We start from the raw sequence: 57038 nt of genomic DNA, 5'->3' as shown, positions 1-57038 counted from the left end.
AGGACACGGTGTCCGCCGGTGTGGCGGCCATTGCCCGCGGCGGTCTGGAAAAAGTGGTTTTGGCCCGCGACGTGGTGGCAAGTTTTGCCGACCCCGTCCAGCGCGTTTCAATTCTGCAACGATTGCTGGACCTTTATGGTGAATGCTGGACCTACGGGGTGCGTGGGCTGGTGGGTGCCACGCCGGAGATGCTGATCAAGGTTGAAGGCACGACGGCGGCGGCGCGGGTCCTGGCCGGAACCCTGGACCGTGAGGATGAACCGGCCGGATCCACCGGCTATGCCGACGCTGTTTTGGGCGGTTCCATCAAACAACGGCAGGAGCATGACTTTGCCGTCCGCTCCCTCACCCGGCAGCTGGCACCGTTTGCCACCGACCTTTCCTTTCCCAGCGAACCGTTTATTTTGGAACTGCCCAATGTGTGGCATTTGGCCTCCGACGTCACCGCCCAGCTGGCCAGCACCAACGGGCACCTGCCTACGTCCTTGGCGCTCGTTGAAGCCCTGCACCCCACCGCCGCCGTGTGCGGAACACCCCGTGGGGGTGCCGGCGAGCTGATCATCGAGCTGGAGAAAATGGACCGTGGACCGTATGCCGGACCTGTGGGCTGGCTGGACGGCACCGGGAACGGCGAGTGGGGCCTGGCCCTGCGGGGAGCCGTGCTGGAGGACGCACACCATGTGCGTTTATATGCCGGCGCCGGTATTGTGGAGGCTTCCGATCCGGCCGCCGAGTTGGCTGAGACGTGGGCCAAATTCCGTCCCATGCTGCAGGCGTTGAACCTGCCGCACCACCCCTAGCCGCAGCTTTCACCATGGAAAGTGCTGCCGGCGTGGGCAGCTGCGCCGAAATTGGCCGCCTGAGCGATCCGATAAGTTGTTCAGTAGTGAATGACGGTTTACCGTGATGCAAATCACAGCGGGTTACACTAGATTTCAATTAGCAGTGCATCACGAACCAGTGCTCCAAGAAACCAAAGGGACAAACATGCAAATCTCATCCAAGTTGACCGTGCGCATGGCAGCCGTGCTGGCCGTTGCCGCCTTGACGCTCACCGGCTGCAACAACGCCGAGGAAGCACCGACGTCCGGCGACGGCAGCTCCACCTTCGATCCCTCAACGGTGGCCAAGGATGATGCCTTGATCGCCATGCTGCCCGCTGCCCTGAAGGACAAGGACACCCTCACGGTGGGTTCCGACACCTCCTATGAGCCGGCCGAGTTCCTCGCAGCCGACGGCCAGACACCCATTGGCTACGACGTGGACCTGGCCAAGGCCATTGGCGCCGTGCTGGGCAAGGAAGTCAAAGTGCAGACCTCCGAGTTCGCCACCATCCTGCCCAGCCTGGGCTCCAAGTACGACTTGGGGATGTCCTCCTTCACCATCAACCCCGAGCGCTCCGAGGCTGTCAACTTTGTCAGCTACTTCAATGCCGGCATCCTGTGGGCCGTGCAGAAGGGCAACCCCAACAACATCAGCCTGGATGACATTTGCGGCAAGAAGGTGGGCGTGCAGACCGGAACGGTCCAGGAGGACCCGGATTTGAAGGACCGCTCGGCAGCATGCGTGGCCGAAGGAAAGCCGGCCATTGACGTTGTGTCGCTGAAGAACCAGACGGATGTCACCACCCGTCTGGTCAACGGCAGCATTGATGCCATGGCAGCCGACTCCCCCATCATCAAGAATGCGCTGAGCAAGACCGGTGACTCACTGGAAACCTTGGGTGAGGTGTACGACTCAGCCGAGCAGGGCATCGCCATTGCCAAGAGCGACACTGAATTTGCCGCAGTCATTGAAAAGGTCCTGAACAAGCTCATTGACGACGGCGTGTACAACGACATCCTCAAGTCCTGGAACAACGAAGAGGGCGCCCTGGACAAGGCAGTGCTCAACCCGACGGCAGGCTAGGTCCTTGTCACGTTCAACCTCACGCACCAATGCTGCCGGCCGGCGGAACGGGGTGGAGCTGATTGACGCAGTTCCCGTCCGGCACCCCGGCCGCTGGGTTGGCGCCGCAGTCATTGCGCTTTTTGTGGCCCTGGCCGCACAAAGCATTGTCACCAATGAGAACTTCCGCTGGGACACGGTGGGCAAGTACCTCTTTGATGTCCTGATCCTGCAGAGCATTGCTTGGACCCTGCTGTTGACAGTCAGTTCCATGGTCATAGCCATTGTGCTGGCCATCCTTTTGGCGTTCATGCGGCAGTCCGAGAACCCGCTGTTCCGTTACGTCTCCTGGTTCTGGGTCTGGTTTTTCCGCGGCACCCCGGTGTACACCCAGCTGGTTTTTTGGGGTCTGGTGGCGGTGCTGTATCCCAAGATTGTTTTGGGGGTCCCGTTTGGCCCCGAGTGGTTCTCCGTGGACACGGACACCGTCATCACCGCCTTGGTGGCAGCCATCATTGGTTTGGGGCTGAATGAGTCCGCCTACCTGGCGGAAATTTTCCGTGCCGGGCTGAAGTCGGTGGACGGCGGGCAGATGGAGGCGGCCGAGGCCCTGGGCATGCGCCGCTCCAAGGTCATGTGGCGCATTGTCCTTCCGCAGGCCATGCGCGTCATTGTTCCCCCCACCGGCAATGAAACCATTGGCATGCTCAAGACCACGTCCTTGGTCCTGGCCATTCCCTTCACGCTGGATCTGACCTTCGTCACCAACACCATTGCCAACCGCACCTACCTGCCCATTCCGCTGCTCATTGTGGCCGCTTTCTGGTACCTGGTGGTGACCTCGCTGTTGATGGTGGGCCAGCACTTCATTGAAAAGCACTATGGCAAGGGCGTGGACAACGTCATCCCGGCCCCCGTCAAGGCAACCGCAGTGGTTGCCGCGGCGCACGCCCAAGCGGTGGATCCCGCCACCGGCTCCACGAAAGGCGGCAAGTGATGACCGAGACAAGCCAGGCTTCAGCCGGCACGTCCAGCACCGGCCAGAACATGGTGGACATCAAGGACGTCCATAAGTTCTTTGGCGACCACCACGTGCTCCGCGGCATTGACATGACAGTCAAGCCCGGAGAGGTGTCAGTCATCATTGGGCCGTCGGGCTCCGGCAAGTCCACCCTGCTGCGCTGCATCAACCTGCTGGAGACCATCAGCGCCGGGCGCATCTATGTCCATGATGCGCTCATTGGCTTCAAGGAGGTCAATGGCAGGCTCCACGATCTCAACACCAAGGCCATCGCCAACCAGCGCCGCGAGATCGGCATGGTGTTCCAGCGTTTCAACTTGTTCCCCCACAAGACGGCGCTGCAGAACATCATTGAGGCCCCCACCCAGGTCAAACGCCAGTCCAAGGCTGCCGCCAAGGCCAAGGCGCTTGAACTGCTGGAACTGGTGGGACTGAGCGACCGCGCGGACTTTTACCCCTCCCAGCTTTCCGGCGGCCAGCAGCAGCGCGTGGCCATTGCGCGCGCCCTGGCCATGGAGCCGGAGTTGATGCTTTTCGATGAGCCCACCTCCGCACTGGACCCCGAGCTGGTGGGCGACGTTCTGGAAGTCATGAAGAACCTCGCCAAGTCGGGCATGACCATGATTGTGGTGACCCATGAAATTGGCTTTGCCCGCGAAGTCGGTGACACCTTGACGTTCATGGATGAGGGCGTGGTGGTGGAAAGCGGCAACCCGCGCGCCATCATTGCCAACCCGCAGCATCCGCGCACGCAGGAGTTCCTGAGCCGCGTGCTGTAAACCGGCAGCCGCCAAACCCCAACGGGGCCGGGCCCGCCACCTTCACCCAGCAATGGTTGACAGTGGCAGGCCCGGCCCCGTTTTTTAAGGCGTGGCCCCGTTCAAGGCGTGGTGATGGCCGCCGCAATCCGGGCATGCAGTCCACGCAGTTCCAGACGGCTTGCGGCCACCTCCACCATGCTGTGCCCGCGCACCGGCGCAGCAAGCGCGGCGGTGAGTTCCGCGGCGGTGCGGACCAGGGTGTGGGACCAGCCGTAGGCCGCGGCCAGGGCTGCGAGGTCCACCGTGTGCGGGGTGCCAAAAAAACGTTCCACCGTGGCCGCGTAATGGGGCACGGCGGCCAGGGTTCCATGTTCCAGGACGGAGAATATTCCGCCGCCGTGGTCATTGAGGACAATCACCTGGATGGCGGGCTGCTGCTCGCCGGGACCGACGTTGAGGGCACCGGAATCGTGCAGGAGTGTCACATCGCCCAGCAGCACGCGCGTGGGCCGGTCCGTGGCCAAAGCAATGCCCGACGCCGTTGCCACGGTTCCGTCAATGCCGGCGAGTCCGCGGTTGGCGTGGACCGTGACGTTGTTCTCCCTGGTGGGCCGGGCGGCCAGATCAGCGTCGCGGACGGGGTTGGAGGAGCCCAGCATGAGGTTGCTGCCGTGGTCCAGCTGCGCCCGCGTCCACACCGCGCGCGCCGTCTGCGGCCCGGAGAGCTGCGCTGTTTTCCGGGTCGGGTCGGCCGCTTCCTGCGTCAACACCGCCTCAAGGGCCTCCTCGGCCTTCGCCGCCGCCTGTTGCCAGGCCTGAAGCCAACCGTCGGGGCCGCGCCCGGCAAAGCCCAGCAACTGATCCCACTGGGTCAGCACCAGCTCGGTGCGCCGGCCCGGTTCAAACCACGGGACGGGTTCGGGCTGGAACAGGGCGCGTTCCACATCGGTGCGGGCCAACAACGCCGTGACCTGGCGGGAGAGGGTGGGCCGCCCAAAAAGCACGACACGCTCAATGGGCTGGTCGGCCTGGGGGCCAAACCGTGCCAGCAGCAAGCGGTAGGGGCCAATGGCGTTGGGCCCAAAGCGGGCATTGGAGGAAGGCTCGGCCAGGAGCGGCAAACCCAGCATGCGGGCAAAAAACTCAGCCTCCGGGCCCGCCCCATGGCCGGCCAGCACCACTGTCCGGTGGCTGGTGCGGGGCAGTGGCATGGCAGCTGCGGGAAGGTCCGGCGCGATCGCCGCAGTGGTGGCGGCAATGGCCGCGGCGGTGCCGTCCGGCATGGTGCCCTCCGGCGCGGTGCCGGCGTCGTCCATGTCCTGGCCGCCTGCATCCGGCCCCCCGGGAGCGTCAGGGGCCGCAACCACGGGCAGCAGCCGTTCCCACTCGGAGCCGTCCAGTGCCGGGGTCAGGGGATCGCGGAAGGCCAGGTTGACCTGTACGGGTCCGGCCGGGATGCCCTCAAGCCTGCCGCGGGCCGCGCTCAGGGCGGTGGCAATGGCGCTGGTGGGGTCAATGCCTGCGGCCACATCGGTGGCGAAACGGACGTGGTCGCCGAAGAGGTCCAACTGCACGGTGGTCTGGTTGGCCCCCGTGCCGCGCATTTCCTCGGGCCTGTCCGCGGAGAGCACCAGCAGTGGGATCCCGGCGTGGTTGGCCTCCATCACGGCCGGCATCAGGTTTCCCACGGCAGTGCCGGAGGTGGTGAGCACGGCGGTGGGACGGCCGGAGCCCATGGCCATTCCCAGGGCCGTAAAGCCTGCAACCCGCTCATCAATGCGCACATGGGCGCGCAGCCTGCCATCTGCTTCAGCCTCGGCCAGGGCATAGACCAGCGGGGCGCTGCGTGAGCCGGGGGCCACCACCACGTGGCGCACCCCAGCCCGTTCAAGGGCATCGACAACGTACCGGGCGGCGTCCATGGAGCTAAATAAAGTCACGTTCCAACTCTAACCATCTTGCCTGCGCACCGCCGCGGCCGCCGGTGCCTACAGCAGCCCGTGGCAGCGGCTGATGCGTTCAATCCACCAGTCACGGCGCTGCGCCGGGGCCGCGAACTGCGTCAGCAGTTCCGGATCCGCCACCACGTCACGCACCGCCATGGACCCGTCAACGGCCACCAGGGAAGGCCTCGCCACATCGGCCGCCATGAGGGACACCGTGCCGAGCCCGCAGGCGTAGGGCAGCTCCGGCAGGGCGGCTGCGAGCGCCAGGCCGGCGCGGATTCCCACGGAGGAATCCAGGGCCGAACTGACCACTGCCGGCAGCCCGGCCTGTGCCACAATCTCCAGTGCCCGGCGCACACCGCCCAAAGGAGCGGCCTTGATCACCAGCAGGTCCGCCGCGCCGGCCCGGGCCACAGCCAGCGGGTCGGTGGCCTTGCGCACGCTTTCGTCGGCGGCAATCAGCACAGCCCCGTCGAGCGCCCCCCGCACCGCGGCCATGTCCGGCACGCTGGCCACGGGCTGCTCGGCGTATTCCAGCCCAAAGGCCGCCAGCATGCGCAGCGCCTGCACGGCCTGGGGCACGCTCCAGCCGCCGTTGGCGTCCACCCGCAGCTTCGCATCCGGCAGCAAATGCCGCACGGCGCCCACGCGGGCCACGTCCTGCGCCAGGGTCTGTCCCGCCTCGGCCACCTTGATCTTGACCGTATGCAGGCCATCGTAGGCAGCCAGGACGTTCGGCACCTGCTCCGCGGCAACGGCAGGAACCGTGGCATTGACGGGAACGGTTGAACGCAGCGGATCGGGGTGGCCCAGCCAGCCTGCCTCCACCGCCGAGGCCAGCCAACGCGAGGACTCCTCGTCGTCGTACTCCACAAAAGGGGAGAACTCGGCCCAGCCGGCGGGCCCGTCAAAGACCACCACTTCCCGGCTTTGCACACCCCGGAACTTCACGCGCATGGGGAGGCTGACAACGTGGGCGGTGGCCAGGATTTGCTCAAGCGGCGGGGTCCACAACATGATCCCACTGTAGCCCGTGGGAATCAGCGTGCTCCCATGATTCTGTGGGAACCTAGAATCGATGAATACCCACGCGACCCACCGCACAGGCCCCCACGGCCGCCCGGTCACGCGCATTGCCGCGTGGCCGTTTCTTGGCGCGGCCCTCATCTCCCTGGCCGGACTTTTGCTCAGCTACCGTTTCTTCATTGGGACCACCACGGGCCAGTACATTGATGAATCGGCCCTGGTGGAGGCTGGCGCGGCGCGGCAACGGATTGGCACGCAAACCTCCCAGCTGCTGGATCTGCTGCCGGTGACTTCGGCCGTCCTTGCCACGCTGGTGGTCTTGTTTGTCACCCTGGCCCGGCGCAGGTGGAAGGCCGCCGGGATTGCCTTGGCCGCCATGGCCGCTGCAAACCTTTCCACCCAGCTGATCAAGGCCGGGCTGCCGGACCGCCCCAGCCTGGGCGTGAACACCCTGGCCTTGAATTCGCTGCCGTCCGGCCACAGCACCATGGCTGCCAGTGCGGCGGCTGCCGTGTTCCTGGTGGTCTCACCGCGCTGGCGGCCGGCAGCTGCCGTGGTGGGGGGCAGCTACGCCATCCTGGCGGGGATTTCCACCCTCATCAACCAATGGCACCGCCCCTCGGACGTCCTGGCCGCCTTTTTTATTGTGACTTTTTGGACCGCCGTGGCCGGTCTGTACATTGTGCGTACCGGGACGCAGTGGAATGTCTGGCTGGGCTCGGCCGCGCATTGGGCCTCCGGACGGTGGTGGAGCATTGCGGCCGCGGTGCTGGCGTTGGTTTCCACGGTGGCCGGGGCATTGGTGCTCTACGCAGCCATGTCCCCGGGGGCCGCAAGCAGCACCAGCTATCTGCTCGTTGGCATGGGTCTCATTGTTGCTGCCGGGTACCTGCTGGCGTTGGGCGGCATCATCTTGTTGACCTGCTCCGTTCGACGCCGGAAGTCGCGTTAGGCGCCTGTGCCCTCAGCGGGTCAACGGCGGGTTGCGGGGCACCGACAACCCCAGCACGGCGGCGGCGGCCAGACCCAACACGCCCGCTGCAGCGATCCCGAAGGACAAGGTCACAGCTGCTGTCAGGAACGCCAAAATGGCCGGGCCGCCGGAGCCGCCGGCCGCTGACATGAAACGCCAAATGCCCAAAAACTGGGCCCTGCCGTGGCGGGGGGAATAGTCCGCGCCCAATGTCATGATCAATCCGGAGCTCAGCCCATTGCCAAAGCCCAGCAGCAGGGCCACCACTAGGAGCGTGGCGGCGCTATGGCTCAGCGGCATCAACAACAGGCCCAGACCCATGAGCACCATGGCGGGGATGGCCACCCAGGTGCGGCCCTTGAGGTCCATGATTTTTCCGGCAGGATAGAAAATCAGCATGTCCACGGCCCCCGACAGGCCATAAATCAAAGAGGTGGTGGCAGGACTCAGGCCCAGGCTTTCAGCCCACAACGGCACCACCACCTGCCGGGAGGAACGCACCGCGCTGACCAACAGCACCCCCACGCCCACACTCAACAACACCCTGCGGTGGGTGGTAATGAGCGCGGCAATGGTGGGTTGCGGGCCGGCAGGCTCCGCCCCGGAGCCGGTGGCCAAATCCGGCAGTTGCCAGGCCACCGCCCCCGCCGCCGTCACCGCCACAGCTGCCACCCAGTAGGCGCCGGGCAGGCCCGCCAGGTGAATAATGAGTGCGCCCACGAACGGCCCAATGAAGATCCCGATGCGTGCCACGCCGCCCAGCGTGGACATGGCCCGGGCCCGCATGATGGGCGGCACGGCCTCCGTCAAATAGCTTTGGCGGGCTAAATTGAACACCGCCGCAGCGGCCCCCACCAGAAACACCCCCAGGGCAAGGACCCACAACTCTGGCGCAAAGACGCAGACCAGCATGGCGGTGAGGCTGAGGACCGCGGCGCCGAGCATGCTGCGCCGCTCGCCAAACCTTGCCGTGGCCAGCGAGGCTGGAATGTTGCTGACCAGCGAACCAATGCCCAGCAGCGCCACAATCAAGGACGCCTCCGCAATGGAGGATCCCATGGCGCGTGCCGTCAGCGGGATGATGGGCAAAATGGCGCCCTCGCCAATGCCAAACAACAATGACGGACCAAACGCCGGAACGGCAATGGAGCGCAGGCTGAAATCTTCCGGGTTGCCGTTCCTAGTCACTGTCCCCACCTTAGCCGCAGCGGGCTTCGCCGTGGGAGGGGCCGGTTCGCCCGGAACGGCAGGCTGCGCTGTTGGCTTAGCCCTGTGACTGCCCCGACGCTGGTCTATACAGTGGATTCCATGACGCTTTCCGATGCCGCCACGCCAGCCACCGCCGATTCAGCAGCCACCACCGGTTCCATCCCCGCCGCGGCCCCGCCCGTGGCCAAAAAGGTCCCTGTGGAGCGCACGCACCATGGCCACACCTTTGTGGACCATTACGAGTGGCTGCGCGAGAAGGAAAACCCGGAGGTGGTGGCCCACCTCAAGGCCGAACAGGCCTACACCGACGCCGTCACTGCGAATCAGGAACAGCTGCGCGAGGACATTTTCAACGAGATCAAGAACCGCACCCAGGAAACGGATTTGTCAGTGCCCAGCCGCAAGGACGGCTGGTGGTACTACTCCCGCTCCGTGGAGGGCCAGGCCTACGGCATCCAGTGCCGCGTGCGGGCTGACAGCACCGGCACCCTGGCGGACTGGACTCCCCCGCTGGTGGAGGCCGGCGTTGCCGTCCCCGGCGAGGAGGTCCTGCTGGACGGCAATGTGGAAGCCGAAGGCCAGCCGTTCTTTTCCCTGGGCGGCGCCGCCGTCACCCGCGATGGGAACCTGTACGCCTATGCCGTGGACAATGCCGGCGACGAGCTTTTCAGCATCCGCATCAAGGACCTGCGCACCGGCAAACTCCTCCCGGACGTCATTGAGAACGCCTTTTACGGCCTGGGCTTTTCCCCCGACGGCGGCACCTTGTTTTACATGCTGGCGGACGACTCCTGGCGCCCCCACCAGGTCAAGGCCCACGTCCTGGGCACGCCCGTGGAGGACGATCAGCTCCTGTACCAGGAGGACGATGTGGCCATGTGGACGGGCTTTGACCTTTCCGCCGACCACCGCCATCTAATGATCAGCATAGGCTGCTCCGAATTCAGCGAAACGCGCCTGCTGGATTTTGCCGCGCCGGAGCAGGGCCTGCGCATCTTGATCCCGCGCAGCGCCGAAATCCTGTACGACGCCGAACCCTTCCTCATGGACGGCCGCGAACTGGTCCTGCTCACCCATGACCGGGACGCGGTCAACTCCATGATTTCCCTGGTCGACGCCGCCGAGTTCAACAAGCCCGTGGCCCGGCAGCAGTGGCATACGGTGGTGGCCCATGACGATTCCGTGCGCATCAACGGCGCCACCGTCACGGCCACGCATATGGTGGTGTCCCTGCGCAAGGACACCATTGAACGCATTCAAGTGACCGCGCTGGAAGGATTGGGAACCGCGCACCAGGGCCCCGCCGTCGAGCCCGTCTTTGACGAGGAGCTGTACACGGCCTCCCTGGGCGGCAGTGAATACGAATCCCCCGTGATCCGCCTGATCTACACCTCCGACTTCACACCACCGCGGGTGTATGACTATGTGCTGCCGGTGGCCGGCGCCGAGGGTCGGCTGCTGCTGCGCAAGGAAACCCCCGTGCTGGGCGGCTACCGTTCCGGGGACTACGTGGCCACCCGCGAATGGGCCACCGCCGCCGATGGCACGCTGGTGCCGTTGTCGGTGCTGCACCGGGCTGACCTGCCCCGCGACGGCGCCAACGCGGGCGTGGTGTATGGCTACGGCTCCTACGAAATGTCCATGGACCCGGGATTTTCGGTGGCACGGCTGTCGCTGCTGGACCGCGGCGTGGTGTTTGTGGTGGCTCATGTGCGTGGCGGTGGTGAGATGGGCCGCCACTGGTATGAAGACGGCAAGAAGCTGAACAAGAAAAACACCTTTACGGACTTTGTGGCCGCCACGGACTGGCTGGCACAGTCCGGCTGGGTGGATCCGGCCCGGATTGGCGCCATGGGTGGTTCCGCCGGCGGGCTCCTGATGGGTGCCGTGGCGAACCTGGCCCCGGAAAAGTACGCCGCAGTGGTGGCGCAGGTGCCCTTTGTGGACGCCCTGACCACCATTTTGGACCCTGAGCTGCCGCTTTCCGCCCTGGAATGGGAGGAATGGGGCAACCCCATCACCGATCCTGCCGTGTACCAGTACATGCGCGAATACACCCCGTACGAGAACGTGCGGGCGGTGCCCTACCCCAGGATTGCCGCCGTCACGAGTTTCAATGACACCCGCGTGCTCTATGTTGAACCGGCCAAATGGGTGCAGGAACTGCGCGCCGTTTCCACCGGTTCGGAACCCATGGTGCTGAAAATTGAAATGGACGGCGGCCACGGCGGCGCGTCCGGGCGCTACGAAGGCTGGAAATCCCGCGCTTGGGACTACGCGTTCCTTGCCGACGCGCTGGGCGCCACGCAGCCGCGGTGAGGGCAGCCGCGGGTGCGCTGATGCGGTCCCGTCCTTAGGGACCGCATCAGCGCACCACGGCGTAAATTGCCTCGGAGGTCCACTCCCCCTTGAGGTACATGTTGTTGCGCAGCACACCCTCGCGTTGCATGCCCAGGCGTGTGCACACAGCGGCCTACGCCGTGTTCCGGGCGTCATTTCCAGAAGCCGTTTGGTTGGGTCAGCCACGGCGCGCCCGTTGTCCCATTGCTGGGGCGGGTTTCGCCATGGTTGCCCGCCGAACCGGACGTGCGACTCTCACCGCATCCGGCCCTCCATGCATCATTACCCGGTGTTGTTGAGCTTCAAGGGCTGTTGGTGCCACGGATTCGGGATGTTCTTGCCGCGGTAACGGTAGCGTGTCACCGTGACCGTCGCGGCCCCGGTGAGGCTACGAAGTCGGGCACGGATTCCAAGGAAACGGAACATTCCTCTGCAGATTCATCCTTGGGCAGGGGCTTTACCCTTCATCAACTGAAAGGCTGGAAGAATGAGCCCCATCTACCTGCTGCCCCTTTGTGTCGGCGTTTTCTGGTTGCTGCATGCCTGCTTGCGCCTTCTCGGCCACAAGACGGCAAGGTACACCGCTTGGCTGCTTCTCGCGGGCCTCCCCGTCATGGCAATCGCCTTTTTCCTGTCGTCAATGGCGGCCGAGGAACCTGACCCATCAGTATTATTAGGGGATGGGTTCTTGCCGATGTTGTTTGCTATGGAGTGCCTCTTCCTATGGAGCGTTGCGGGCCTCGCAGAGACTATTCTCTTCCTCATCTCTTCCTCGCGGCGCGATAAATCCACACTCAAAGAAACAGTGGGTCTCGACCGTCCGTGACGTTACCGATGACATCATCAGATCCGGTTCAGCTTCCAAGGAAGAGTCAGTCACCTATTTCAGGTAGCCCACTCCAAGGAACTGGCCGCTCCTCTGGTGGGATTCCCCCCAGTCAGCTTGTCTAGTTCAAATTTGGATCTCCAAATACTCTCAAGGGGGCTGAACGACTGGAGGCTCTTCGCAGAAGTGCAACAACTATATAGAGATGCAGGATCACAGACACCACGTGAAGACTCAATTTTTGTGGCTGCAGAGACTGTGCAATGAAGGAACACTGGAACCCGGAGACTACAGTTTCGCAAGTGACAAGAACATGACCAGAAATTGGGGCTCAGGATGCGGGAGCGGCTCGTACCCGACCCGCATGACCCGTTGTGGGAGGTTATGACCCTCCGGTTTGAGCTCACCGCAACCGGTAAGAAGCTTGTTCCCAAGGAACTGCAATTCCGGCGGCACCCCAAGGAGAACGTCTGCGGACGTAGTTGGAACGGTTTTGGATCATTTGGTGGCGATGAGTTCGACTTCGAAGCCGTCGGAATTCACCAGGTAGGCAACGTAATTTTCAGGACCACCAGCGTGTGGGTACTTCTCTGCAAATAGCGGCCGCCACCCGTGGAGCTCGCTGTCCACCATGAGGGCATCGACCTTTTCTTCACTTCCAGCATGAAATGCCAAGTGATTCAATCCCGGTGCCGTTCGTTGATGCTCTCTGCTGGTCAGTGCTGGTGATTCCTCGGCGACAATATAGGTGCTACCTCGCCGCCAACTCATTCCGTGGTCCCAATTCTGATCCGGCGAGTAACCCAAGCGAGTCAGCATCCAACCCCATTCATCCTTGGCGCGTTCAAGGCTTGGCACCCACAGCTCGACATGGTGCAAGGAACCCTCTAGATTTTCATCCACCTTCCAAGTCTCACACAGCCCTCCGGTAGCGGAACCCTCACCGCGAACATAGCTGGCGAAGCTGCCGTGCTGACCTCAACTGGCTAGGGTCCTTGAGTTTGAAGGATGCTTGGCGGCTCCGTCGAGCAGGGTCATTGCCCGATAGATGGTGTGGTGGATGGGCACCGGGACCCCGTGGTGTAGGGCCAGCCGGACGACGGTGCCGTTCTGGTCCTCCAGTTCGGAGGAGCGTCCTGCGGCCAGATCGCGTTGCATGGAAGCGGTGCTGTCCGGGCCGAAGGCGTCGAATTGTGCCATCATCCGGGCCACGTCCAGTTCGCCCAGGTTCGCCCCGGCATGCCCGGCCAGGTTCGCGACTTCCCGCATGGCATCTTGAACCAGGGCGCGGGTTTTCGGGTTGGTGCGCGTGCGGCCGACCGGTTCACGGCACAGGGCACCGACCCCGCCGTAGGAGGTGATGAGCATGAACTTGCGCCACATGTCGGTGACGATGTCCGCCGAAACGGCGGTGGACACGCCGGCTGCGTCAAGGGCGTTGGCAAGTTGCGTGGCCCGGGGCGTGATTGTTCCGTCGAGTTCGCCCAGGGTGATGGCCGGTTGTCCGCCGACGTGGTGGACGATGCCGGGTTCGTGAAGGTAGGAAATGATCATGGCGACCCCGCCCAGGGCGTGGCCCGGGCCGACGGTCTCGGTAATGCGTTCAGAGGCCGTGACCCCGTTTTGCAGCGGCAGCACCGCGGTGTCCGGCCCAATCAAGGCCTGTGCCGAGCCCATTGCCAAGGAGACCTGCCCGGCCTTGCAGGCCAAGATCACCGCATCGCACACGCCAATGGATTCCGCCGACGAACTGACACCGGCTAAGGGAATCGTGAAGCCGGGGCTCCCGTCCCCGGCGGTGACGGTGATCCCGTGTTCGGCGATTGGCGCGACATGGCGCTCGGTGGCCAGCAGATGCACTTCGGCCCCGCTTTTGGCCAAGGCGGCGGCAAAATATGCGCCGACACCACCGGCACCAATGACTCCAATTTTCACAGTAGTGCTCCTAGTTTCATGGGTTGCGGATGCTCGCAGGCGCGTTGGCCCGCATGCCCTCCAGCCGTACTAAAAGATGCCAGATGCCGCCCTCCAATGGGGACGGCAATATTTACATTCCCCTATCTGACGAGTCGACCACCAATAGCGTAGAAAAGGAAATAACCCGTCATACATACGGAAATCATGTATCGGCCAGCGCCCGTCTGTGGATGCACATCGGGAACCTTGACCGGCCCAGTATTCTCGCGCACATCGCCAAGCCGGACTCCATTCGCGGCCGCGCCGCTGTACTGTGGCAGCTGGCGGCACGAGAACGACTTTTCTCACGCCCAGGTCCGTGAATTATGGGCGGAACAAGCCGCCGAGAACCTGTCCCATGCATTGGCGCAGTGGGACCACAAAAACCTGGCGCGGGGCGATACGCTGTCACCATGACCGATTACAGCGCCCTGCCTTCATGCGAATTCGCCTTTCCCGGTCCTCTCCGGGACCAGCTGGTGGCTGCCGTCCTGGACGCTTCCAAGACCTCCACGACTGCCACGCTCATTGAGTACGAGATTGAGCAGGAAGATCTGCCCGTGGTCGGTTTGCAGGAAGTGGTCATCGACTCCGCCGGAAAGCCCGTGGCCGTCATTGAGATGACGGAAATACGCCAGGCCCGGCTGGCCGAGGTGGATCTGCAGCATGCCATCGACGAGGGTGAGGGCTTCACTACCGTCGCCCAGTGGCGGGCCGCCCACGAGGAGTTCTGGCATTCGCAAGACATGCGCGATGCCATGAGCGACCCCCACTTCTCGGTCGGTGACGACACAGTGCTGGTGCTTCAGCGGTTCAAGGTCATTGCGCGCCTGTCCTAATGACCCAATGCTCTGTGGGACCGATTAGGTTCAGTAATCCTCCGAAGCGTCGCGGACAGGAATGGGATCATCCTGTTCGGCTTTCCTTGCGGCGATAATGCCGTCCCGTGTACCGGCCCGAATGACCACATAAAGGATGTAAAAGAATATCGCCGCAAATACAACGGTTAGGACAATTTCCATGTTCTTTTCCCCCAAGACATTTGTTGCCCGAACGCGGACACAGCAAGCCTACTTCAGGTCTACAGATGCCAGCTGGCTGTAAGCCTAGACGGAACGGCCTGCGGGCACTTTTTGTAGGGTTGCCCGCCGCTATACATCAGGGTCAGCTCGGCGTGCTCTAGACGGCTCCAGCAGCTACCGCTTCGATACCGTTCAGGAGATCTTGCAACCCGGGCTCTTCGAGAGGGAAATGGCCGCAGCTGCGCAGTAATCGGCTGGTAGTTGGGCCGGGCAACGTTTGTAGAGTGCTCTCGCTGAGCGCTACTGGGATCCACTCATCGAGCTCAGGGTGCATCAGATGCACGGGGACTTGTTTCGTGCGCGCTTGGGAGTGCGGATGTTGCATAAAGCTGGCGAGGAATCCAAGAGGGACCCACGCGCCGCCTCCGCGCGCATCGTTCGCGCAAAGCCTTCCCAAGCCGGGGTCACTACCCATGTTTCTGAGATTGGCGATCCAAGAGATCCTGAGCGGGATCCTGGCGAGTGGACCGCGAATCAGCCTGAGCAGCGGCACGAAGGCCAGGGCCAGTGAGCCGAACCGCGTCATCGCCGAACGAGCATCAGACTCTGTTGGGTCGAGAAGGCATGTAGCGATCACGGCGGCAACCGTGTGTGAACGGGCAGCTACCTCCACCGAGAGCAAGCCACCGATGCTCGCCCCGAGGAGGATGACGGGGCGACCGTCGTCTTCAACTGCGATGAGATCGACTAGTAGGGCGATCCAATCTTCGTACGTCACTGTTCGGCGGGATCCCGTCATGGTTCGGCCGTAAAGCGGTAAGTCCACTGCAGCCAGGTCGATCCGACGGCCTGCCAGAAGGGATGCTATGGGCCAAAGTGCCCCGCCATGGGCTCCCGCACCGTGAACGACCAGCAAGCGAACAGGGGCGTTGACATCGCGTAGCCGGAAGAGGTGGACTAGGTGCTTTTTCCACGCCCACCACTCCGAAACGGGAGAAATAAGTGAATCTATTCTTGCCAACGGCAGAAATCTCGCGTATTCGTCCATTCCGACTTCAGCGGGTCCATGTGGCCTCATCGAAGATGCCTTTCTACCGTCAGCTGAAGCTCAACTCTCTCATATTGGAAACTCGGACGAGTCACTGCCCATACTCACGCCCTGGCAGCAATTACGGCGGTCAGCCCCCGACTGTCCCAGAGAGCGTCGGTTCCCCGGTGCGGAACCGACGCAGCACCAGACGCCCGGTTACCAACGGATACGGAATTTCCATGGCCAAGTCCCCCGCCATCCGCAATTGCCCTAAGCACCCACGACGGCGGCCGTGGCCTCCGCAATGGCCCGCTCCTCGTCCGTGGGCACCACCAGCACGGCAAAGGCCGAACCGGGGGCGCTGATGATGCGCGGTTCCGTTGACCGCGTGAGGTTCGCGGCGTCGTCGAGCTTCACCCCCAAGGCCCCGAGCCGGGCCACCACGTGCGCGCGGAAGGCAGCTGAGTTCTCGCCGATCCCGGCCGTGAAGACCAGCGCCCGGGCTCCCCCGACCGCCACGTGATAGCCGCCAACGTACTTTGCCAGCCGGTAGGACGCCACGTCCAGGGCCAGCTGCGCGCGCTTGTCGCCTGCCTCGGCGGCTTCCACGAGGGCCCGCATGTCATTGTCCCCAAAGAGCGCCTTGAGCCCGGATTCCCGGTTCAACATGGTGTCCAGCTCATCGGCTGAAAGTCCCTGGCGTTGCAGGAACACAAGGATGGAGGGGTCCACGTCGCCGCTGCGGGTCCCCATCACCAAACCCTCAAGCGGGGTGAACCCCATGGACGTGTCAATGCTGGCCCCACCCTGCACAGCCGTGAGGGAAACGCCGTTGCCCAGATGCGCAATGATCGCATTGAATTCCGCCACCGGCACCCCCAACAGCTCGGCGGCACGTCCGGTGACGAACTCATGGGACGTGCCGTGGAAGCCGTACCGGCGGATGCCGTACTGGCGGTACAGCGAGTCCGGCACGGCGTAGCGCCAGGCGTGCTCGGGCAGGGTGCGGTGGAATGCAGTGTCAAAAACCGCCACTTGGGGCATCCCCGGCCACTTGGCGGTAATGGCGCGGATGCCCAGCACATTCGCGGGGTTGTGCAGCGGCGCCAGCGGGTTGAGCCGCTCAATGGCACGGGTGATCTCATTGTTGATCAGCACCGGTTCGCTAAAGCGTTCCCCGCCGTGGACCACGCGATGCCCCACGGCGTCCAGCGGCCGGTCCGCGAGCTCCGTCTCCAGTTCGGTGGCGAGCTGCTCCATGGCCTGGCCGTGGTCGGCGGGCCCGCCGCCGCCTTCACCAATGCGTTCAATGAAGCCGCTGGCGGCAATCTCGTGCGTGTCAGTGTCACGCACCTGGTATTTCAGGGAGGAGGAACCGGAATTGATGACTAAAACGCGCATTAAAGTTCCTTTGCTGTGGTGCCGCTTGCCTGGGCCTGGATGGCCGTGATGGCCACCGTGTTCACAATGTCCTCCACCGTGCAGCCCCGGGAAAGATCGTTGATGGGCTTGTTCAATCCCTGCAGCACCGGCCCCACCGCCACTGCCCCGGCGGACTGCTGCACTGCCTTGTAGGTGTTGTTGCCGGTGTTGAGGTCCGGGAAAATGAACACCGTGGCTTGCCCCGCCACCTCCGAGGCGGGAAGTTTGGAGGCGGCAATGGTGGCGTCCACGGCGGCGTCGTACTGGATGGGCCCTTCAATGGCGAGGTCCGGACGCGCCTCACGGGCCAGTTCGGTGGCCTGGCGCACCGCTTCAACCGCCTCGCCGGAACCGGAGATGCCGGTGGAGTAGGAGAGCATGGCAATGCGCGGGTCCACCCCGAACTGCGCTGCGGTCGCGGCCGAGGCAATGGCAATGTCGGCCAACTGCTCCTGGTTGGGCGTGGGATTGACCGCGCAGTCGCCGTACACCAGCACCCGGTCCGCCAAAAGCATCAGGAACACGGAGGAGACCAGACGCACCCCGGGCCGGGTCTTCACAAATTCCAGGGCCGGGCGGATGGTGTTGGCAGTGGTGTTGGCGGCCCCGGACACCATGCCGTCAACCTGGCCCAGCTGCACCATCATGGTGCCAAAGTAGGAGCCCTCGGCCATGACTTCCCGCGCCCGCGCCAGGTCGATCCCCTTGTGGGCGCGCAGGCGCTGGTATTCCACGGCGTACTCTTCCCGCAGCGGGGAGCTGAGCGGGTCCACAATGTTGATGCCCTTGAGTTCAATGCCCTGGGCGGCAGCCAGTTCCCGCACCTCATGCACGGAACCCAGGACGGTCAAGTCACACACGTCCCGCCGCTGCAAAATTTCCGCCGCGGCCAAAACCCGCGGGTCGCTGCCTTCCGGGAGCACAATGTGCTTCCTGTCGCTGCGGGCACGCCCAATGAGTTCATGGAGGAAGCGCAGCGGTGTCATGGTGGCCGGCCTGGGCAGGGTGAGCCTGCCCAGCAGTTCATCCTCATCCACGTTGCGGGCCCACGCCCCCAGCGCCGCAGCCACCTTGCGGCGCTGCCCGGAGTGGATTTCACTGCGCACCGCGCTGACGTCGCGCGCGGTGCCGAAGGTGTCATTACTGGAGGCAAAAATTGGGAACGGCGCATGCGCCAGAAACGGCAGCACGTGCGGGTCCGGTGGCAGGTCCCCGGTGAGGACCATGCCGCTGGGGACCGGAAATTCCGGGGAAAAGGCCGAGGCCAGCGTGGCCACCATGACGTCGGCGCGGTCGCCGGGCACAATCACCAGGTCGTTGGCATCGAGCAGGTGCAGGAAGTTGCCCACCGTCATGGCCGCCACTTTAATGGCGTGCACGTCGCGTTCAAGCTCGGGGCTGCCAGCGATCTGCCGCAAGCCGAGAGCACCGGCCACCTCCCCCACGGTGGGTCGGGAAATTTCCGCAATTTCCGGGACCACATACACCGGACGGTGGTGGACCCCGGGACGCACGGCGGCAGTAATGGCCGCAACATTTTCAGCTTCCGCCCGGTTCACCAGCATGGCCAACAAGGAGCAGTTCTCGGCGGCGAGCTCCTTGCGCGCCACATCCACCGCGTCGGCGACTTCCGCCGCGTCCAAACCTCGGGCACCCACCACGGCAAGGACCGGCAGCCCCAGATTGTTGGCCAGGCGGGCATTGAGGTCAAACTCCACCGCGGCGTCCTGGCCAATGAGGTCGGTGCCCTCCACAATGACGACGTCGCAGTTTGTGGCAATTTCACTGAAGATTTCCACGGCGCGGGCATCAATTTCCCCGCGCTGGCCAGCGGCCATCAAGGCACGGGCGTCAGTGGTGGTCATCCCGGCCCGGCAGTTTGCTGCCGAAAGCTCGTACATGCTGCGCAGCATGATCACGGTGGGATCCTCTTCCGGGGTGGCGGCGGAGGTGATGGGCCGGAAGAAGCCGATCCGGTCCGCACGCCGGTGCAGGGCATCGGCCAATCCCAGGGACAGCAGCGTCTTTCCGGAGCCGGGTGTGGCGGCACTGACATAAATTCCACGAACCATGGTCACTTTGCGCCTTTCTTGCGTCTTCTTCCATCCAAGCATTAACAGCAGGCCGCGGGGGCAAATGGAGAAATGAATCACCCTTGCTCCGCCTACAGTAAAGGCATGCTTGAACTCCTTTTTGGCAGCATCAACGGCTTCGCCGATGCAGCAGCCGTGTCCCTCTCCCTCGCCGGAACCCTCGTGTTGTGCGTGGCACTGCTGCTGTTGGGCCGGCGCAGCGAAGTGGGGTGGTGGCTGGTTCCGGCTGTCTATGGCCTGCAGGCCATTTCTGCACTGCTGACGTATTCCACCGGCTGGGCCGTGTCGGTGCTGGGCCTGGCGCTTTTTGTTGCGGGGGCGGCCGTGCCGCTCCTTTTAGGAGCGGGCATTGGCCTGTATGGTCTGCTTTTGTTCCGAAAGTTCCCCCGCGAGGCGCCGCTGACGCGGGCCATTGCCCTGCGCCCCTTCAGCCCCTTCGATGTGGTGGCTCCGCTTTCAACGGCGGTGGTCTTCGGCCTTGCGGCGCTGCTGCCGCTGCTGTCCGTTTTCGCCTCGCTTGGCCGGTTCACACAGCTCCCCCCGGCCGCACTGCTGAACACTGTGCTGTTTGGTGTTTTGGCCGGCCTGCTGCCGGCTGGCCTGGTGGGGCTGGCCCACCGCTGCCGCTGGGCCTGGCTGCTGCTGGTGCTGCCGTGCCTGCTGGATATTTACTCAGCCGTCCTCACCGCCGCAGGCTCGGCCGCCATGCTGCTCTCCATGGCCGCGATCGTGCTGGCCCTCTACGGCTGGAAGCGCTGGGGTGCACTTTCCACAGCCAACCGGCCCCTGCCCCAAGGAAACCACGGGGCCCGGTAACTGTAGGCACATGCCGCACCCGGTTCACCCGGTTCCACATCGAAGTCCACTGCGCCAAACTTCCAGGCGCGGTTGAACAGGAAAATGTTGACCTGGACAGTCTCCATGCCAGGCACCTTCCAGCTGCGCCTTCCCCACTGGGCCGGCTGCGCCACGCCGTCGACCACCACTGTGGGCTTGGGATACCAACCCAGCGGGGGCTTGTGCAGGGTCAATTCAAAGCGGCCGGGGGTGCTTGCAGGTTCAGTCACAGGCTCCACCCTAACCGGCGCAGCTTCCTTTGCATGCGGCTTCATCGCCTACGCTGCTAGATATGGATAAAACCGCCGAAGCACTGACAGCCGCCGCCGCCACCTGGTGGGCGGCGGTGCTTGCCGGCTTCACCCGGACGGAATCAGTTGGCATGCCGGCGCTGCTGTTGTTGGCCATTGTGGCGGTGGCCGTCGTATTGAGCATCCCCCGCGCCACATGGCGCTGGTTTGGGCTTTATGTCACGTTTGTCCACGAGCTGGGACATGCCTTTGCCGCGCTCATGACGGGCCGTTTTGTGCATGGGCTCAAGATTGGCTTGAACCACTCCGGGCAGCTGGTCAGCAGCGGGCGGCACGGCTTCAGCGCCACGTGGGCGGGTTTTTGGGGCTACCCGGCGCCCGCCGTGGTGGGATTGGCCTTGGTCTGGGCCGTCTCGGCGGGGTGGGCCGGAGCGGCGGCATCGCTGGGTGCCTTGATACTTTTGCTGGCGTTGATTTTCCTGCGCAACTTCACCGGCATCCTCGTGGCCCTGGTCAGCGCAGCCATTGCCCAATGCCTGGTGGTGTTTGCCACTTTGGACACCGTCAGCCACGTGGTGCTGGCCCTGGGCATTGCCCTGGGCGTCGGCGCGATCCGCGATTTCTTCAAGGTCGCGAAGGTCCACACCGGCCGCCGCCAGCACCTGGCCAGCTCCGATGCCTACATCCTTGCCCAGGCCACGGGGGCGCCGTCGTGGTTGTGGTTGGGCGGCTTTGCTGCCGTGATAGCCGGCTCAGCGGTCCTCTCCGGCTGGCTCATTTGGGGTTTGATGGCCTGATCCCAAGGCGGCGGCGCCTGTGACGGTGTACGCCAAATGGACGACGCCGTTGGCAAAGCGCCGTTGCCCGCCCAGTTCCAGCGTGGCGGTGAAATTCCTGGGCAGTGCACGTTTGCCGCCTCCCACCAGGATGGGGGAGATCACCAGGTTCAGCTCATCCACCAACCCGGCCAGCAGGGCCTGGCCCGCCAGCTCGGCACCCCCAATGACCAGATCGCCGGCCGTTTCCGCTTTGAGCCGGCGGATGGCTGCCGGATCAAAACTGCTTTCCACAGTGGTGCGCGCCGTGACCGCCTCCGTCAAGGTGCGGGAGAAAACAATCTTCCGCGCCCGGTGCCACAAGCTTGCATAGTCCCGGTACACCTGCGGCAGATCGGTCCTTTCATAAAAGTCCTCCCACACCGCCAGGACCTCATAGAGTTTCCGGCCATAGAGGTGGACGCTGGCGCTGCGCTCCAAGTCATTGAGGTAGCCATGGACTTGGGCATCCGGTTCACCCCAGTCGAAGTTGCCGGCGCCATCTGCAATGTAACCATCCAAGGATGTGATTGCTGAGTAAATGAGTTTTCCCACGGCTGGTGCCTCCAGGTGTATGTGCCGGCTGCGTTTGCTCCAGTATTCGCCGTGCCGGTCCTTCAGGCCAGCTATTTGCCGAGCTTTTTCAACAGCCACTTCACCATTTGATCGCCCTGGTTCCCGAACGGGTTTTCATCCACCACATAGGTCCACGTGGCGGAGCCGCGGCGGATGCCGGCAGCCTCAAGGTCAACCCGCCCGTCCACCACCTCCAGGGTGGCAAGGGTTTCCAGTGCCGCGGCGCAGGCGTCGTCAAAAAAGCCCTCAAATGTTCTGATGGTTTCCCGGCGGTATTCATCCAGCGGGTTCTGCCGCCCCAGGGCCCGCAGGTGGATGGCCGCGCGTTGTTCGGAAAGCAGCGCCAAATGATCACTCCACTGGGCATCGAGCTCAAAGAGCAGCACGGCCCGGCACACCCGGGCCAGTTCCTCCGGGCCCAGTTCGCTCAGCAGGGCCCCGGGCAGTTCACTGAACAGCTCCGCGTCCGGGTCGGCGGCGTCCAGCATTTTCATGGCGGCGGTGCGGCTGTGCAGGATCCTGTCACGGTCAGCCAGCACCACCTTGCGCTGGTAGGCAATGAGTTCGTTGTATTTCCATGAGTTTTGCTGGGTGGTGAAACGTTCCTGCTCCGCGAGCCGTTGGGCGCGGTCCAGCAGGCCGGATACCCCCGGCGCGGTGACAAGTCCGGCGTCGTCAGTGTCCACGGCCGCGGAGAGCTCCACACCAAGGCCCGCCTGCCCGTTGGCGGCCGGATCCTCCATGCTGGAGTAGATGATGCTGGCGCCGGGATCACCCTGCCGCCCGGCGCGGCCCCGCAACTGCGCATCCAGGCGCGGGGAATGGAAGCGGCCCACAATGATGATCAGCAGACCACCCAGCGCGGCGACCTCGGCGTGTGCATCCGCGGCAGCCGTGCCTGCAAGCTCCTCCGCGCCGCCCAACTTGATGTCCGTGCCGCGGCCGGCCATTTGCGTGGAGACGGTGACGGCCCCGCGCCGGCCGGCGCCGGCTATCACCTTCGCTTCCGCACCGTCATTGCGGGCATTGAGGACCTGGCAGTCCACGTTCCGCTCCTGCAGCAGGCGGGCCAGCCGCTCCGACGCGGCCACGCTCTGCGTGCCCAGGAGCACTGGCTGGCCGGTGCCGTGGGCAGCTTCCACGGCGTCGACGACGGCGGCATCACGTTGGGCGGCCGTGGCATGGATCAGTTCCGCGCGGTCCTGCCGGATGCAGGGCTTCCGTGGCTTCACCGTCCCCACATTGAGCTCATGGTGGGTGCGCAAATATTCGGCGACGGCCACTGCCGTGCCGCTCATTCCCGTCACCGAAGCAAAGCTCTTAATGAGGTCGCGGATCAACAGCTGATCCAGGATCTCGCCCTGTTCAGTGGTGTGCAGCCCCTCCTTCCTCTCCACCGCGGCCTGCAGGCCGTCGGGCCAGCGCTGCAGCGCCGCCACCCTGCCACGGGAATCGGAAATGATCTGCGCCTGGCCCTCGCGCACAATGTAGTCCACATCGCGCCGGAGCAGAACTTCCGCGTGCAGGGCCACATTAATGGAGGAAAACAGGGGCGTCCCGGCCGCCGAGTACAGCTCCACCTCCGGCCAGTGGGCTTCAACACGGGCCAGGCCGGCATCACTGAGGGAGACATTGCGTTTGTCAGCTTCCACGGTGAAGTCGATTCCGGCAGCCAACGTTTTTACAAACGCCGCCACGTCCACGGATTCCAATTCAGTGCGGGCCCGCCCTGCCAACACCAACGGGACCGTGGCCTCATCCACCAGCACGGAATCGATCTCATCCACAATGCACCTTTGGAAGGGCTGCAGGACTGTGTCTTCGGGTTCGGTGCATGTCCTGTCGCGCAGCACGTCAAAGCCCAGCTCATTGACTGCCACATAGACGATGGGCGCCTGGTAGGCGTCGCGGCGTTCCTGCGGCGCCAGCTGCGAGGTGACGGCGGCGGCGTCCACACCCAGTGCCTGAAAAAACGGATTCATCCACGCCGCGTCACGCCGGGCCAGGTAGTCGTTGACTGTCAGCACATGGCAGCGCTGCCCCTGCACTGCGTAGGCGCCGGCAACCAAGGCACCCACCACGGTCTTGCCCTCGCCGGTGGCCATTTCCACCACGGTGCCCCGCAGCATGGTGGCGGCAGCCAGCAATTGGGCGGCAAAGGGATCCAGGCCCACGCTTTCGCGCATCAGGACCGCTGCCGCCGCCAAATAGTCTTCCAGTTCGCTGTCGCTCCACGCCGCTTTGCCCTGCGCCGCCGGAGTTGCCGGTGTGCTGCGGGGCAGTTCCGCTCCGGCAGCGTCACCAGCCGGCGCCTTGGCCCGCGCCACGGCCCGGTCTGCCAGGCGTTCCAAGCCCGATGTGTCCACCATGCCAGGGGTGTTCATGAGCCAGTTTCTAAACTTGGTGCCTAGCAAGGGCCTGCCCTTCACACTTTGGGGGATTAAAGAGGTTTTTGCACCCGTACTGGACCATGGTGTCAGCTTCAATACCGCAAGCATAGGTCAGCGCCCTGGCCCGGCGTTGCTTAGAAGCGGCGGCACCGGGCAATGACGGCGTCGATCTCCTCCGGGCCCACACCGTTGGCCAGCAGGAACGCCCGCACATCCATGCCATCTGCAAACTCCACGACCGCCGCCCCCCGTCCGGCGACTTCGGCCGCCAATTCGCCCGGATCCAGGTGCCGCTCGTAGGGATGTTTCACAGGTGAGATCCGGTGCCAGTCGTTGATGCCCCGCGTGCCCAACTCATCCTGCGCGGCAATTTGATCAGCCTCGCCCAACAATGCCAGCAGCAAGGTGGCAATCAGTCCTGTCCGGTCCCTTCCCGCCGAACAGTGGATGACAACGGCACCCTTTGCCGCCGCCAATTCCTTGAACACGCCGGCAATCCGCTGCGGGAACAGGGCCACCATGTCGGCATAAAGCCGCGGATGGTTCATGTAGGGGGCGAACAGGTCCGGATACCGCGGATCCTCCGGGTCTTCCGTGGGGGCATGGACCACGGCGAAACGTGCCACTGCTTCCCCGGCCACCACCGGATCACTGGCTCTGCGGCTGCGTTCCATGGCATTGCGCAGATCAATCACCGTGCGCACACCATCGCCGTACAGCTGATCCCAGCCACGCTCCGTGAGCCACTCGCTGCGGCCCATGCGGTAAATGTCCCCGGCCAGCCTGCGGGCGTTGACAGCCCCCTCCCACTGCGGATTTTTCATGGCTGTTGGGCCTGGCGCTTTTTATCCAAGCGGAACTCCAAGCCACTGCGCACTTGGGGCCACTCGCTGGCAAGAATGGAAAACACCACCGTGTCCCGCAGGGAACCGTCGCGTTGGCGGCTATAGGCGCGCAGGACGCCATCTTGTTTGGCACCGAGTCTGGCAATGGCTTCACGGGACTGCATGTTCATCCAATGCGTGGTGAAGGCCACCGCCACGCAGCCCAGGACCTCAAAGGCATGTTGGAGCAACAGCATTTTGCTGTCCGGGTTGCTGCCGCTGCCGTGCACGCTGGCTGCATTCCAGGTGTAGCCAATCTCCAGGCGCGGCAGTTCGGCATTGATGTTGCAGTAACTGGTCATGCCGACCACCCTGCCGGGCAACCCGATTGCGGGATCGTTGAGCCGGGTGGTGAAGGGGATCATGGAGCCGCTGTGCTGCAGATCCAGGCGGCGCTCAATTTCAGCACGCATCTCCTCGGGGCGGGGAACGGAGGTGTACCAAAGGTTCCACAACCCGCCGTCACGGACTGCGTCCACCAGGGCGTCGTGGTGGTCCAGGCTTAGCGGCTCCAACGTGACATATTTCCCGTGCAGGGTCACCGGTTCAATTGCTGTCATGCATTGACACTAGCGGAGGGCCCTGCAGCAGCTAAAAGCAGGCCTTCATGCACAGCCCATCTTGCCAGCGCATGCGCGCACATGCTGGACCGCATGCGCCAAACCCAGCAGGAGTCCTGCGCCTGGCACCCCCATGCGCCCAACCGGCCACCAGTCCAACGCATGCAAACCATGCACAGGCGGTCCAACCCAGCTTGCCACCGCATGCGCCTAACCCATCTGGCAATTCAGCGCATGCGCGCACATGCTGGAGCGCATGCGCCCAACCCAGCAGGAGTCCTGCGCCTGGCACCCCCATGCGCCCAACCGGCCACCAGTCCAACGCATGCAAACCATGCTGGACGTTCCGGAGCAAGATGGGCAGAATTTTGCCATGGCCTATTCCCTGCAAATAGTTGTTGACTGCCACGATCCGCACCGGCTCGCCGATTGGTGGGCCGAGACCATGGGATGGCAGGTGGAACCATCGGATGAGGACTTCATTCGTTCCATGGTGCTGCAGGGGCACGCCACCGAAGAGCAAACCCTGCTGCACCGCGGCGTCCTGGTGTGGGCCAACGGAGCCGCCATCGCACCGGACCCCAAAGCGCACACGTCTGGGAAGGCACCAACACTAAACGCCGCCCAGCCACGGATCCTGTTCCAACGCAGTGAGCAACGCAAAACCGGCAAAAACCGCATTCATTGGGATGTGCGCTTGGGCGGTGAAGACAAGCAGGTGGTGCGGGCCCAGCTGGAATCCCGCGGCGCAGTGTTCTTGTGGGAAGACTTTCAGGGCCCGCATGCATGGTTCACCATGGCCGATCCCGAGGGCAATGAGTTCTGCATCAGCTAATTGCGGGACGTGCCCGCTAGAATCACAAGCGTGAGCGCTACGAATCTTCCCCCCCAGGTATCAGACATCTTCGATCCCAGCCGTTGGCGCGTGGTGGAGGGCTTTGACTTCACCGACATGACGTACCACCGCCAGGTGGAACGGGATTCCCACAACAAGATCGTGCGGGATCTGCCCACCGTCCGCATTGCCTTCAACCGCCCCGAGGTGCGCAATGCCTTCCGCCCGGGCACCGTGGATGAGCTGTACCGCGCCATGGACCACGCCCGCATGACCCCGGATGTCGCCACGGTGCTGCTCACCGGCAACGGCCCCTCCCCCAAGGACGGCGGCCATTCCTTCTGTTCCGGCGGCGATCAGCGCATCCGCGGCCGTGACGGCTACAAGTATGCCGAAGGCGAGACCAAGGAAACCATTGACCCCGCCCGCGCCGGACGCCTGCACATTTTGGAAGTCCAGCGCCTCATGCGCACCATGCCCAAGGTGGTCATTGCAGTGGTCAATGGTTGGGCAGCCGGCGGCGGGCACTCCCTTCACGTGGTCTCGGACCTCACCATTGCCTCCCGCGAACACGGCAAGTTCAAGCAGACTGACGCCACCGTGGGCAGTTTCGACGCCGGCTACGGCTCAGCCCTGCTGGCCCGCCAGATTGGCCAGAAGTCAGCGCGGGAAATTTTCTTCCTGGCCCGCGAATATTCCGCCGAGGACATGGTCCGCATGGGCGCAGTGAATGCGGCCGTGGCGCATGCGGAGCTTGAGAACACGGCACTGGAGTACGCGGCAGACATTGCCCGCCAATCCCCACAGGCCATCCGCATGCTCAAGTTCGCCTTTAACTTGGCCGACGACGGTTTGGCCGGCCAACAGGTGTTCGCCGGTGAAGCCACCCGTTTGGCCTACATGACCGATGAGGCGGTGGAAGGCAAGGAAGCGTTCCTGGAAAAACGCGACCCCGACTGGTCCTCCTTCCCGTACTACTTCTAACCAACCCCCAACCTCAGGCGCCCATGAACATTGAACCACTGCTCAAAGCACTCTCCGAAGCACTCGCAGGCGAGGGCCCGGCCGTCCAAATTGCCTCCGATGGCGGCTTTGACCTTATCCCGCAGGCCGATCTGGGACTGCCCGACGGCGGCGAAACGGACATTGCCGCCGTCGTGCGCACGTCCGGAAGCACCGGCACCCCCAAGCGGACCATGCTCAGTGTGGAGTCGTTGGCGGCGTCGAGCGTGGGTACGGCCATGGCGCTGCGCGGGGAGGGCCAGTGGCTGTTGGCGCTGCCGCCCAATTACGTGGCCGGCCTGCAGGTTCTGGTGCGCAGCCTCTTCGCCGGCACCCGCCCCTGGGCCATGGACCTCAGCGGCGGCTTCACCCCCGAAGCGTTCACCGCGGCTGCCCGCGAGCTCACCGACAACACCCGCTTCACCTCGCTGGTCCCCACCCAGCTCACCCGCCTGCTGAACAATCCCACCGCCGAAACCCTCACGGTGCTGCGCCGCTTCAATGCGATCCTGCTCGGCGGCGGGCCCGTCAACCCCGTGCTGCTGGAAGCCGCCCGTGGCGCCGGCCTGAACGTGGTCACCACCTACGGCATGAGTGAAACGTGCGGCGGCTGCGTGTACGACGGCGTCCCGCTCGACGGCGTGCACCTGGCCATCCGCGAGGGCCGAATCTGGCTGGGCGGGCCCGTGGTGGCTGCCGGCTACCTGAATGATCCTGAACTGACCCGGACTGCCTTCGTCACGGAGGAGCACGACGACGAAGCGGTGCGTTGGTATGCCAGCGGCGACTTGGGCGAGATGGACGGTGCGGGACGGCTGCGCGTATTGGGCAGGATTGACGATGTCATCATCACTGGCGGGTTGAAGGTTTCCGCCAACACCGTGGTGCAGGGTTTGGAGCGTGTGCCGGGCGTGCGGGAGGTTTTTGTGGCTCCGGTGCCGTCGGCCGAGTGGGGCCAGCAGGTGGCGGCCATGGTGGTGGGCACCGGTACGGAACAAGAACTGCTGGCCCATGCAGGAGCCCGGATGGAACCGCAGCTGTTGCCCAAGACTGTGGTGTTTGTCTCTGAGTTGCCGCTGCTGGCCAATGGAAAGCCCGACAGGGCGGCGATTCTGGCGGCGTTGACGGCTGCCGCAACAACTGCCTAGGCGGCTGCCGGGGCAGAATTAGTCCTGCGGACCCATTGCGGCGTCTGCAGCCAAAGTTTTCATTTGCATCTCTAAGGAGTAACACCGTGGCCACTGTGGGGCAATGGATATCCGGGGCTCGGTTAAGAACCCTGCCCATGGCAATAGCGCCGGTCATCATCGGTACGGCCGCGGCCTACGAACTGGATGCCTTGCACTGGGACCGGGCAGTCCTTGCCGCCGTGGTGGCGCTGCTGCTGCAAATTGGCGTCAACTACGCCAATGACTATTCCGATGGGATCCGGGGCACCGATGAGGTGCGTGTGGGGCCCCTGCGCCTGGTGGGAAGCGGCGCCGCCCGTCCCCGTGACGTAAAACTGGCAGCCTTCGCAGCGCTGGGACTGGCCATGCTTGCAGGTTTGGCGCTGGTGCTGCTGTCCCAGGCCTGGTGGCTGCTGCTGGTGGGGGCGGGCGCCGTGCTGGCAGCCTGGGGTTACACCGGAGGGAAGAATCCCTACGGCTACATGGGGCTGGGGGATGTGTTTGTCTTTGTTTTCTTTGGCCCGGTGGCAACGTTGGGCACCACCTTCACCCAGGCCGGTCAGGTGAGCACGGCCGCGGTTTTGGGTTCCATGTCCACGGGCCTGATTGCCGTAGCGCTTCTGATGGCCAACAATGTCCGGGACATTCCCACGGACAGCGAGGTGGGCAAGCGGACGCTTGCGGTGCGGCTGGGAGACAGGAACGCACGTCTGAGCTACGTGGCCATGCTGGCATTGTCGGTGCTTTTGATGCTGATCATTGCCCCGGACAAGCCGTGGATTTTGCTGGTGGCGCTGCTCATCCCGTTCATGCTGATGCCCAGCTGGCTCATGCTCAAGGGCAAGAAACGCAAGAGCCTGATCCCCGTCCTGCAGCAAACGGGGCTGCTGAATTTGGGCTTCAGCGTGCTCTTTGCCGCCGCCATGGTCCTGACGGTCCTGACCCGCTAAAGTCCGGCCGCCGGCCAACCCCTGGAACGCAAGGGTGGTGATGGGTCCAGTTCAGGCCTTGCCAAGCCACTGCTGGAAGGCCGCCAAATGCTCCGGCGCCCCGTCCACTTGGACCTGCGCGGCATCCCGGCGGCCATTGATGTACAGGGCCAGTTCCACAGGATCCCCCACCAGCGTCACGCCATTCCCGCCCTTGACCTGCGCCGCTGCCGCATCACCGGGACGGGAGAGGCTTACCCCCACGGGGCTGCCTCTGAAAACCAGCCTGCCCATGAAGCGCAATTGCGCAAAAAGCTTGTTCAAGGCGCCCTCGGGCCGCTCCTGCGTCGAGGCTCCGCCGGCTCCACGCAAGGCATCCTCGTGATGCACCACGTACTCCACCAGCTGCCCCGCGTCGCCCAGCCAGCTCATGGGGTTCAACGCCCCGGTGCCGGCGGCAAACCTGTCCACCAGCCGCTGATAGCCGGGGGCGGTGGCGGCAGTTGCCACCAGCTTGTTCAGGCTGGTCTCATGGCCTGGCTCTTCCTTGCGGATGCTGTCTCTGAGTTGTTGCACAAAGGCGTGCTCCCGTTGCACCAGGTGGGCCACCAGGCGGCGCACGTTCCAGCCTTCGCACAGCGTGGGGGCATCCGGGTCCAGGCCCCGCAGGGAGGCCACCAGGGCCGCTCGTTCACTTTCACTGAACCGCATGGCGGGTCCTTTCAACGTGCTGCTTGAGGTATTGAATGGCGGGCCGCCGGTGCCGGCAGCTGTGGCTAGTCCGAACTCCCCGGCCGGCGGTTCTTCTGCGCATCCACCCAAATGTCAGGATTCTCATCAATGAGGGCGTCTTCGGCGTCGGCGTCCGCCGCGGCCTTCGCAGAGTGCGTGGTGGCTGCATTCGGGGCAAAGGTCTTGGCAACATCAGCCGTGGCGCCGGCACGCTGCTTGCGGAAAAATATGGCGCTGACCGCGAAGGCGCACAGGGCTGCCAAAAGAGCCGCGGCAAGGGGGGAAAGCTGCAGCCACAGGTAAGCTGCCAGAAAGAACGCCAGAAAGAGCACGCCGCGAATGAGGGAATATTTAAAGAAGGCCACGTCCGCCAGTTTAGCCGCTGAAGCTGGGCATACCCTCCTTGTCCACGCCCGTCGGAATTTGTTGAACATGGCTAGAATGGAGTATGCGCTACATCATTCCTGTGACCATTGCAGTTGTCCTGTTTGTGTACGGACTCATTGACTGCCTCCGCAGTGAAGCCAAAGATGTGCGGAGCATTCCAAAGCCCGCTTGGGTGGCCGTGATTGTGCTGCTTAATGTCCTGGGCGTGGCCCTGTGGTTCCTCTTTGGCCGCCCCAAATACGACGCTCCCCGACGGCAGGCCGGCGGTGCCCCGCCAGCGTCACGGCGCTCCCTTGCCCCGGATGACGACCCCGATTTCCTGCGCAATTTGCAGACCGGGCGGGCCCAGCGCCTGGAAGCTGAACGGCTGCGGAAATTACAGGCAGACCTCGACGCGCGGGAGGCCAAACTTCGCGAAGAACATCCCAATGACGAAACCAAGAAATAGCTGCGCAACCCTTCCTTGCGGACAGGCAGCTGAAAACGACCTCCCCCCGCAGGCCAGGCCCGTGTGGAAACTCAGGCCCCTGCCACCGGGGGTCTTTTTTTACATGGCCTCCTGTCCGGCTTAAAAATCGGAAGGCTCCCTGTTTGCAGGGACGGCAGCCTTCCCCTGGCAAATTCATGCCTTGATATCCGTTGGCGCAAGGATCGTCCCTCCCCAGCGGGCCACTGGATAAACAAGGTGCGGATCCCCGGCACCCCGAAGACCTGAAAGACCCAGTAGCGGTCTCCGCGGCGGCCGGCACGGGGAGGCTAGAGTTGCCGCGCCCTTTTGACGTTCCGGCTTCCGGCAATGATCAAAACCACGGGAAGGGCAAGGAACAGCGCCGTAAAACACAGGGTGAGAATGGCCCCGCGGGGCAGAGAGTCTGAATCGGCTTCCTTGATCCTGTCAATGACAGCAAAGTCGCCAGGGTTTTTTGGGTCGGCATAGCCTTGGACCGTGTCCCCGCTTTTCCAAGCGGGGGGCGGGTGCTGAGCTGATGATGTCAAGTTGCTTTGTTCCTGGTCCCGGTCCTTGATTTGTGCCTCCGCCATTTGGCCGTTGACCGGGTAGGCCACGACTGCGGTGGTCTCAGTGACATATTTTGCGGCGGTTTTGCGCCGATGTTCCACGAATTTCTCAACTTCCACGGATTGGACCACGGCGCTGGTCACCACCCCCTGCGACTTGAGGTGGTTGTACCGGAACTGCTCCGCATACTGGGCCGGCAGAAAAACCGCCGGGAAAACCAGCACCAGCACAGCCAGGCCAAGGCCCACCCACCGTAAAATTCCAGCGCGTTTGGCAATCCGTTCGCTGTTCCAACCCGGCGCGAAATAACCGGTCCCTTGCCCGTCATTGCGGTACCAGTTGGTGGTCCTGCTCATTTCAAAGGCGAAGCGGCTCGTTGATTTTCGCGGCGAGCGGGTCCAGCCCTCCGGGGGAAGGAATGGCGTGGCCGCGGACTGCTCCCGGGCCTGGTCCCGCAAGGTGGTTCTCATACGTTGTGTGCGCATTACGGCAAGGTCCCCTCCACAGTCAGCCAATCCGGACCCATTGAAAGTGGGCCGTTATGACACTACCGGATCCCGGAAAAGGACTGCCGGTTGGCACGCCCACCCACCCGGATTGTGAAACATATGTGGGTACAATCCTCGCAAAGAACCACCCGGGGGGTTATGGTGTAAAACACAGTCACCCGGGCCCGGAATGTCAAACTGGTTGACCACTACGTTGGGAGGGAACGTAAGTATGCCGAACACGAATGCCGCCAAGGACCGCGGCGGTGGGAAACGCAAAATCAAACGCGTGGCGGGCACGGCCATGCTGGCGGTGGGGGCATTGTTGTTGCCCGGATGCGCACCGGCAGATGATGTGCCCACCCTGACCTGGTACATCAACCCGGACGACGGCGGCCAAGCCGAGCTGGCGGAACTGTGCACCTCCGAGGCCAATGGCTCCTACCGGATTGAAACTTCCCTCCTGCCCAAAGACGCCGCCGCGCAGCGCGAACAATTGGCCCGACGGCTCGCCGCCGGCGACGCGTCCCTGGACATCATGAGCATCGACCCTCCCTTCGTCCCCGAGCTGGCGGAACCTGGCTTCCTGGCTCCCGTGCCGCAGGATGTTGCGGCCAACACCACCAAGGATGTGCTGGAGGGCGCCCTGGCGGGGGCCACCTGGAAAGATGAACTGGTGACGGTTCCCTTCTGGGCCAACACCCAAATCCTTTGGTACCGCAAGTCCGTGGCGGAAGCAGCGGGGCTGGACATGAGCAAACCCGTCACTTGGGATCAGATCATGGAAGCGGCGGAAAATGAACAAAAGTACCTGGGCGTGCAGGGCTCCCAGGCAGAGTCCATGACGGTATGGATCAATGCCCTGGTCGAATCAGCCGGAGGGCAGATCCTGCAAAACCCTGAAGCCCCGGCAGATGAGATTGAGCTGGGCCTGACCACTCCGGCCGGCGAAGCCGCCGCGGAAATCATTGGCAAAATTGGCAAGGATAATTTGGGCGGACCGGGGCTTCCCACCTCCACGGAAAATGATTCCATGATTTTGTTCCGGGGGGACAAGGGCTCGTTCATGGTGAACTATCCCTTTGTCTGGCCGGCCACCAACGCAGCAGTCAAGGCCGGCAGTGTGGAGCAGTCGGTCTTGGATGACATTGGCTGGACCCTGTACCCGCAGGTGGAAGCCGGGACCGACACCGCTCCCCCGCTCGGTGGCATCAATTTGGGTGTGGGTTCCAAAAGCAAGAATCCCGAACTCGCCTACCAGGCCATCGAGTGCATTGTGAAGCCCGAAAACCAGGCCACCTACTTTGTCACCAATGGCAACCCGCCGTCGAACTCGGCCGCCTACGACGATCCGCGGGTGGAAGAGCAGTTCCCCATGGCACCCACCATCCGGGAATCACTTCAACTCGCCGCACCCCGGCCGCAGACGCCGTTCTACAACGAAGTCTCCACTGGCTTGCAGCAACGCTGGACTCCCCCCGATGCGGTGGATCCACAGACCACTCCGCAGGAATCGCAGGACTTCATCCTTGCAGTACTTAAGGGGGAAAGGCTGTTGTGAGCACCTCACTTTCAAATAAGCCCGCAGGGGCGGCCAATCCGGCCAGCCCACGCCGTCGCAGTCAACGCAGTGACAGGTCCAAGGCCGAACGCAAGCTTGGCTGGCTGCTGGCCGGTCCGGCGTTCGTCGTCATGCTGGCCGTGACGCTGTACCCCATCCTGCAGGCCTTCTGGGATTCGCTGTTCTCCCTGCGGCTCACGGCCCCCGATGACACCGAATTCATTGGCTTCGCCAACTACCTGACCATTTTGTCCGACACCGTCTGGTGGCGCGGACTTGGTGTCACCGTCATCATCACGATCGTGACAGTGGTCATCGAGTTGATCCTCGGCTTCGCCCTGGCGCTGGTGATGGATAAGGCCATCAAGTCGCTGCGCGGCATTTTGCGCACAGCCATCCTGGTCCCCTACGGCATCATCACGGTGGTCTCCGCGTACGCCTGGTTTTACGCCTTCGACATCAACTCCGGCTACATCAACCACTGGTTTGGCTGGATCCCGGGCATCAGCACCGACTTGAACTGGTTCGCCGAGTTCTGGCCCTCGCTGTTTGTCATCATGGCCTCGGAAATTTGGAAGACGACGCCGTTCATCTCACTGCTGCTGTTGGCCGGCCTGGCCCAGGTGCCGGGTGAACTGACCGAGGCGGCCCAGGTGGACGGGGCCACCTGGTGGGAGCGGATGCGCAAGGTCATCATTCCCAACATGAAGGCGGCCATCATGGTGGCCGTGCTGTTCCGCACCCTGGATGCCTTCCGCATTTTCGACAATGTTTTCATCATGACAAATGGTGCCCATGGCACGGAGGTGCTGTCGCTTCTGGCCTATAGAACCTCCATTTCCCGGCTGGAAATTGGGCTTGGTTCCGCCATTTCAGTACTGCTGTTCCTGTGCGTCCTCATTATTTGTTTCGTTGCCATCAAACTCTTCAAGGTGGATCTGGCTGGATCTCAGGGAGGCAAAAAATGACCACCACGAAGCAGAAGATTACTTGGGCCGTCATCTCGGTGCTGGTGTTGCTGTACGCGCTCTTCCCGGTGGCGTCCATCCTCTCCACCTCCTTCAAGGCACCGAGCGATTTGACCTCGGGGAAGTTTCTGCCTTCATCGGGGTCCGGTACGTGGGAAAACTACGAACAGATCCTGGTGGGGGACGCGCAGGGCCTGTTCCTCTCGGCCCTGCGCAACTCCATTGGAATTGCGCTGATCGCCACCTTCGTTGCCGTGGTGCTGGCAACGCTTTGTGCCTACGCCATTGCCCGCCTGGACTTCCCGGGCAAGAAGGTGGTCCTGACCACCGCGTTGGCGGTTTCCATTTTCCCTGTCATCTCCATTGTCACGCCGCTGTTCAACCTCTGGCGCAACATTGGGCTGTATGACACCTGGCTGGGTGTCATCATCCCCTACCTCTCGCTGACCCTTCCCATTTCCATTTGGACGCTGGCGGCCTTCTTCCGCCAGATTCCGTGGGAACTGGAGCAGGCTGCGCAGGTGGATGGCGCCACCACGTGGCAGGCGTTCAGGAAGGCCATTGTTCCGCTGGCAGCCCCGGGCGTGTTCACCACTGCCATCATTGCGTTTTTCATTGCTTGGAACGACTTTGTCTATGGCATTTCGCTCACTTCCACGGAAGCTGCCCGCACGGTGCCGGCAGCTTTGGCCTTCTTCACCGGCGCCTCCCAATTTGAGGCACCCACGGGCGCCATCTCGGCGGCAGCAATCATTGTCACCATTCCCGTGGTGCTGCTGGTCCTGCTGTTCCAGCGTCAAATTGTTTCAGGCTTGACCCAAGGCGCCGTCAAGGGCTGATGCCCTCACTCACAGAAAAGGATCGCGAGCATGGCTGCAATCACCCTTAAGAACATCGTGAAGGAATACGGGGACGGTTTTCCCGCAGTAAACAATGTCAGCATTGACATTGCAGACGGTGAATTTGTCATTCTTGTGGGACCCTCCGGCTGCGGGAAGTCCACCATTTTGCGCATGATAGTTGGTTTGGAGGACATTTCCTCGGGGGAACTTCTCATTGACGGCAAGCGGGCCAATGACAAGGCGCCCAAGGACAGGAATCTGGCCATGGTGTTTCAAAACTATGCCCTGTACCCGCACTTGACGGTCTACGAGAACATTGCCTTCCCACTGCGTCTGGCGAAGGGAAAGCATAAGGAGGAGGATGTTGACCGCCTGGTCACCAATGCGGCCACCATGCTCGAACTGACCGACCACCTCCAACGCAAGCCGGCCAACCTCTCCGGTGGGCAACGGCAACGCGTGGCCATGGGCCGGGCCATTGTGCGCCAGGCCGATGCCTTCCTCTTTGACGAGCCGCTCTCAAACCTTGATGCCAAGCTCCGTGGCCAAATGCGTTCGGAGATTTCCCAGATGCAGCGCAGGCTGGGCACCACTTCCGTCTACGTCACCCACGATCAAACGGAGGCCATGACGCTCGGCGACAGGGTGGCGGTGCTGAAGAAGGGGGAACTGCAGCAAATTGCTTCCCCCCGGGAGTTGTATGAGCAGCCCATCAACTTGTTTGTGGCCGGCTTCATTGGTTCCCCGTCCATGAACTTCCTGCCGGCAAGCCTGGAGGGAAACACCCTCAAAACCTCCATTGGGGACGTGGAAATCAGCGCAGAGAAAGCCGCCAAGGCCAGGGAGCTGCCGTTGGTGCTGGTGGGGGTGCGCCCGGAATTCTTTGAGGATGCCTCACTGGTGGAGGAGCACAAGCTCCAGCATGGGTCCACGTTCGCCGCTGAACTCACCCACACTGAATGGCTCGGCAATGAGCAGTACGGCTACATCAACTTCGACCCGGCCCCGGAGGTCCGGGACATGCTCAACAGCCTGGCCCGGGACATGGATGCCGACGAGTTGCGCCCCCAGGTGGTGGTGACGCTCGACGCCGCCAGCAAGATCCGTGGTGGCCGTCCAGCCGAGCTGTGGCTGGATACGCGACGGATCCACCTTTTCGATCCCAAGACCGGGGAAAACCTCACCCGTGACGCCGAGGAAGGCGCCCGCCTGACGGAGGAGGCCGGTCAGGAACGTGCCGAGGAGATAGCCGCGGCACAGGACTAGACAACGCAGCAACCCGCCGTGCGGCCGGGCCTGCAATGGCAGCTGGTTTCCAGCTGACATTGCAGGCCTTTCGCGTCTGCCCGGCCCACGCACCTGGGAGCAGCCACCAAATGAGAACCAGGACGGGCTGGCCCGCGGAGGCCTGTTCAAGGGCATCGAGGCGAACAGGCACCAGCCCCATCCGGACTCCCTGCCGGCTCGACCCCAACGACGGCTCCGCAACGGTGATCCGCCAAAGCGGCAGCCCTCGCGCTGGCAGTCCCCGCCTGTGCCTGGGATTTGGTCAGCGCCCGGGAACTTGGAATTCCTTGGAAGTTGGAGTTCCCTGGAACTTGGAGTTCCTTGGGAGTTGGCGCATCGGCACCGGCTCAACAATGAACGTTTGTGGGACCCTGCCTTTACCATTAAGGCAGAAGCCGTCGCAGCCATTTGGAGCGCCCCGTGGACTATTTTGCAATCAACCTGCTGCGTGAAAACCACGCTGGCTGGTCCCTGCTTCGAGCTCAGCACGCACCGCTGGCCCTGACATTCTTCATGGTCGCCTTCACGGACCCCAACCTGCGCAATCTGGGACGTCAGGATCTTGTGGATGTGTTGGATGATGTGCTGTTCGGCCTGCGGGACTCCATGGGTCAGGACAGGTTTCCCCGTTCCGCCGGTGAATACTTGGATGATTGGGCCGAGCCCGACAAGGCCTGGCTGCGGAAGTTTTATGCCGACGGCCGCGATGAACCCGTCTACGATCTCACGGCCTCCACCGAGGACGTCATCCGCTGGGTGGAATCATTGCGAGGCCGCGACTTTGTGCCCACGCAGTCACGCCTGTCCAGCATTTTCAACCTGCTCAAGACCCTCGTGCAGGGCTCGGAAACGGATCCCCAGGCACGGTTGGCGGAGCTGGCACGCCAGCGCGATGACATTGACGCCCAAATGGAGCAGATCCGTGCCGGCGAAATCCCCTTGATGACGCCTCCCGAGGCGGTGGACCACTTCCACCAGCTGACCGCCCAGGCCAAGGACCTGCTTTCCGACTTTCGTGAGGTGGAGGCGAACTTCCGCAAACTTGACCGCAACCTTCGGGAACAGATTTCACGGTGGGAAGGTGGCCAAGGCGACCTTCTGGAGTCCATTTTTTCCTCCCAGCAGGACATCAGCGGTTCCCTGCAGGGCCGCACCTTCCAAGGTTTCTGGGACTATCTGATGTCACCCCGGCTGCGCTCCGAACTGCATGAGCTGCTGGAACGTGCCACCCGGATCGAGGCATTGTCCACGCAGAAGGGGCTGCATTCGATCACCTCGATGCAAAAGGACTGGTTGCCCGCCGTCGAACAAACGCAGGGCACCGTACGTCAGCTGTCGGCCCAAATCCGGCGCCTGCTTGATGACAAGGTCTTCCTGGAGGACAAGCGCATCATGACGTTGATCCGCAACATTGAGTCCGCCGCACTTGCTGTCCGCCCGGCACCCCCAATCGGCGTCTTTGCCGAACTCGCCCACCATGAGGTGCCTGTCAAGCTTCCCTTCGAGCGCCCTTTGTACGAACCGAGCCGACAGGTGTCCATCAACGATGCGGTTGACGTTGCGGAGGACCTTGAGGTGGATGCCCACGCGCTTTTCGACCAGTTTCATGTGGACACGCACCGGCTGGAGTCCAACATTGACTTTGTGCTGGCGGAAGCGGAACAGGCCACTTTGGCGGACGTCACCGATGCCTTCCCGCTGAGCCAGGGCCTGGCGGAGATTGTCAGCTATTTCCAGCTTGCCACTGATTCAGCGTCGGCCATCATTGACCCCGATGCCGCCCAAACCCTGTCGTGGACCCTGCCGGACGGCAGCCTCCGCGAAGCCACAGTCGAAAAGATCATTTTTGTGAGGCCATCATGAGCACCAACCCAGAGCAAATCCCCGACGCGGTTTTTCTTCAGGAAGCCCCGGCAGCGGGAACCCGCGCGCCCGACGGACTGCCACTGGTGGTGACCAGATTGTTCAAAGGAGTCATTTACCGTGACGCTGATGAAAAGTTGTGGCAGCGGCTCATGGAGCTGACCAACCAGACCCGGGACTACGTGGGCGTGTTGGGTTTGGAACTGGTCCTTGATGACAGCGAGGGCTATGCGTTCCTGCGCTCAAGCCCCGATGCAGATCCTGAGCTTCCACGCCTGGTCCCCCGCCGTCAGCTCACCTTCCACGTCAGCCTGCTGCTGGCCCTGCTGCGCGCCCGGCTGGCCGAATTTGACCAGCAGAACAGTGAAACCCGCCTGATCATGACGGCGGGCCAAATCAACGACATGGTCTCCGTGTTCCTCCCCCAGTCCAGCAATGAAGCCCGTGTCCTGGACCAGCTGGCCACCAACATCAAGAAGGTCACCGAGCTCGGCTTCCTGCGCAAACTTCGCGGTCAGGACCAAAGCTACGAAGTGGCCCGCATCCTCAAGGCCTACGTCGACGCGCAATGGCTTGAGGAATTTGATGCCCGGCTCTCCGACTACAAGTCCACACTGGAAGGCGCAGCCACAACATGAGCACCCAGACCCAGCCCGGCCTGTTTTCCCTGGATGAACTGTCCGCTGACGACGCCGGCGCCCGACCGGGATTTCGGCTGCACCGGCTGGAGGTGCTGAACTGGGGCACCTTCAACAATGCCGTCCGCACCTTCCGGCTGGAGGGGGAGAACAGCCTGCTCACCGGCGACATTGGTTCCGGAAAATCAACCGTGGTGGACGCCATCACCACGCTGCTGCTGCCCGCCAACCGCATTGAATACAACAAGGCCGCAGGCGCGCAAAAGAGGGAACGCAGCCTCATGTCCTATGTGCGTGGCTTCCATAAAAGCACCCGCAGCGGCATTGGTGATGCCTCGCGCCCGGTGGCGCTGCGCGGGCCCGGGACGTATTCCGTGATCCTTGGCGTGTTCCACAACGCCGCACTGGACAAGACGGTCACCTTGGCCATCACCCTGTGGGCCACCCAGGAAGCGGGACAACCCAGCCGTTTTTACTCCATTTCCGAAACCGGGCAGTCGATCAAGGACGACTTCTCCCACTTCGGGGCGGACATTGCCAAATTGAAGCGGCGGCTCATTGCCAACGGAAGCAGGACCTTCCCTTCCTTTGAACAGTATGGTGCCGCCTTCAAACGCCACTTTGGCATTGGATCAGCCCAGGCCATGGATTTGTTCCACCGCACAGTGTCCATGAAGCAGGTGGAAAACATCACCCAATTTGTGCGCACCAACATGCTGGCGGAGGACGATGTTGCAACGCGCATCAAAAACCTGCTGCACCACTTTGACGATTTGAAGAAGGCACACCACGCGGTGCTCCGGGCCAAGGACCAGATCCGCATGCTGGAGCCCGTGCGGGACAACGCCGCCCGCCATGATGCGTTGAGCGGGGACTACAACAGCTCATACCTGCAGCGTGAGCAGCTCTCACCGTGGTTCAGCACCCAAAAGCTTGAGCTCAGCGAAGCCCACCTGCTGGAACTCAAACGTGCCTGCGCCAAGGTTCAGGAGCAGCAAACCTCCCTGTCAGTTGAACTTGGTGCTTTGAACCGGGAGTTGGCCGAGCTGCGCGATGACATCCGCAACAGCGGAGGGGGACGGATTGCTGCCATTGAGGCGGAGCTTGCCCGGCTCTCGCTCCAGCAAGGTGCCCAGCGCGAGCGCCATACCAGCTATTCCGACGCCGCCACCGTGCTTGGTCTGTTTGCCCCCGAGGACCAGGTGGTGTTTGACGCCAATGCAGCGGCCCTGCCTGGGGTGGAAAAGCACTTGATCCAAGCCAATGCCGAGTTCCAGGACCAACGCACGGCCCTGGACCGCCAGCGTTCCGAGGCCCGTGGGCAGGCGGGCCAGTTACAGGAGGAACTTCAGAGTCTGATGAACAGGCAAAACCTGCTGCCCAGCTGGCTGATAGCACTGCGGAAAAGGTTGTGCGAGGGAACAGGCATTGCCGAATCGGAACTGCCCTTTGCCGGCGAGCTGTTGAAGGTCCGTGACTCGGAGGCCGCCTGGGAAGGCGCGGCGGAACGCACCCTGCACGGTTTTGCCCTGTCCCTGTTGGTCACCGGAACGCACTATGCCGCGGTCAGCGACTGGGTTGAGTCAAACAACCTGCACGCCCGCCTGGTCTACCTGAAGGTTTCCAACCATCCCGCCGCGTCCGCCGCAGCGCCGGGAACCCTTGCCAGCAAGATCGGCATCAAACCCGGCTCATCCCTGCGCGACTTCCTGATCCATGAACTCAGCCGCCGTTTTGACCATCAGTGCTGCGAAACCATGGACGAGTTCCGCCGCCATCCCAAGGCACTGACTGTCAATGGCCAACTCAAAAGTGGCGGCGGGCGTCATGAAAAAGATGACCGCAAAGCGCTGACGGACCGTTCCAGCTACGTTTTGGGGTGGGACAACCATGACAAGACCGTACGGCTGCGGGCGGCACTCGAACAAGCCGAAGGCCAAGCCCACACGGCCGTTGACGGCCTGGCCCGCGTCGACGCCCAACTGGGCAAACTGGGACAGCAGCAACGGCTCATCGGCACTGTCACCGCCGTCACAGGCTTTGCCGAGCTCAACTGGCAGGCCACCGCACGTGCCATGGCGGGCCTGAAGGAGGAGAAGACCGTCCTGGAGTCCTCCAACGACATCCTGCGCGAGCTCAGCCGGCGCGAGGCGGAGACTGCAGAAAGGGTGGCGAAAACCCAGGACAAGCTCAGTGCCATGGATCGGCGCATTGGCTCCCATGAAGCGGACATGAGGACCATCAATGAACAAATTGCCCAGTGCAGGGAATCACTGGCACAGGAACCGCTGACCGACAGCATCGAAGTGTTGACTGCCTTGGAAGGGCTCGCCCAAGTGATCCTTGGAGCCGAGGTGCTCACGTACAAAAACACCGATCAAACCGAGCGCAAAGCCCGCGGCAAACTCACCTCGGCCATTGATGCCCTCAGCCGGCGCATGAGCACTGCCGAGGGCACCACCATTCGCCACATGACTGATTTCAGGAACAAGTACCCGTCGGAGACCACCGAGCTTGACGCCTCACTGGATGCTGTCCACGAGTTCAACAAGATGCTGGCACAGCTGGTGGACAACGATCTGCCCCGCTTTGCCACCCAATTCAAGGATTCGCTGACGCAAAACACCATCCACGAGATTGTTGCCTTCAATGCCTTCCTTGATGCCCGCAAGCAGGACATCGTCTCCCGCATAGATGAGATCAACGAGTCCCTGGCCCGGATTGAATACAACACCGGCCGGCACATCCAGTTGGAACCCCGGTCCAGCCAAGATCCGGAGGTGCGGGAATTTGGCGCCGAACTGCGGGCCTGCTCCGAGGGCAGCATTGGCGCGCAGGAACAATATTCGGAGCAGAAGTTTTTGCAGGTGGAAGCACTTGTGGAACGTTTCCGGGGCCGCGAGGGACGCACCAGCCTGGATGAGCGCTGGACTGCCAAGGTCACTGACGTGCGCAACTGGTTCACGTTCTCAGCTTCTGAAAAATGGACGGAAACCGGTGAGGAACACGAGCATTTCACCGATTCGGGCGGAAAATCGGGTGGGCAAAAGGAAAAACTGGCCTACACCATCCTGGCCGCGGCACTTGCCTTCCAGTTCGGGATTGCAGCGGGCTCCGGCAACCAGCGGTCCTTCCGCTTTGTGGTCATCGACGAGGCGTTCGGGCGAGGTTCGGACGAATCCGCAAAATACGGTCTGGAGCTGTTCAAGCGGATGAAACTTCAATTGCTTATTGTCACGCCGTTGCAAAAGATCCATGTCATTGAGCCCTTCGTGGCCAACGTGGGGTTCGTGGCCAATGAAACCGGCGCCGATTCCCAGCTGCGCAATATGAGCATCCAGGAATACCGGGCTGAGCGGGCCAGGCGTGAGCACTGACCCACCGCGGTGGACCACGCCCGGTGACGTGCGGACAGCGGCGTTGCGGTCCTGGAACAGCGGTGAACTCCTGCGTGAGGCCACGTTGCCCACGGGAGTTCATCCCCGCCGTCGTGCCCTGAAACATCCCACCGCCACGCAGCTGCGAACCAACTACGCCCTCGCCGCGGCATGGGCTGCCTCGTGGGAACCGGCACCACGGGCGTGCTCGCTGGAGCATGTTTCCGTGGGTGCCAACACCATTGGCGCCAATACCTTGCCGGCCGCGGCGGTGTTTGCCTCCGCCGGTGATGAAATCCTGTTTTTGGGGCTGGGCCGGGAAGCAGCCAGCTTTGCCGAACTTTTTCGAAGGCTGGCCGGCGTCGATGCCAGGCTGTCGGCCTGGGCAATGCTGCGCCCCCTCGAATTGCTCAAATACGGGCAGGATGCCCTGACGGCGGCCCGGGTGGCCGTCTGGTTCGCCGAAAACCCAGCACCCGGGATCTATCTGCGTCAACTGTCCCTGCCGGGTGTCCACACAAAATTCGTGGAAAGCCACCGCAGGCTCATTGACGGGATGCTCGCGGTATTGTGCCCCGAGAGGCCTCTTGGCGGCAGGAATTACGCGCGCAGGCACGGTTTCCGGACCGGTCCGGACCGGGTGCGGGTGAGGTACCTGGATCCGGCCGCAGCGCCCATGGTGGGGATGGATGACCTGGAAATGACCGCCGCCGCGTTCGCCGCCCACCCGATGGACATCGACCGGATCATCACCACAGAAAACCTGGTCAACTTCCTGGCACTGCCCCCGGCGCCGCGGACGCTTGCCGTTTTTGGCGGCGGTTACGGCTTCGAAGGCATCCGGAACGCTGCCTGGCTTGCTGGTGTCGACGTGGCCTATTGGGGTGACATTGACACCCACGGCTTTCATATTCTGGACCAGCTGCGCAGCCACCACCCGCATGTGCGCAGCATCCTGATGGATGCGGAGACCCTGCTGGCCCACAGGGATTTTTGGGGCAGGGAAGATGCGCCCAGCCACGCAACGCTGACACGCCTGGATGACTTTGAAAACACCCTGTACCAGGCACTCAAGGCCGGAACCCACCAGCGGCATCTACGCCTGGAGCAGGAACTGCTGCGTTGGGACTGGGTGCTGGCCCGGCTTCCCTGAACCGGGGCCGGCCCTTTCCACCGGCGCTCCGGCCAGCGTGCCGGCGGAAAGGGAACCTCCCTGGTGGGCCTACGCCGCAGCCGGGAACACCTGGACCACAGCGGGCCGGGGAGCGCGCACCGCACCGGGTGCCGGCGTCGCACCATCAGCGACAAAGTCCGGGAAAAGCGACTCGTGCCTGCCGTAGCTGCCGTCCTCTCCCGGGTGCTGGACGGCCACATAGACCATGGATTCCTCGTCATGGATGATGGGTCCGCAGGTTTCGGCATTGCGCGGGACAGAGAGGAACTGCTGAACGTTTCCGCGGTCGCCGCCTTCCAGACCCACCTTGAACAGACCGTCATTGCGGTTGATGACCGAGGGCGCCCCATCGGTGGAGATCCACAGATTGCCCGCGGAGTCGAAGGCCAGGTTGTCGGGGCAGGAGATGGGGCTGACCTTCTCCACCGGGAAACCACTGAAGTACGTTTGCTTGTTTTGCGCCGGATCACCGCACAGCATGAGCAGGTTCCAGTTGAACACCGTGGCGGTGGAATCTCCCCCGTCCTCAATGATTTCCACAATGTGCCCGTCCCGGTTCTCGTTGCGGGGGTTGGCCTCGTCGGCCTTGGCCCCCTTTTCCACGCCCCGTTTGCTGTTGTTGGTGCAGGCCACGTAGACCTTGCCTGTGGCCGGGTTCGGTTCCACGTCTTCGCAGCGGTCCATTTTTGTGGCTCCGGCCTTGTCCGCGGCAAGGCGCGTGTACACCAAAACCTCCGGCACGCTCATGCCATCAATGGCGCTCCTGCCGTTGACCACCAGCGGCAGCCAAGCGCCGGTTCCGTCAAAGGATCCGTCCGCGGGCAGCTTCCCTGATCCGTCAATCTCAGAGGCGGAGTTTCCGGCAAACTGGGCCACGTACAAATCGCCCTCGGAGAGCAGTGTCATGTTGTGTGCCTTGTCGTTCTCCTGATACTTGCCCTTTGACACAAACTTGTACAGGTAGTCGAATCGTTCGTCGTCGCCGGAGTACGCCACCACCCTGCCGTTCCTGGCCACGATGACATTGGCCCCCTCATGCTTGAACCTGCCCATCCCCGTGTGCTTTTTCGGCACGGAGTCCGGGTCTTCGGGGTCAAGCTCCACAATGTAGCCGAAGCGGTTGGGTTCGTTGCGGTGGTCTTCGCCTCGGGCGTCGAAGCGGGGATCGTCCTTCTCCCAGGCCATCGTCGTTTCCTTGTCTTCGAGCCCATAGCGCAGGTCCTCCACGGAGGTGCCGGAGGTCCGGAAGAAGCCGTTGAAGTTTTCCTCGCCCGAGAGGATGGTGCCCCAGGGTGTGGTTCCACCGGCACAGTTTCCCAGCGTGCCCAGCACCATTCGGCCTTCAGGGTCATCAACTGTCTTGACCCAGTCGGTCCCGGCCAACGGGCCGGTGAGTTCAAAGGTGGTGTCCAAGGTCAGGCGCCGGTTGAGCTTGCCGCCACGCACATATTCCCACGGTGTTCCGGCTTTGTCCCGGGAAAGTTCCACCACGCTCATGCCGACGGCGCTGCGGTAGATGTTGCGCCGAAGCTTTTCCTCAGCCGCATCGACCGGGGCCGCGGGGAACATGATCTCGGGATTGACGTATTCATGGTTGCACACCAGCAAACCCTTTTTACTGTCGGGTTGGCGCAGAATCTCCGTGTAGTCGTTGTTGTAGCCAAATTGGCCGGCCTGCGCCTCGGGGCTCTGGCCGGCAAAGTCAAAGTCAGGGGTGCCGGCAAACAAGGGCTCACCCCAGCGGATGATCGGAGACCATGCGTAGCCCTCGGGGACCACAAAGGTGTCCATGCCCGCATCCACGGGCTCAATGGGGGCGAATTCCAGTTTGCCGGAGGCCGTGGAACCACCGCCGTCCTCAGGCTTGCTGCCGCACGCCGTCAGCACCACTGCGGCACTGAGGGCACCAGCCAAACCAAACGCTGCGCGGCGGGAAATTTCCTTGGCGACAATGTCCCGGAAATAGCTGTTGGAGGAGGTGTTGCAGACGGCCTTGGCACAGGCATTGTCACATTTGAGTGCGCAGGTGACGGCGCTGCGCTTGCCACGGGTATGGCCGAGCATGGGCAGAAACTTTTTCAAATCGGTCATGGCAAAAACGTCCTTAATGCGGTGCAAGTGGGCAGCGGTGACAGCCACAGTGGCAGCGCCAAGGAACCGGCAGGGTGCTAAATGGTGAACAGGGCATGAACCGGCACCCAACCATCCCGTCAGGACGGTCCGCCACTGGTCGGGACTTGCATCCGGCAACTGCTCAATGGTGGGCTGTACCCATGAAAAAAATCCTGGGGATTCTTGCACTGGCGCTGTTGACCATCTTGGGCGTTGCACCGGCAGCACTGGCCGATTCACCCACCAGCATCGTGGTGGAGGACACCGCCGGGGTGCTGTACCAGCCCCAGCTCGTGCCGGCGCTGGAAGCCATTGACTTCCGCGAGCCCACCCAAGTGGTGGTTTACACCCGCAACGGCAAATACAGCGACAACTTCAATGAGGAAGTGCTGCGCTACGCCCGTGCGGAACATCCCGAATGGATCAGCGCCGACGGACAAAAATGGGCCGACGGCCTGTTCATCTTTGCCTTTGATCCGGTGGGACGGCAGGTGGGCACCTACATGGGCGAGGACCGCAAGGTATCGCTGTCCAAACAGGAAGCCATTCAAGATTCCGTGAAAGACCTCTTCCGCGAGGCCCAATGGACCGACGGGACCATTGCCGGCGTGGAAAAGGGCGCAAAACTGATCAACCAGCCGTGGTACCAGTCGGCCGCCTTCATCATCACCACCAGCATTGCCGGCGGCTTGGCTGTTTTGGGATTCGGGACGTGGGCCGCCGTCCGCGCCGTCAACCGCAAAAAAGCGGCGGACAACATCAAGCGCGGGGATGCGGGCTATTCCAGTGTCAGCCTCGCCTTGGACGTCACCGAGCTGAACGCCAAAACCATCCCGGAATCGTCCTCCTACGGGGCCCTGGTGCTGGAGAAGTACCGCAACTTCAGCAACCTCTACAACCGGGCGGGAGACTTGAACCAACAGGCGCACGGCTTCAGCAAAAAGGAGCTCGCCAAGGCCAAAAACGTCAAGGTCACCAAGAAATACGCCGACCTCGCCACGGAGTTGGATGATTTGGACGACGTCATTGCGGACACCAACACGCTTTTAAACAAGTACGCCGGGTGGGGAGAGGCGTGGGACAGGCAGGTTCAGCCGCTGGCCGAGGACCTGGAAGAGCTCTCCGCGCTCCTGTCCCAGCGCGAGGCGAGGGACGTGCCCACCACTGCTGCCCTGGCCTCATTTCAAAGTGAGAAAAGAGCGGAGCTCCAGGCCTTGGCAGCCGATTTCGAATCCGAACGCCTCACCCCGGAACAGGCCCTGGACCGCCTTAAGGCCCTGCGGAAGGATTTGACGAAGCTTTTGCAGCAGCACTCTTCAGCAATGATCAACAAATACGCCAAGAACAGTGCCGAAAAGGACAAGATGCGCGAATCCATGGAGAAAAGCCGGCGGAACGATCCCCGCGTGCGCCAAAGCAATATTTTGGGCGCCGTCTATGGCTGGAACACCTTTTACTCGGTGCACTCCTTCCAGAACGGCTATCAAAGTGGCAAGAGTGCTGTGGACAGCTCACGCAGCTCCAGCTCCGGCAGCAGCACCGGTTACGGCTCCAGCGGCGGCAGCTTCTCCGGCTCGGGCAGTTCCTCGCGCTTCTGAGCTGGCAGAAGTGCGGGCCGGCCGGCCCGGCCCCTACTTCTGCGGGGGCATCACGGGGTGGGGCGGTGTTTCGCCGCGGACCATGGCAATGGCATTGGCCGCGGCAAGCCCGGCCATCTTGGCCCGCACCGCAACGGTGCCGCTGCCTACGTGGGGCAACAGGACAGTATTGGGCAGTTCCGCCAAGCCCGGTGCCAGCGCCGGTTCATGCTCGTACACATCCAGTCCGGCACCGGCAATGACACCCTGCCGCAGGGCCTCCACCAGGTCCCTCTCCGCCACCACGGGGCCCCGGGACGTATTGATGAGAAACGCCGAGCTTTTCATGGCAGCAAAGGCGGCTGCATCCATCAAATGCCTGGTTTCCGCCGCCAAGGGCACATGCAGGGACAGGAAATCAGCACGCGCCAGCACTTGAGGCCAGGGCAACTGCGTGGCTTTCCCGGCGAACTCCCCCAATTCCGCAGCACTGACGATCCGTTCCGCCGGTGGCCGGGGTGAAAAGATGACCTCCATCCCAAAGCCCAAGGCCCTGCGGGCGGTGGCACGGGCAATGCGGCCAAACCCCGCCAGGCCCAAAACCTGCCCGGAGACGTCACCGCCCAGCATGAGGTCGGGGGTCCAGCCGTTGAACTTGCCCGCACGCACCAGGGCGTCAGCCTCAATCACGCGCCGGGCGGTGCCAAGCATGAGCAGCATGGCAATGTCAGCGGTGGCGTCCGTCAAGACGCCCGGGGTGTTCCCCACGGGAATTCCGCGGCTTGCAGCAGCTGCCAAATCAATGTTGTTCACCCCCACTGCATAATTGGAAACGCCGCGCAGCTGCGCCGACGCCAACAACTGCGCATCCACCGCATCCCCCAGCTGAGACAGCAACACGTCAAAATCACCACTGGCACACAGCCCGCGCAGTTCCGCAGCCCCCGGCGGGCTCGGCAGGACCGTGACGTCACCGGCTTCGTGGAGCATGCGCAGGCCCGGATCAGGAATGCGCTCGGTGAGCAGGAAACGCAAAGTCATCAGGAACGCTCCTTAGGCACCGCCGCGGACCCGGCTGACCCGGCGGGTGCAGCTGCCTCGGCGGAATCTTCAATGTACCGCTTCGCATTGATCATGACGGCCCCGCACATCATGACCACCAGGCACGCACCCAACATGACAAAGGACGCCGTCCACGAACCAGTCGCGTCATGAATGGTGCCAAAGAACAACGGTGCTATGCCGGCACCTGCGTAGCCAAGCCCTTGGCTGAAACCGGAGAGGACCGAGGAACCGTGTGTGGTGCGCGAGCGCATGTTCACCATCAACAGAGCCGTGGCGAAGGTGCCCTGGCCCAGCCCGGAGAACGTCACCCAAAGCCAGGTCCAGTCCAGGGGTGCCACATACAGGCCCACGTGGCCCACCAGCCAGCACACCGCAAAAATGGAAATGGCCACGATGGGGTTTTTCATCCGCGGCACCCACAGCGGCACCAACAAGCTCACGGGCAAACCCAGGATGGCAAAGTAGGCCAGGGCCGTGCCCGCAGTGGCCGCATCCAGCCCCTGTCCGGAAAGGTAGGGCGGCAGCCAGGTGAAGTACACGTAGGTCTGCGCAGAGTTGCCGGCCAGGAAGATCGCCAAACCCCACGCCACCGGCGAGCGCCATGGACGCAGCCGCGGCTGCCCGGTGGCCGGAATCCCAACGTCCACTGCCGGGCCGGGGGCAGGCGTTGACTTTGCCGCAGGGACTTTCTGGACACCGGCCGGGAACTTCGCTGTGCTGCGCGCGTCCCGGACAAACTGCGCCGCCCATGGCAACAGCACCATGAAGCTTAGGGACGCCCACATGGCAATGGACACCCGCCAGCTGGTGGCATCGGCCACCGGCACCGCCAACTGCGGGCTGATGGCTGTGCCCACTGACAACAGCGTCACATAGCCGGCGGTGACCATGCCCACCCTGTCCGGGAAGTACTTTTTCACCAGCGGGGGCAGCACCACATTGCCAATTCCGTAACCAGCCATGATCACCGCTGTCAGCACCAAAAAAGGCCATACCTCCCCCGTGGCAGCACGTCCCAACTGCCCCAGCGCCGCCAAGGCAATCGCGGCAATCAACGCCTTCTCCAGGCTGAAGCGACGAATGAGTACGGGTGTCAACAGACCGAATACGGCAAAAAGCAGCGGCGGCAGGGTGGCCAGAAGACCGGTGGTTCCCGCCGTGAACCCCAGCTCCCCCGTCAGCTCACCCAATAACGGTGGCACCACCGACACTGCCGGACGCAGGCTCAGCGCCATCATCAAGATGCCCAGCAGCGCACCAAGCCGTCCTGTCCAGGGGTGTTTTTTAACAAAGTTCGTCACTGCTCAACCCTAGCCAACATGGACCAATGCCCAAGACTTGGCGGCCGTGCCGCGTGGGAGCTCGTCATACGGGGCAATTTCGGCATGATCATGCACAAAGCCGGCCCCGCTGGGATTAGGATGGGGCATCGGGCCTGTCATTTTTTAGAAAGGCACAGCCAACATGAATGCAGCTGACTTGGGCGCAGCCCTGCGCGCCCGGCGTCGGGCACTGCACCTGACACAGATTGAAACGGCTGATCTGGCCGACATCTCGACCCGTGTGCTCAGCGACCTGGAGAACGGCCGGGAAACCGTGCGCCTGGACATTCTCACGGCCGTCGCCTCCGCCTTGGGCATGAACCTGTCCCTGCAGGTGGCCGGCAAATGAGGGAACCCGAGTCCGCCAAACACGTCACCCAGGCCGTGGTGTATAAAAAGGGCCGCGCCGCTGCGACCTTGACCCGCAATCCCAGCCTGGGCGTGGTGTTCTCCTATCTTCCCGGATACCTCAGCGACGGCGCCCCGGCCATTGCCTCCACCCTGCCGGCCATTGATGTGCCAGTCACCTTTGGCCACGGCAGCGTGCCGGCGTTCTTTGCCGGCCTTCTGCCCGAGGGGGAGCGTCTGGCGAAACTGCGTTGGGCGGTCAAAACCACCATTTCGGACGAATTCTCACTGCTCCTTGCCGCCGGCGAGAGCCCCGTGGGGGATGTGCAGATTGTCCCCTCGGGCGAGAAACCGCAGACAATTCCGCCGCTGTTGACGGTGAGCAAAACCATGGACACCATCCGCTTCGCCGACTTCGCCGCAGTACCCGGACCCGTGGACAGATGCGCCCTGCCCGGGGTCCAAGACAAGGTCACCGCCTCCTACCGCTATGACAAGGACGCCAGCCGGGCCTACATACTGAAGTTCAATGACGGCAGCCACGCCCGGCAGGTGGAGACGGAGCAGCTGTTGTTGACCAAGGCCCGTGGCTTGGGCATTCCCGTGGCGGACGCCCGCCTGGTGCATGACGCCGCCGGCCAGGCCGCACTGCTGGTCTCCCGTTTTGACAGGTCCCCCAGTGGACCGCTGGCCGTTGAGGACTGTGCCCAGCTGCTGGGCTTGCTGCCGGCGCGCAAGTTTTCCGTGCCCACCGAGGCGGTGGCGGCAGCCGCTGTGGGCATGTGTGCCTCCCAGGCCCTGGCTGCACGGAACATTTTTTTGCAGTTCCTCTTTGCCTGGCTCACCGGCAACGGCAACCTCCACGCAAAAAACATCTCCGTGCTTCAACAGCCCAGTGGTGAATGGCTGGTGGCCCCTGCCTATGATCTGCAGTGCACGCTCGCGGCGGAAATTGAACAGGGCTTTGCCGCCGGCGTCCCCGGCGGCATCCTGACGGATTTGACCGACGGGGACCCGTCCCGTGATCCAGGCATGGCCCTCCCCGTGGGCGGCAACGCCGGCAGCCGTACGGGCCTGAACCGCAATGACTGGCTGCGGCTGGGCCGTTCCCTGCATATCCCGGAACGCCTGGTGGCCAAGTGCATTGACAGGGCACTGGCTGCCTCGTCCTTGACCACGGAGGAGCTGCCCTTCGAGCGGGGGGTCAGCGCTGCCGTCGTGCGCGTGCTGGGGATCCGGCGCGCGGCTTTGACGCGTTGAGGGGCAGGAATACTTTTACTGACAAATGGCGGCTAAACTGTCTCCATGCCTCGAATAGCTGCCCCCACCAACGCGGCGCAGCGTGAACAAACCCAGCGCAAAATCCTCAATGCCTTTGGCGAACTGCTTTTTACCCACGGACTCCCCGGCCTGACCATGACGGATGTGGCCCGCACCGCCGGCGTGGGCCGCACCGCCGTCTACAACTACTTCGCCGATCTGGAGCAGTTGCTGGTGGCCTACGCACTGGATGAGACTGGCAGGTTTGTGGTGGATCTCAAGGCCCGGCTGCAGGGGATTGAAAATCCCGTGGACCGCCTGGCCGTGTACGTGCGGGCACAGCTGGAAGACCTTTCCCGCCGCCACCTGCCGCCGGGACCGGCCATGCGCTCGGTATTGTCCAGCGAATCCTTCAAGAAACTGGGCATCCATGTGGGCGAACTCAACACGCTGCTGATGGACATTCTGCGTGACGGCATGGAACAGGGCTTTTTGCCGCAGGCCAACATTGAGGAACTCGTGCAGCTGATCCACGGCTCCATGACAGCCAGCGCCGCACGCCGCAGCGCCGACACCCCCGACGAAGACCATATAAGTTCTGCCGTGCGTTTCATCCAGGCCGGGGTTGGCGCCGCCTTCACAGCCGGGGGACGGCCTGTGCGGCTGGAGCGTTAGGGCAGCATGCTGATGCGCTGCCCCGCCGCTGCGGGGCTGACTGGCTGCTGGTCCGGTGCCGGACCGCTGGCAGGCGGGCTCAGATGCGGGCAGGCAAGCACCCCGGGGGCCACGCTGACCTCGGGCACCGCCAGCACCGCCGTGAAGGCGCTGGTGAGGATCACGTCCACGCTGGCATCGCTGCGCTCATCTTGAATAAAGTCGCTGCCGGCAAACTGCCGCTGCAGCGTCAATGCCGCGGCATGGCCCTCTGCACCTGACACCACCACCGCCGGTGCCGTCAAAGCCGCGGATGCATTGGCCACTTCCTGGACCACAAAGCCCCTGCTCCGCAGTTCTTCCGCCACCTGCCCCGCCTGCCCCTCCCTCGCGCCACCGTTGTAGACATTGACGGTGACGGTGTTGTTGGGCGCATAGGCCAGCGTGGATGCCGGGCAGCTTGCGGGTGCAATGTCGGGATCGTCATTGCCGGCGGGCAGTGTCAGCTCCCCACGCTGGATCATGGCCGCCAGCACCACTGCCGCCACCACCACAGCCAGCAGCAAAACCAGTATCACGCCATGGAGAATGCGGCGGCGGATTGAAGCGGTGCTGAATTCCGGGGTCTCCGGCTCGGGAAAGGCCTCCGTCAGGCCCCGGCTGTCCACAATGTGGTGGCCCCGCCAGCTGGTGCCGTCCTTGGCACGTCTGCGTTCCTGCCGGAGCTCAAAGGCCGCGTCCTTGGCTTGCCTACGGGCAGCACGTTGCGCCTGGCGGAGCTGGCGGGAGGTGGGGGAACCGGCGTCGTCCCCCACACCGCCCGCAGGCTCCCCCGCAGGCGGGCTAGTCATCGATCACCAGAACCCGGGCATGCAAAATGGTGCGTTGGTGCAGGGCAGTGCGGACGGCCCGGTGCAATCCATCCTCCAAATACAGGGTGTCCCGCCACTGCACCACGTGCGGGAACAAATCACCAAAGAACGTCGAATCCTCCGCCAACAACGCTTCCAGGTCCAGCTGTGCCTTGGTGGTCACAAGATCCGCCAAGCGCACCTGGCGCGGCGGCACACCCGCCCAGTCCTTTGGCGTCACATGGCCATGGTCGGGGTAGGGGCGTTTGTCGCCAACAGCTTTGAAGATCACCCCACCAGACTAGGTACTTCCCCGCCCTAAAAGATACTGACACGCTTTAGCGCAGCCCGCTAAGTTGCCAAAAGGTTACCGAAAGTGGCCCCAGCTGCGCCGCTGCTGCGACTATGGGTTCATGAATCTTTTGCAACCGCCGCTTGCCCTGCTCCTGGACGTGGACGGCCCACTGGCCAGCCCCCTCACCCGGCGCGTGGCCCCGGACATCATTTCCAGCCTGATTGCCCTGGTCCGCCACGGCATTCCCGTGGTGTTCAACACCGGCCGCTCCGACGCCTTCATTGCCGATCAGCTCATGGCCCCCATGCTCCAGGCCGGACTGCCAGCCGGCGCAACTGTGCACGCCATTTGTGAAAAGGGCGCCGTCTGGTTCAGCTTCACCGACGCCGGCCCCGGGAACATCCAGGTGGACCATGAGCTGGCCATGCCTGCCGCTTTTGGCGACGCGGTCCGGGAGCTCGTGGCCCATTCCTACGCCGAGTACATGTTCTTCGATGAGACCAAACGCGCCATGGTCTCCGTGGAGCAAAACATCGAGGTGGAAAGCGCCGCTTATTTGGCGCAGCAGGCCAAGTTCGACGCCGAGGTGCTGGCCTTGCTGTCCGCCCACGATTTGGGGGCCGTGCACCTGGCCCACCAGGCCCCGGATTCCAGCGGTGGCATTGACTACCGTGTGGACCCCTCCATCATTTCCACCGACATTGAATCGGTGCGTCTGGGCAAGGACCTCGGCGCCAGCCGCGCCGTGGAACTACTGGCCGCCCAGGGCATTGTGCCGCAGGCCTGGCGCACGGTGGGAGATTCCCGCACCGACTACGCCATGGCCGACTGGCTGCATCACCAAGACCACCCTGTGGTGCACGTGGACGTCCGCCCGGCCGACGGCATGCCGGAAAAGCCCTACCCGATCAAGACGGCCGCGCACCTTGAACTGGGTGGGGACGTCACCAATGACGCCGCCGGCGCGGCGTTCCTGCAGTTCTGGTTGGACACGCTGGCCCGGTAGTGCGGTGTGGCGGGCTGCCTGGACCCGTGCCCGGCGAAAGGCCCTGGTACTACAGGGCTGGCGGCTGAACCCAATCCAACGTTGCGCTCAAGTCATTTTCGCTCGGCAGGGCCGCTTGTTCGGAGGCGGGAAGGGTTTCATATGTGCAGGTTGAGACGGCCATGGGAGAACCTGCTTGGTTCAGCGCGTAATAGACCGTATGGTCTTTGCTGCTGCCGCAGACAAGGATTCCCACAGTCGGGGCGTGGGCATCCCGGCGAAGCCTGTCATTGACCAGCGCGATATAAAACTGCAATTGACCGATACGGTCCGGCTTGAACTTTCCGGTCTTGAGCTCGATCACTATGTAGCGCAGCTGCTCGACATGGAAAAACAGCAGGTCCAGGTGGAAGTCATCCCCGTCAACGTCAAAATGCACCTGCCGGCCCACAAAGGCAAATCCCGGTCCGAGCTCCCGCGGGTCTTGACCATCCGGTCCATAAGCCGTTGCCCCAGGTCCGGCTCGGCGACTTCACCAGAGAGGCCAAGAAACTCGAAGTTGCAGGGATCCTTGGCAATCTGTTGGGCTAGTTCCGAATCGGGGGCCACGAGTTGTTGTGCAAGGTTTGATGGCGCAGCCATCCGGTTGAAGCTCAGCGGATATAAGGCAGCATTCATTGCTGCTTGTTCAGTGTGGGCGCAGCATCTTCCTGTCAAGGTCAAATGCATCTTTTCGGATGGGCTTTGACGTAGGCACTCTCCCCTTGATCGGTTGCACCGCCCTCCAAATTCCCTGGAAATGGCCGCTGCACCGGCCTTGGAAATCACTTATGAGTCGCGCAGCGACTGGATGAGTTCATCCTTAAGCTGCCTTGAATATCCCTTGCGTCCAAGTTCCTGGATTTGCGCTCCTCTGTGTGTCTTTGCTCGCGGCGGGGGGGCTGTCTCAGTAGGGTGGTTTGATGACTACTTCTTCGGATTCTGTTGATATTCGTCGTCACGCAGGTTGGTTGCCCGAGCAGGGGGACCTTGAGGATTGGTTGGCTGAGTTGTGCCAGCGTGTCGAGTCGCGCGGTGAGCAGCCGTTGCACCCGGTGGTTGCCGAGTTCAAGGATCTTATCGACGTGGATCCGCTCGTTCGCATGTACCTCAATGAAATGATCTCCCAAGTACCAAAGAACAGACGTTACGAAAAGCGGTACGTGCAGGATGTACCGCACTTATTGGCGTTGATTAATGAGGTCATGACCATGGCACCCCAGTTTGGTGACTCAATGGTCATGACCCCCTTGGGAGCTATCCTGGACTGGACGATGAGCACGCCTGCCGGATTTGCCGCGTATCGGGATCGCCGCATCAATGCAATGCTTAAAAAGTTGCTGAACGCGTGGTGCGAGTTCCTCGACAGCCCAGCCTCATTATCCGTCCTCAACGACTCACCAACCGGGTGGATGTCTGAAGCGGCCCGTTCCACGATCAAAATTGAACAGTTTGAACACGACCCCGATCAGGAACACTGGGGTTTCCGGTCATGGAACGATTTCTTCACCAGACGGTTCAAAGAGGACGCGCGGCCAGTCGCAGCCCCGGAGGACGAATCGGTGATTGTGAGCGCCTGCGAATCGAAGCCTTATGGCATCAGCGTCAATGTGCAAAAGCAGGACCGGTTTTGGATAAAGAACCAGCCCTACTCCCTGCAGGACATGTTGGCCAACGACGAGTCTGTGGAGGAGTTCGTCGGTGGAACCGTTTACCAAGCCTTCCTGAGTGCAACGAACTACCATCGTTGGCACAGCCCTGTTGCAGGCAAGATCGTCAAAGCCTTCAATGTCGAGGGAACCTACTACTCCGAAGCCGATTCAGAAGGCGCAGCCGCAGCCGAGCCGGCCATCTCCCAGTCTTACCTGGCGCACGTTGCCACACGGGCCATCATCTTAATCGAGGCCGACAACCCAAAGATTGGATTGATGGCAGTGGTGGAGGTGGGCATGGCCGATGTGTCTTCGTGCGTGATCCGTCCAGGTTTGCGTCCCGGCAGCCACGTCACCAAAGGAGAGGAACTTGGACACTTCCAATTCGGCGGATCGACCTACTGCCTGGTCTTCCGCCCCGGTGTGGTCGCAGACTTCGCCGTTGACGCCGTTCCCCAGCCCCACGATCCGGCAGCACCGCAGGTGCTGGTCCGTTCAAAACTGGCAACTGTCCGCGACGAGCCACATGAGGAACATCCAGCCCACCAGCACTAACTTAGCCAAAGCGGTCAAGCTGCCGCAGGAACACTGTTGTTGAGTAGTTGAGTGCACGCTTCTCATGATGTGAGGAATCCCAAGATGGTTCTGGGGTGTATTGAATTTTGCGGCGATGACGTCCAGGGAGGTCTGAACCGTCCCGGATTTGATGCCGCTGTCTTTTTTGAGAAAGATGGCAATCATGCCCAAGAGATACCCAACCGAAGTTCGTGATCGTGCCGTGCG

General features: G+C 62.9%; 53 protein-coding genes (1 of these 53 running past the window's edge). 29 read left to right on the top strand and 24 right to left on the bottom strand.

The genetic code is table 11. The annotated features are described in order from the left end of the window. The 4 genes from ACFUCV_RS04515 to ACFUCV_RS04500 all read left to right on the top strand — a co-directional run. Positions 1 to 800, top strand: the 3' portion of a protein-coding gene (locus ACFUCV_RS04515) for an isochorismate synthase MenF (protein ID WP_380812485.1). It extends 541 nt beyond the left edge of the window; the window shows 800 of its 1341 coding nt (coding positions 542-1341); the start codon falls outside the window, past its left edge; the stop codon is at positions 798 to 800. Between the two features lie 187 nt (positions 801 to 987). Continuing rightward, the gene (locus tag ACFUCV_RS04510) at positions 988 to 1908 is read left to right on the top strand and encodes an ABC transporter substrate-binding protein (protein ID WP_380812483.1); all 921 of its coding nucleotides are present in this window, start codon (positions 988 to 990) and stop codon (positions 1906 to 1908) included. Between the two features lie 4 nt (positions 1909 to 1912). After that, the gene (locus ACFUCV_RS04505; RefSeq protein WP_380812481.1) at positions 1913 to 2884 is read left to right on the top strand and encodes an amino acid ABC transporter permease; all 972 of its coding nucleotides are present in this window, start codon (positions 1913 to 1915) and stop codon (positions 2882 to 2884) included. A gap of 50 nt (positions 2885 to 2934) precedes the next feature. Then, the gene (locus tag ACFUCV_RS04500) at positions 2935 to 3687 is read left to right on the top strand and encodes an amino acid ABC transporter ATP-binding protein (RefSeq protein ID WP_380812789.1); all 753 of its coding nucleotides are present in this window, start codon (positions 2935 to 2937) and stop codon (positions 3685 to 3687) included. Between the two features lie 101 nt (positions 3688 to 3788). On the opposite strand, the gene menD is transcribed toward ACFUCV_RS04500, so the two are convergent. Both menD and ACFUCV_RS04490 read right to left on the bottom strand, forming a co-directional pair. Beyond that, the gene (gene menD / locus ACFUCV_RS04495; RefSeq protein ID WP_380812786.1) at positions 3789 to 5591 is read right to left on the bottom strand and encodes a 2-succinyl-5-enolpyruvyl-6-hydroxy-3-cyclohexene-1-carboxylic-acid synthase; all 1803 of its coding nucleotides are present in this window, start codon (positions 5589 to 5591) and stop codon (positions 3789 to 3791) included. Between the two features lie 66 nt (positions 5592 to 5657). Continuing rightward, a complete protein-coding gene (locus ACFUCV_RS04490) occupies positions 5658 to 6632 on the bottom strand; it encodes an o-succinylbenzoate synthase (protein WP_380812479.1) in 975 nt (324 codons plus the stop codon). 61 nt (positions 6633 to 6693) lie between these two features. On the opposite strand from ACFUCV_RS04490, the gene ACFUCV_RS04485 reads away from it, so the two are divergent. Next, entirely contained in the window at positions 6694 to 7593 is a 900-nt protein-coding gene (locus ACFUCV_RS04485; RefSeq protein WP_380812475.1) for a phosphatase PAP2 family protein, read from the top strand. Between the two features lie 12 nt (positions 7594 to 7605). Here the strand turns inward: ACFUCV_RS04485 and ACFUCV_RS04480 are convergent, their stop codons facing one another. After that, positions 7606 to 8802 carry an MFS transporter gene (locus tag ACFUCV_RS04480; protein WP_380812472.1) on the bottom strand — a complete coding sequence of 399 codons (1197 nt, stop codon included), beginning with the start codon at positions 8800 to 8802 and terminating at the stop codon, positions 7606 to 7608. 120 nt (positions 8803 to 8922) lie between these two features. Between ACFUCV_RS04480 and ACFUCV_RS04475 the strand changes: the two genes are divergently transcribed. After that, the gene (locus tag ACFUCV_RS04475; RefSeq protein ID WP_380812783.1) at positions 8923 to 11142 is read left to right on the top strand and encodes a S9 family peptidase; all 2220 of its coding nucleotides are present in this window, start codon (positions 8923 to 8925) and stop codon (positions 11140 to 11142) included. 508 nt (positions 11143 to 11650) lie between these two features. Beyond that, positions 11651 to 11989, top strand: a complete 339-nt coding sequence (locus tag ACFUCV_RS04470) for a hypothetical protein (RefSeq protein ID WP_380812470.1) — start codon at positions 11651 to 11653, stop codon at positions 11987 to 11989. Between the two features lie 498 nt (positions 11990 to 12487). Here ACFUCV_RS04470 and ACFUCV_RS04465 read toward each other — a convergent pair whose 3' ends face one another. Together ACFUCV_RS04465 and ACFUCV_RS04460 are read right to left on the bottom strand one after the other, a co-directional pair. After that, entirely contained in the window at positions 12488 to 12892 is a 405-nt protein-coding gene (locus ACFUCV_RS04465) for a VOC family protein (protein WP_380812468.1), read from the bottom strand. A 75-nt stretch (positions 12893 to 12967) separates the two neighbouring features. Then, positions 12968 to 13924, bottom strand: a complete 957-nt coding sequence (locus ACFUCV_RS04460) for a ketopantoate reductase family protein (RefSeq protein WP_380812466.1) — start codon at positions 13922 to 13924, stop codon at positions 12968 to 12970. 434 nt (positions 13925 to 14358) lie between these two features. Here ACFUCV_RS04460 and ACFUCV_RS04455 point away from each other — a divergent pair, with 434 nt between their 5' ends. Next, positions 14359 to 14784: an ASCH domain-containing protein gene (locus ACFUCV_RS04455; RefSeq protein ID WP_380812464.1), complete on the top strand. Its 426-nt coding sequence runs from the start codon at positions 14359 to 14361 to the stop codon at positions 14782 to 14784. A 30-nt stretch (positions 14785 to 14814) separates the two neighbouring features. Here ACFUCV_RS04455 and ACFUCV_RS04450 read toward each other — a convergent pair whose 3' ends face one another. From ACFUCV_RS04450 to pta, 4 genes are all read right to left on the bottom strand, one after another. Then, positions 14815 to 14967, bottom strand: a complete 153-nt coding sequence (locus ACFUCV_RS04450; protein WP_380812462.1) for a hypothetical protein — start codon at positions 14965 to 14967, stop codon at positions 14815 to 14817. A 157-nt stretch (positions 14968 to 15124) separates the two neighbouring features. Then, positions 15125 to 16015: an alpha/beta hydrolase gene (locus ACFUCV_RS04445; protein ID WP_380812460.1), complete on the bottom strand. Its 891-nt coding sequence runs from the start codon at positions 16013 to 16015 to the stop codon at positions 15125 to 15127. A gap of 252 nt (positions 16016 to 16267) precedes the next feature. After that, complete coding sequence (locus ACFUCV_RS04440; RefSeq protein ID WP_380812458.1) at positions 16268 to 17398, bottom strand: acetate/propionate family kinase; 1131 nt, start codon at positions 17396 to 17398, stop codon at positions 16268 to 16270. Continuing rightward, complete coding sequence (gene pta / locus ACFUCV_RS04435) at positions 17398 to 19491, bottom strand: phosphate acetyltransferase (protein WP_380812456.1); 2094 nt, start codon at positions 19489 to 19491, stop codon at positions 17398 to 17400. The genes ACFUCV_RS04440 and pta overlap by 1 nt, the downstream gene beginning before the upstream one ends. A 105-nt stretch (positions 19492 to 19596) precedes the next feature. Between pta and ACFUCV_RS04430 the strand changes: the two genes are divergently transcribed. After that, positions 19597 to 20328 (top strand): hypothetical protein, encoded by a 732-nt coding sequence (locus ACFUCV_RS04430; RefSeq protein ID WP_380812454.1) that lies wholly within the window; start codon positions 19597 to 19599, stop codon positions 20326 to 20328. Here the strand turns inward: ACFUCV_RS04430 and ACFUCV_RS04425 are convergent. Further along, the gene (locus ACFUCV_RS04425; protein WP_380812452.1) at positions 20253 to 20579 is read right to left on the bottom strand and encodes a hypothetical protein; all 327 of its coding nucleotides are present in this window, start codon (positions 20577 to 20579) and stop codon (positions 20253 to 20255) included. The genes ACFUCV_RS04430 and ACFUCV_RS04425 overlap by 76 nt on opposite strands. Before the next feature lie 62 nt (positions 20580 to 20641). Between ACFUCV_RS04425 and ACFUCV_RS04420 the strand changes: the two genes are divergently transcribed. After that, positions 20642 to 21397 carry a M50 family metallopeptidase gene (locus ACFUCV_RS04420; protein WP_380812450.1) on the top strand — a complete coding sequence of 252 codons (756 nt, stop codon included), beginning with the start codon at positions 20642 to 20644 and terminating at the stop codon, positions 21395 to 21397. On the opposite strand, the gene ACFUCV_RS04415 is transcribed toward ACFUCV_RS04420, so the two are convergent. The 4 genes from ACFUCV_RS04415 to ACFUCV_RS04400 form a co-directional block, all read right to left on the bottom strand. Further along, on the bottom strand, positions 21353 to 22069 hold the full coding sequence (locus tag ACFUCV_RS04415) for a dihydrofolate reductase family protein (RefSeq protein WP_380812448.1): 717 nt from the start codon (positions 22067 to 22069) through the stop codon (positions 21353 to 21355). The genes ACFUCV_RS04420 and ACFUCV_RS04415 overlap by 45 nt on opposite strands. Next, positions 22042 to 24375, bottom strand: coding sequence for an accessory Sec system translocase SecA2 (gene secA2, locus ACFUCV_RS04410; protein ID WP_380812446.1), 2334 nt, complete (start codon positions 24373 to 24375; stop codon positions 22042 to 22044). The genes ACFUCV_RS04415 and secA2 overlap by 28 nt, the downstream gene beginning before the upstream one ends. A gap of 140 nt (positions 24376 to 24515) precedes the next feature. Beyond that, positions 24516 to 25205: a tyrosine-protein phosphatase gene (locus ACFUCV_RS04405; RefSeq protein WP_380812444.1), complete on the bottom strand. Its 690-nt coding sequence runs from the start codon at positions 25203 to 25205 to the stop codon at positions 24516 to 24518. Next, positions 25202 to 25825: a GNAT family N-acetyltransferase gene (locus tag ACFUCV_RS04400; protein WP_380812442.1), complete on the bottom strand. Its 624-nt coding sequence runs from the start codon at positions 25823 to 25825 to the stop codon at positions 25202 to 25204. The genes ACFUCV_RS04405 and ACFUCV_RS04400 overlap by 4 nt, the downstream gene beginning before the upstream one ends. A gap of 373 nt (positions 25826 to 26198) precedes the next feature. Between ACFUCV_RS04400 and ACFUCV_RS04395 the strand changes: the two genes are divergently transcribed. The 4 genes from ACFUCV_RS04395 (at position 26199) to ACFUCV_RS04380 (ending at position 29781) form a co-directional block, all read left to right on the top strand. Next, positions 26199 to 26660, top strand: a complete 462-nt coding sequence (locus ACFUCV_RS04395; RefSeq protein WP_380812440.1) for a VOC family protein — start codon at positions 26199 to 26201, stop codon at positions 26658 to 26660. A gap of 30 nt (positions 26661 to 26690) precedes the next feature. Next, positions 26691 to 27644 carry a 1,4-dihydroxy-2-naphthoyl-CoA synthase gene (locus ACFUCV_RS04390; protein ID WP_380812438.1) on the top strand — a complete coding sequence of 318 codons (954 nt, stop codon included), beginning with the start codon at positions 26691 to 26693 and terminating at the stop codon, positions 27642 to 27644. Positions 27645 to 27667: 23 nt separating this feature from the next. Further along, the gene (locus ACFUCV_RS04385) at positions 27668 to 28810 is read left to right on the top strand and encodes an AMP-binding protein (protein ID WP_380812435.1); all 1143 of its coding nucleotides are present in this window, start codon (positions 27668 to 27670) and stop codon (positions 28808 to 28810) included. A gap of 86 nt (positions 28811 to 28896) precedes the next feature. Next, complete coding sequence (locus ACFUCV_RS04380; RefSeq protein ID WP_380812433.1) at positions 28897 to 29781, top strand: 1,4-dihydroxy-2-naphthoate polyprenyltransferase; 885 nt, start codon at positions 28897 to 28899, stop codon at positions 29779 to 29781. A gap of 51 nt (positions 29782 to 29832) precedes the next feature. Here ACFUCV_RS04380 and ACFUCV_RS04375 read toward each other — a convergent pair whose 3' ends face one another. Continuing rightward, positions 29833 to 30471, bottom strand: a complete 639-nt coding sequence (locus tag ACFUCV_RS04375) for a TIGR03085 family metal-binding protein (RefSeq protein WP_380812431.1) — start codon at positions 30469 to 30471, stop codon at positions 29833 to 29835. Positions 30472 to 30536: 65 nt separating this feature from the next. After that, positions 30537 to 30857, bottom strand: coding sequence for a DUF4229 domain-containing protein (locus ACFUCV_RS04370; RefSeq protein ID WP_380812429.1), 321 nt, complete (start codon positions 30855 to 30857; stop codon positions 30537 to 30539). Between the two features lie 83 nt (positions 30858 to 30940). Here ACFUCV_RS04370 and ACFUCV_RS04365 point away from each other — a divergent pair, with 83 nt between their 5' ends. Next, on the top strand, positions 30941 to 31327 hold the full coding sequence (locus ACFUCV_RS04365) for a PLD nuclease N-terminal domain-containing protein (RefSeq protein WP_380812427.1): 387 nt from the start codon (positions 30941 to 30943) through the stop codon (positions 31325 to 31327). A 308-nt stretch (positions 31328 to 31635) separates the two neighbouring features. Here ACFUCV_RS04365 and ACFUCV_RS04360 read toward each other — a convergent pair whose 3' ends face one another. Continuing rightward, entirely contained in the window at positions 31636 to 32367 is a 732-nt protein-coding gene (locus ACFUCV_RS04360; RefSeq protein WP_380812425.1) for a DUF3592 domain-containing protein, read from the bottom strand. 250 nt (positions 32368 to 32617) lie between these two features. Between ACFUCV_RS04360 and ACFUCV_RS04355 the strand changes: the two genes are divergently transcribed. The 8 genes from ACFUCV_RS04355 (at position 32618) to ACFUCV_RS04320 (ending at position 44074) form a co-directional block, all read left to right on the top strand. After that, positions 32618 to 33946, top strand: coding sequence for an extracellular solute-binding protein (locus ACFUCV_RS04355; protein ID WP_380812423.1), 1329 nt, complete (start codon positions 32618 to 32620; stop codon positions 33944 to 33946). Then, positions 33943 to 34914 (top strand): carbohydrate ABC transporter permease, encoded by a 972-nt coding sequence (locus tag ACFUCV_RS04350; protein WP_380812421.1) that lies wholly within the window; start codon positions 33943 to 33945, stop codon positions 34912 to 34914. Before ACFUCV_RS04355 ends, ACFUCV_RS04350 begins: the two co-directional genes overlap by 4 nt. Then, positions 34911 to 35753 (top strand): carbohydrate ABC transporter permease, encoded by an 843-nt coding sequence (locus tag ACFUCV_RS04345; RefSeq protein ID WP_380812419.1) that lies wholly within the window; start codon positions 34911 to 34913, stop codon positions 35751 to 35753. The genes ACFUCV_RS04350 and ACFUCV_RS04345 overlap by 4 nt, the downstream gene beginning before the upstream one ends. A gap of 30 nt (positions 35754 to 35783) precedes the next feature. After that, positions 35784 to 37022: an ABC transporter ATP-binding protein gene (locus ACFUCV_RS04340; RefSeq protein WP_380812417.1), complete on the top strand. Its 1239-nt coding sequence runs from the start codon at positions 35784 to 35786 to the stop codon at positions 37020 to 37022. A 441-nt stretch (positions 37023 to 37463) separates the two neighbouring features. Continuing rightward, positions 37464 to 38906, top strand: a complete 1443-nt coding sequence (locus tag ACFUCV_RS04335; RefSeq protein WP_380812415.1) for a DUF3375 domain-containing protein — start codon at positions 37464 to 37466, stop codon at positions 38904 to 38906. Continuing rightward, positions 38903 to 39544, top strand: a complete 642-nt coding sequence (locus tag ACFUCV_RS04330; RefSeq protein ID WP_380812413.1) for a DUF4194 domain-containing protein — start codon at positions 38903 to 38905, stop codon at positions 39542 to 39544. The genes ACFUCV_RS04335 and ACFUCV_RS04330 overlap by 4 nt, the downstream gene beginning before the upstream one ends. Beyond that, positions 39541 to 42921 carry an ATP-binding protein gene (locus ACFUCV_RS04325; RefSeq protein WP_380812411.1) on the top strand — a complete coding sequence of 1127 codons (3381 nt, stop codon included), beginning with the start codon at positions 39541 to 39543 and terminating at the stop codon, positions 42919 to 42921. The genes ACFUCV_RS04330 and ACFUCV_RS04325 overlap by 4 nt, the downstream gene beginning before the upstream one ends. After that, positions 42911 to 44074: a Wadjet anti-phage system protein JetD domain-containing protein gene (locus ACFUCV_RS04320; protein ID WP_380812409.1), complete on the top strand. Its 1164-nt coding sequence runs from the start codon at positions 42911 to 42913 to the stop codon at positions 44072 to 44074. The genes ACFUCV_RS04325 and ACFUCV_RS04320 overlap by 11 nt, the downstream gene beginning before the upstream one ends. Positions 44075 to 44143: 69 nt before the next feature. Here ACFUCV_RS04320 and ACFUCV_RS04315 read toward each other — a convergent pair whose 3' ends face one another. Beyond that, positions 44144 to 46186: a PhoX family protein gene (locus tag ACFUCV_RS04315; RefSeq protein ID WP_380812407.1), complete on the bottom strand. Its 2043-nt coding sequence runs from the start codon at positions 46184 to 46186 to the stop codon at positions 44144 to 44146. A gap of 182 nt (positions 46187 to 46368) precedes the next feature. Here ACFUCV_RS04315 and ACFUCV_RS04310 point away from each other — a divergent pair, with 182 nt between their 5' ends. After that, complete coding sequence (locus tag ACFUCV_RS04310; protein ID WP_380812405.1) at positions 46369 to 47805, top strand: DUF5129 domain-containing protein; 1437 nt, start codon at positions 46369 to 46371, stop codon at positions 47803 to 47805. Positions 47806 to 47838: 33 nt separating this feature from the next. Here the strand turns inward: ACFUCV_RS04310 and ACFUCV_RS04305 are convergent, their stop codons facing one another. Together ACFUCV_RS04305 and ACFUCV_RS04300 are read right to left on the bottom strand one after the other, a co-directional pair. Further along, positions 47839 to 48825, bottom strand: coding sequence for a 2-hydroxyacid dehydrogenase (locus ACFUCV_RS04305; RefSeq protein ID WP_380812403.1), 987 nt, complete (start codon positions 48823 to 48825; stop codon positions 47839 to 47841). Further along, positions 48825 to 50150: a CynX/NimT family MFS transporter gene (locus ACFUCV_RS04300; RefSeq protein WP_380812401.1), complete on the bottom strand. Its 1326-nt coding sequence runs from the start codon at positions 50148 to 50150 to the stop codon at positions 48825 to 48827. Before ACFUCV_RS04300 ends, ACFUCV_RS04305 begins: the two co-directional genes overlap by 1 nt. A 163-nt stretch (positions 50151 to 50313) precedes the next feature. Between ACFUCV_RS04300 and ACFUCV_RS04295 the strand changes: the two genes are divergently transcribed. The 3 genes from ACFUCV_RS04295 to ACFUCV_RS04285 are packed head-to-tail and all read left to right on the top strand — an operon-like array spanning position 50314 to position 52454. Further along, the gene (locus ACFUCV_RS04295; RefSeq protein ID WP_380812399.1) at positions 50314 to 50520 is read left to right on the top strand and encodes a helix-turn-helix domain-containing protein; all 207 of its coding nucleotides are present in this window, start codon (positions 50314 to 50316) and stop codon (positions 50518 to 50520) included. Next, on the top strand, positions 50517 to 51779 hold the full coding sequence (locus ACFUCV_RS04290) for a type II toxin-antitoxin system HipA family toxin (protein WP_380812397.1): 1263 nt from the start codon (positions 50517 to 50519) through the stop codon (positions 51777 to 51779). The genes ACFUCV_RS04295 and ACFUCV_RS04290 overlap by 4 nt, the downstream gene beginning before the upstream one ends. Positions 51780 to 51824: 45 nt before the next feature. Then, on the top strand, positions 51825 to 52454 hold the full coding sequence (locus tag ACFUCV_RS04285) for a TetR/AcrR family transcriptional regulator (RefSeq protein ID WP_380812395.1): 630 nt from the start codon (positions 51825 to 51827) through the stop codon (positions 52452 to 52454). Here ACFUCV_RS04285 and ACFUCV_RS04280 read toward each other — a convergent pair. Both ACFUCV_RS04280 and ACFUCV_RS04275 read right to left on the bottom strand, forming a co-directional pair. Continuing rightward, positions 52451 to 53284, bottom strand: a complete 834-nt coding sequence (locus tag ACFUCV_RS04280; protein WP_380812393.1) for a LytR C-terminal domain-containing protein — start codon at positions 53282 to 53284, stop codon at positions 52451 to 52453. The two genes, ACFUCV_RS04285 and ACFUCV_RS04280, sit on opposite strands and share 4 nt — an antisense overlap. Further along, positions 53277 to 53576 (bottom strand): type II toxin-antitoxin system VapB family antitoxin, encoded by a 300-nt coding sequence (locus tag ACFUCV_RS04275; protein WP_380812391.1) that lies wholly within the window; start codon positions 53574 to 53576, stop codon positions 53277 to 53279. The genes ACFUCV_RS04280 and ACFUCV_RS04275 overlap by 8 nt, the downstream gene beginning before the upstream one ends. Before the next feature lie 121 nt (positions 53577 to 53697). Here ACFUCV_RS04275 and ACFUCV_RS04270 point away from each other — a divergent pair, with 121 nt between their 5' ends. Then, positions 53698 to 54585 (top strand): hypothetical protein, encoded by an 888-nt coding sequence (locus tag ACFUCV_RS04270; protein WP_380812389.1) that lies wholly within the window; start codon positions 53698 to 53700, stop codon positions 54583 to 54585. Positions 54586 to 54634: 49 nt separating this feature from the next. On the opposite strand, the gene ACFUCV_RS04265 is transcribed toward ACFUCV_RS04270, so the two are convergent. Continuing rightward, positions 54635 to 55003 (bottom strand): PDDEXK nuclease domain-containing protein, encoded by a 369-nt coding sequence (locus ACFUCV_RS04265; RefSeq protein ID WP_380812387.1) that lies wholly within the window; start codon positions 55001 to 55003, stop codon positions 54635 to 54637. A 523-nt stretch (positions 55004 to 55526) separates the two neighbouring features. Between ACFUCV_RS04265 and ACFUCV_RS04260 the strand changes: the two genes are divergently transcribed. Continuing rightward, positions 55527 to 56810 carry a phosphatidylserine decarboxylase family protein gene (locus tag ACFUCV_RS04260; protein ID WP_380812385.1) on the top strand — a complete coding sequence of 428 codons (1284 nt, stop codon included), beginning with the start codon at positions 55527 to 55529 and terminating at the stop codon, positions 56808 to 56810. Position 56811: 1 nt separating this feature from the next. Here the strand turns inward: ACFUCV_RS04260 and ACFUCV_RS04255 are convergent. Continuing rightward, a partial coding sequence (locus tag ACFUCV_RS04255; protein WP_380812383.1) for a hypothetical protein occupies positions 56812 to 57038 on the bottom strand: 227 nt, incomplete at its 5' end.

It is taken from the genome of Specibacter sp. NPDC057265, assembly GCF_042668835.1.
Taxonomy (GTDB): domain Bacteria; phylum Actinomycetota; class Actinomycetes; order Actinomycetales; family Micrococcaceae; genus Specibacter.
Note: the sequence above shows the minus strand (reverse complement) of the source record. Positions and strands in the feature narration are given on the sequence as shown.

Coding starts and splice junctions, on each gene's coding strand:
- ACFUCV_RS04510 (WP_380812483.1), top strand. CDS start 988: ATGCAAATCTCATCCAAGTTGACCGTGCGCATGGCAGCCGTGCTGGCC.
- ACFUCV_RS04500 (WP_380812789.1), top strand. CDS start 2,935: ATGGTGGACATCAAGGACGTCCATAAGTTCTTTGGCGACCACCACGTG.
- menD (WP_380812786.1), bottom strand. CDS start 5,591: ATGGACGCCGCCCGGTACGTTGTCGATGCCCTTGAACGGGCTGGGGTG.
- ACFUCV_RS04490 (WP_380812479.1), bottom strand. CDS start 6,632: ATGTTGTGGACCCCGCCGCTTGAGCAAATCCTGGCCACCGCCCACGTT.
- ACFUCV_RS04485 (WP_380812475.1), top strand. CDS start 6,694: ATGAATACCCACGCGACCCACCGCACAGGCCCCCACGGCCGCCCGGTC.
- ACFUCV_RS04475 (WP_380812783.1), top strand. CDS start 8,923: ATGACGCTTTCCGATGCCGCCACGCCAGCCACCGCCGATTCAGCAGCC.
- ACFUCV_RS04470 (WP_380812470.1), top strand. CDS start 11,651: ATGAGCCCCATCTACCTGCTGCCCCTTTGTGTCGGCGTTTTCTGGTTG.
- ACFUCV_RS04455 (WP_380812464.1), top strand. CDS start 14,359: ATGACCGATTACAGCGCCCTGCCTTCATGCGAATTCGCCTTTCCCGGT.
- ACFUCV_RS04450 (WP_380812462.1), bottom strand. CDS start 14,967: ATGGAAATTGTCCTAACCGTTGTATTTGCGGCGATATTCTTTTACATC.
- ACFUCV_RS04445 (WP_380812460.1), bottom strand. CDS start 16,015: ATGGACGAATACGCGAGATTTCTGCCGTTGGCAAGAATAGATTCACTT.
- ACFUCV_RS04440 (WP_380812458.1), bottom strand. CDS start 17,398: ATGCGCGTTTTAGTCATCAATTCCGGTTCCTCCTCCCTGAAATACCAG.
- pta (WP_380812456.1), bottom strand. CDS start 19,491: ATGGTTCGTGGAATTTATGTCAGTGCCGCCACACCCGGCTCCGGAAAG.
- ACFUCV_RS04430 (WP_380812454.1), top strand. CDS start 19,597: ATGCTTGAACTCCTTTTTGGCAGCATCAACGGCTTCGCCGATGCAGCA.
- ACFUCV_RS04420 (WP_380812450.1), top strand. CDS start 20,642: ATGGATAAAACCGCCGAAGCACTGACAGCCGCCGCCGCCACCTGGTGG.
- secA2 (WP_380812446.1), bottom strand. CDS start 24,375: ATGAACACCCCTGGCATGGTGGACACATCGGGCTTGGAACGCCTGGCA.
- ACFUCV_RS04405 (WP_380812444.1), bottom strand. CDS start 25,205: ATGAAAAATCCGCAGTGGGAGGGGGCTGTCAACGCCCGCAGGCTGGCC.
- ACFUCV_RS04400 (WP_380812442.1), bottom strand. CDS start 25,825: ATGACAGCAATTGAACCGGTGACCCTGCACGGGAAATATGTCACGTTG.
- ACFUCV_RS04395 (WP_380812440.1), top strand. CDS start 26,199: ATGGCCTATTCCCTGCAAATAGTTGTTGACTGCCACGATCCGCACCGG.
- ACFUCV_RS04385 (WP_380812435.1), top strand. CDS start 27,668: ATGAACATTGAACCACTGCTCAAAGCACTCTCCGAAGCACTCGCAGGC.
- ACFUCV_RS04375 (WP_380812431.1), bottom strand. CDS start 30,471: ATGCGGTTCAGTGAAAGTGAACGAGCGGCCCTGGTGGCCTCCCTGCGG.
- ACFUCV_RS04365 (WP_380812427.1), top strand. CDS start 30,941: ATGCGCTACATCATTCCTGTGACCATTGCAGTTGTCCTGTTTGTGTAC.
- ACFUCV_RS04360 (WP_380812425.1), bottom strand. CDS start 32,367: ATGAGAACCACCTTGCGGGACCAGGCCCGGGAGCAGTCCGCGGCCACG.
- ACFUCV_RS04355 (WP_380812423.1), top strand. CDS start 32,618: ATGCCGAACACGAATGCCGCCAAGGACCGCGGCGGTGGGAAACGCAAA.
- ACFUCV_RS04345 (WP_380812419.1), top strand. CDS start 34,911: ATGACCACCACGAAGCAGAAGATTACTTGGGCCGTCATCTCGGTGCTG.
- ACFUCV_RS04340 (WP_380812417.1), top strand. CDS start 35,784: ATGGCTGCAATCACCCTTAAGAACATCGTGAAGGAATACGGGGACGGT.
- ACFUCV_RS04330 (WP_380812413.1), top strand. CDS start 38,903: ATGAGCACCAACCCAGAGCAAATCCCCGACGCGGTTTTTCTTCAGGAA.
- ACFUCV_RS04325 (WP_380812411.1), top strand. CDS start 39,541: ATGAGCACCCAGACCCAGCCCGGCCTGTTTTCCCTGGATGAACTGTCC.
- ACFUCV_RS04315 (WP_380812407.1), bottom strand. CDS start 46,186: ATGACCGATTTGAAAAAGTTTCTGCCCATGCTCGGCCATACCCGTGGC.
- ACFUCV_RS04310 (WP_380812405.1), top strand. CDS start 46,369: ATGAAAAAAATCCTGGGGATTCTTGCACTGGCGCTGTTGACCATCTTG.
- ACFUCV_RS04305 (WP_380812403.1), bottom strand. CDS start 48,825: ATGACTTTGCGTTTCCTGCTCACCGAGCGCATTCCTGATCCGGGCCTG.
- ACFUCV_RS04295 (WP_380812399.1), top strand. CDS start 50,314: ATGAATGCAGCTGACTTGGGCGCAGCCCTGCGCGCCCGGCGTCGGGCA.
- ACFUCV_RS04290 (WP_380812397.1), top strand. CDS start 50,517: ATGAGGGAACCCGAGTCCGCCAAACACGTCACCCAGGCCGTGGTGTAT.
- ACFUCV_RS04285 (WP_380812395.1), top strand. CDS start 51,825: ATGCCTCGAATAGCTGCCCCCACCAACGCGGCGCAGCGTGAACAAACC.
- ACFUCV_RS04280 (WP_380812393.1), bottom strand. CDS start 53,284: ATGACTAGCCCGCCTGCGGGGGAGCCTGCGGGCGGTGTGGGGGACGAC.
- ACFUCV_RS04270 (WP_380812389.1), top strand. CDS start 53,698: ATGAATCTTTTGCAACCGCCGCTTGCCCTGCTCCTGGACGTGGACGGC.
- ACFUCV_RS04260 (WP_380812385.1), top strand. CDS start 55,527: ATGACTACTTCTTCGGATTCTGTTGATATTCGTCGTCACGCAGGTTGG.